This window comes from Klebsiella sp. 7-CIP_Kleb. (assembly GCF_050378655.1).
In the GTDB taxonomy this organism is placed as follows: domain Bacteria; phylum Pseudomonadota; class Gammaproteobacteria; order Enterobacterales; family Enterobacteriaceae; genus Klebsiella; species Klebsiella quasipneumoniae.
In genome coordinates, this window is the sequence record NZ_JBNRLJ010000004.1 from 286222 (window position 1) to 341520 (window position 55299).

The following is a 55299-nucleotide window of genomic DNA, read 5'->3' on the forward strand; positions in this document are numbered from 1 at the left end:
GGCATTGGCATCCATATTTTTCTGCTGGCTATTTTTCTCCTCCATCGCCGTCGTGATCCCCAGCAGCAGGGTGACGATATGCGGCGTGGTATTGAAGAACACCAGATGGCGTTTCAACGCCCCGGCCAGCTCCTCTTTGCGCGGATAGAGCTTCTTCAGCACCGGGATCAGCGCGTAAACAAAGGCAAGATTCATCTGTCGCTCATAGTTCCACGAGAACTCCATCTGGAAGGAGCGCCAGAACACCCGGCGTAAATCACGCGGCGTAATTCGCGTTTCTTCCTGCTCCTGCGGCTGCAGGGTCTCTTCAGAAATCATCTTCGTCGTCATCGCTGACTCCTTGTTCTGTCGTGGTACGAGGTGCGCTAAATGCGGTGACGTTAACCATCACCACCGCCACGATGGCGCCGAGAATGGCGATACCGGTCACCGGGATTTTCAAATAGGCCATCAATACAAAGCCGAGGAAAAAGTACGGCGCCACTTTCTTGTTAATCAGCAACCTGGCGAGCATCGCGAAGCCGAGAGCCGGAATGATCCCGGTGGCTACGCTAAGCCCGTGTTTGATAAATTCCGGGATCGCATCGAGCAGAGATTTCACCGCGTTGCTGCCCACCAGGAATGAGACGGTCACCACCGTGGCAAGCATTAGCGACAGGCCGAATCCGGCGATCAAATGCATCCGCTCAATGCCGCGCGTATCCGCCCGTTCCGCATAGCCGTCCGCTTTCTGGCTGAGCAACGGAATGAACATCCCCAGATAAACGTTTTTCAGGATCAGGGTCAGGGTGGCGATAGGCAGGCCGAGCAACAGCGCCGTTTCCGTGCCCGCGCCGGAGGTGATAGCGAACGCCACGCCGAGAATACCGCCGGTCACCACGTCGGGCGGGATCGAGGCGCCAACGGAGAACGAGCCGATAAACGCCAGCTCTAGCGTCGCGCCCATGATGACGCCGGTCTGCACATCCCCCAGCACCAGACCGGTCAGCAGCCCGGTGACGATTGGCCGGGAAATCAGCGACGTCCCTAAGGCATATTCCGATTGCGCGATAAACGCCACCAGACCCAGTAAGAGAGCCTCTACCATAATCTGTCCTCCGGAATTACACGCATTCCGTAAAAAGCTGTTTGCGATCGTTCGGGACCTGGCGAATTTCCACCTCGACGCCTTTGCCCACCAGTTGTTGCAACTGCTCTATTTCCTCCGGCAGTAAATTAATCGCCTTAGAAATATTTTTACTGCCCTCTTTGGCCTTAATCCCACCGAGATTAATACTTTTTATTTCCTCAACGGCGCTGGCAATACGCCAGGCGTCATTGACCGATTCCACAACAATAAATAAATTATATTTATCGGTAACCCCACTTGTTATCGCTTCAATAGAATCATTTATATTTTTAATCACCAGCTTTACCGAGGGTGGTTTAGCAAGCTTAATGGTGGTTTTCCGCAGTTCATCTTCAGGGACACTGTCGTTGGCGATTAAAATACAATCGGCACCGACATATTGGGTCCAGGAAAAGGCTACCTGGCCGTGAAGTAATCGATGGTCAACCCTTAATAACGTAATCATCATGCATCCTCATTTCAGAAGTCTTTATCCATAGTCATCGCCCCGGCAATACTCTGATTGCAGTACTGAATGCTCTCTTTGGCGTTGATTAATGCTTCAGAAATTAATTTTTCGGTATTCTCTTCCGCTGCAGAAATAAGCAGGTCAATAATTAACGGTAGATTTAACCCAGATAATAAATGAAAGTGCGGGCGCGATAAAAAACGCACAAACTCATTATTGACGCTACCGGCGAAAATATCCGTAATCACTATCAGCTCATCCTGCGCCGGGAAACGCGCCAGCAGCGCCTCCACCTGCTGCGTCAGATCGACCTCCTCTTCTACATAGGCGCACAGAGTATGAATATCCGGCTGTTTACCGAGGATCAGCTCCACAGAGTTCAACAAACCGTTAGCAAAGGTGCCGTGGCTGGCAAAAATATAGTGTCGTTTCATCCTTACCTCGAAAGCGCATTCCACTGCTTTCTTAATTGCAACCGACGTGCCAGAAACAGTGGCGCGTCGGCTAACGTAAGGATAAAAGGGGGAGAAGCGTTAAAACTCTTGATCTTCCTGAATAAATTCCGTTTCCCGCGTCAGGATGTCGTGAATGTAATAGAGCTCGACAACGGGAATTTTGACACTATATCCGCTCTCTATGACACTAAAGGCCTCGCGCAGCGTAGCCAGCTCGCGCTCCGGACACTGCCTTCCCGAATAATGGGTTGGGGAAGCGTGGCGAATTAACCGCTCTATCAGACAGCTGATGTGCACATACAGCGCCACCTTACGTTCGTTGGGCACCTCGTACCCGGCCAGATGCTCATAGCGCAGCAAAAACTGCTCAACCTGATTGATCACCTTCGCGGTATCAAGGATCGTCACCGACTCAATCACTCGCCGCAGCGAGAAGTTTTTCAGGATCAGGTTGTTGATCTCGCTAACCTGCTCCGCCGTCGCCAGTTCGCCGAAGATACGCATCAGCGGGCGACTTCCTTCGCCGGAAATCAGCGAATCCAGCGAGATCCACGGGAGATCGGCAAGATGCGGATCGAGGGTGCCGACGATCGCCAGCACCTCGTAGCGGCTGAGCATCGGCTCCCGCCGCGCGGGATCGGCAAGGGTCTCCACATCACAGGCCACAATATCAATGCCAAGCGCTTCAGGGATGCTGGCTTTTAACAGCGCCGACAGGTTCGCCGCCGCGCCCAGTCCGGTGGCGCAGGTGGTCAAAATCGCCCGCGGTTTATCGGTCTGCGGGTAATAGAGTTGGTGCTCAACCGCCAGATCATCGCCGATCTCGCGGACGATATCTTCCAGCATATCGCCGTGCAAAATCCGCTCCCCGACGTACATCGCCATGCCGGTGGAGACATTGTTAATAATCGCCACCGGCGTGTTCAGACGACGATTAAAATGGCTGTGAATAGCGTTCAGGGATCCCATATCGACCAAAATGATCAGCCCTGACGCCAGCGCGTGGCGCTCAATGTAGGCCATCACCTGATTAGCGATAGCCTCCGGCGTCACGTCGAGCGGCATGTCGAATGACTCAAACAGCGGGCTTTTCAGCAAGCGGTTCGCCACGCTGGCAATGCTGCTGGCGGTGGCGTAACCGTGAGCGAGAATAATCGCCCGGGTCACCTGCTGCTGGCTAATAGCGCCATTTTTCTGGAACCACAGCACCAGCAACAGCAGGTCAATACGTTGGGGCTCAATATCCAGCTTCAGCGCCAGCGCGTCGAGGATCGCTTCGCAAAAGCGATACAGCAGCGGGAATTTGTTTGCCAGAAAATCCGCCAGCAGACGGATTTTCTCATTGCTCATCGTGGACGGCGCCTGACGGGATCGATGGATCAGGTAGTGGCTCAGGGCGTAAAGACAGTTACCGTTAAACTGGATATTGAAGCGTTTTTCCAGGCGATAATACTCCTCCCGCACCTGATGGGCGATCAGCAGCAACATCTGCGAGCTACTGGCATCCTGGTTATCAAAGATCAGCCGATCGAAGAGGGTTTCAATCTCCTCCCCCATGCTTCTTTGCGCCTCTTCCCAGACCGTTTTTTTATTCAGCACCGCTTCATGCAGCGCCAAAATCCGACACTGAACGTCATAGATCAGCCCCTGAATCGGGTCGCGCGCCCGCAGCAGCCAGACCAGGCTGGTCTGCGGCTCGATTAGCAGCGGCTCCTGCTGACCCATCGCTTCACTGAGCGCCGGCGTCGCCGCCATGATCGTTTCCGGCAGATCGTGCAGCGTCACGGTCAGCATCTCGCTGCCCGGAGACCTGGCCCAGGCTGATGCCACGGCGTACTTCACCACATTCTTCAGTTCGCCGACGTTGCCCCGATAAACGTACTGCGTCAGGACCTGCAAAAGCCGCGGCGTTAGCTGCAGCCGGGCGGCCAGCGTCCGGGCCTCCTGCCAGAAAAACTGCAGCGTTAGCGCCTCCTTCTCCTCTCGGCTGCGGTGTTGAAGATCGGGCAAGCTGACCAGGATCGGAATACGACGAAGAAAGGTGGTCAGAAAGGTGCTGTGAATCTCTTCGGTGGTGGCAAACACCAGCCGCAGCGAAATCGGCAGGCCTTGAGCGGTCTCCCCCACCCGGTAGATCTCCTTGCGATCCAGCCAGGTGAACAGCTTCTCCTGCCCCTGAGCATCCAGGCGGTGGACCTCGTCGAGAAACAGCATCCCGCCGTTTGCCGCCTCGAACGCCCCGGCTTTATCGCTCTGCGCGCCGGTAAACGCGCCTTTGACGTAGCCGAACAGGTTGGCGGCCAGCAGCTCCGGATTACTGGCATACTGCGCGCAGTTGAAGCTCACGAAGGGCGCATCGGGCGCCAGCAGGCCCTGGGCGATCGCGAACTCGTGCATCAGCTCCGCCATATAGCTTTTACCGGTCCCGCTGTCGCCGGTGATCAGCAGCGGTAGCCCGCCGTTGGGATAAAACAGCGCGGTTTTCATCTGCTCAATCGGTTTACGCAGGCTACCGTCATGGCCGGTCAGCAACGAAAAATGGTCCGCCTGTTCCGGCTGGCGGTCACTCTCCGCGAGCAGCTCCGCCATGCTGGCGTACTCGCTGCGGGAAAGGGGGAAGAACTGCTGGCAGAAGGCTTTTTTATGCAGAAAATAGACCGGCCGGGTGTTGATCTTCACCAGCACGTCCTGGGCGACCAGCTGATTGAGATAATGGCTGGCGGTATTTCTTTGCATCGCGAAACGCTGAGCCAGCCAGCTGGCGGTGAACACTTCGCTCAGGTTATCCGGATCGAAAAAATCGGTCTGATTTTGCAAAAAAGCCAACAGTTCCGTTTTACGCATTACATCCCCCCTCGTCGCCATTACGAAGAGATATGATGCGGCAAAAGAGAGGCTTATCGGCGCCCTGTGCTGTTTTTTGCGGCCCAGCGCACACTCCCGCTTAAGCGAACTTTGCTGCGGTCAACTCCATCGTCATTTCATACTGCTGCAGCGATAGCGGTGAATATCCCGCCGCGGCAAACAGCGGCGTAAAGGTTTCCGGGACCGTCACCGAAGTGCCGATACCCGGGAACTGCTGCGCCAGCGCCATCAGCAGCGCCCGTGCCAGCCCCTGGCGACGGGCGGCGGGTTCAACCCATAAAAACTGCAGTACAGGCCGTGAACCCGAGGTGCCCAGTACCGCGAAGGCGCGCTGTTCCAGCGTCACGACGCGGCATGGCAGGGTGGCGAAGGTAAGCGGATCCATCAGCCAGGGGAGCTGACTGTTACTCTCCTCAACGGCGCGTCTAAGCAGCGCCAGGGTGGGATAAGGCTGTAACACGCCTGGCGCCGCAGCCTGAGGCTCTGCGCTCAGGTAGCCGCAGAGCCCATGGCGCCGCGTAAAGCCTAACGACTGATACAGCGCGACGGCCACATGGTTATCGCGGATCACCTCCAGGGAAACCGCCTCGATCCCCTGCTGCTGCAGAAGCATCAGCAGCTCCTGCATCAATTTCCGTGCAAGACCTTTGCCGCGCCAGGCCGGACGCAGGGCAAAGGCCGCCAGGCGAGCCATATTCCCCCGACGCGCGACGATCGCGATCGCCGCCGGTTCATCTCCGGCCAGCCAGACGCGGGAATCGATCAGGCTCATCCCCTCGGCGCTAAAGCGCTGAACAAATCCCTCCACCGACTGGGTCACCGGTACCAGATAGTCTGCAAAACAGGCGTTAAGAATATCCGTTAACTGCACGCTGCTGAACTGCGTGGCGGGAACGGCGGTCAGCTCCATACTTTTCTCCCGAAGGCTGCTATGCTGAGGTGATGAAAACTAACACTATAACTGCCGGCGCCGGATTACGCCTGACCGAGGAGAGTGATATCGCCCTTCTGCCGGCCATTGAACGTTCCGCCGCTCAGGCTTTTCGTCAGATCCCCGCTCTCGCCTGGCTGGCGGACAGCGAGGTGATTAGCGTTGCGCGCCATCATGATTATCTGGAAACGGAACATAGTCTGCTGGCGGTGGCCGCCGGGCAACCGGTGGGTTTTATTCTGACCGAACCGCTCGACGATGCCTTATTTATCGTCGAAGTCGCCGTCCACCAGGCCTGGCAGCATCAGGGCATCGGGCGGATGCTGCTGGAGCAGGTTATCGACGGCGCCCGGCAAATGGCTTACCCGGCGGTGACCCTCACCACCTTCCGCGACGTGCCGTGGAATGCGCCGTTTTATACCCGTCTGGGATTCGCCATGCTCGATGAGCTGACCCTGCCCGCCGGGCTGGCGGCGAAAAGAGAACAGGAGACCCGGCACGGCCTGCCGCCGGAGACGCGCTGCGCCATGCGCCTGGCGCTCTGATGTTCGGCCCCGCCGCGCTCTGCACTTTGCTACGGCCGCAAGGCGCAAATCTCATCATATAAGGCGCGGCTGATAGCCACTCCCTGCCGCTCACTCTGCTGGCGACAGGCGAACCGCCGCTCGCCCGGTAACCGTGCCCCTTGCTCCTGCATCCCGCTGAACAGGGTTTCGGCGCGCGCGAGCTGCTCTTGTGCCTGCGCGCCGAGAAAGCGCTGCGGATCCAGCGCCAGAATCAGCTCTCCGCCGTAGGGTAAACCGCCCGCGCCGTTATCCCACGCCAGCGATTCGGCGCTGGTCATATCGCCGATAAGCGGTCCGGCCAGCAGCTCAACCATTGCCGCCAGCGCCGAGCCCTTATGGCCGCCGAAGGTTAACATCGCGCCGTTCAGCACCTCTGTGGCATCGGTGGTCGGCTGCCCCTGGCTGTCGATTCCCCACCCTTCCGGTAGCGCTTTGCCGGCGCGCTGATGCAACTGGATCTCGCCGCGCGCCGCGGCGCTGGTCGCCATATCAACAATAAACGGCGGCTTGTCCCGCCGCGGCCAGCCAAAGGCGATAGGGTTGGTGCCGAACAGCGGACGGGTGCCGCCCGCCGGGGCGACCCAGGCGTGGCTTGGCGTACAGGCTAGCCCCACCAGCCCTGCCTCGGTCAACGGCTCAATATCGGCAAACAGCGCGGAAAAATGGACGCAGCGGTTAATCGCCAGCGCCGCAATGCCGCTGTGCCGCGCTTTCTCCAGCAGCAGCGGCAACGCGCGCTCGTAGGCCAGCAGCGAAAAGGCGCCCCCTGCATCCGCCCGCACAATCGCCGGCGCCTGGTCGTGGATCTGCGGCTCGGCATCAGGCGATACCTTACCTTTACGTAAGGTATCGACAATGCCCAACAGCCGCCACAGGCCGTGGGAAGCGCAGCCGTCGCGCTCCCCGGCAGCCACGTTACGGGCGATGGCCGCCGCGTGGTCGGCGCTGAATCCATTGGCGCTGAGCACCGCCAGCGCCAGGTCATAAGCTTCTGGTAACGATAGAGTTACCGACTCCATACTGTTCTCCTTTACTCTTCTTCGTCTCCGCTAAAATTAGCCTGCGGCAGACAGCTGCGCGCGCCCCAGTAATAAATCCCCAGCGACATTGCCGCCACCAGCACCGTATCCCAGGGGTGACCAATCACATTAAGCCCGCCGAAGCTGCCCAGCCAGGAAAAGAGGATAATCAACGCATAAAAAGCGATCAGCCACAGCGAAGACTTCACCTGCTGCGCCAGGCTCACGGTATGTTCCGGCACCTTGCCTTTGCACATCACGTACACCACAAACATCACGATCTGCAGCCCCAGCAGCCACGAGAGCGTATTCCAGCCGGACCAGTAGACGATCAGCGCCGAGACCATAAACGACACTGGGCCGATGATGGCGAAGGCGCGCACGCGGAACGGCCTCGGCAGATCCGGGGCGTTGCGGCGCAGCCCGGCGGCAGTAACCGGGGCGATGGCGTAGCTCAGCACCAGGGCAGCCGACACCACGCTAATTAACTGTTCCCATGAGGGGAATGGCAGCGTCCAGAAAATCGACAGCCCGAAGGTCAGCCACAGCGCCGGGCGCGGAATACCGGACGCTTTATCGATATGGGTAAAGGCTTTAAAAAAGGTGCCCGCCTTCGCCCAGCCGTAGATCACCCGCGGCGTCGCGTTCATGTAGATATTGCCGGTGCCGCTCGGGGAGATGATCGCATCGCTAATGACCATAAAGGCCAGCCAGCCCATGCCGAGGGTAATGGCGATATCGCGATACGGCAGCGAGAACTGTTTGCTCACCTCGGCCCAACCGCCGGCCAGCATCTCGGTGGGGATACTGCCAAGGAACGCCAGCTGCAGCAGCACGTAGATAATCGTTGACAGCACCACTGATAAAATCAACGCAATAGGGATAGTCCGCTGCGGCTTTTGCACTTCGCTGGCCACCGAGATAATCGGCGTCAGTCCCAGATAGGCGAAGATAATTCCTCCGGCGCTGATCGCCGCTTCCACCCCGGACATACCGAACGGCGCAATGCCCTGCGCGTGCAGGTTCTCCGGTTTAAAGAAGGCGAACAGCGTCACCACCACCAGCAGCGGCACCAGAAACTTGAGCACGCTGATGAAGTTGTTCGAGCGGGCGAAGGTCTTGACGCTGTAGTAATTCAGCGCAAAGAAGAAACAGAGCAGCAGGAACTGCACTACCCACCCCAGCAGCGTCGGCGAGCTGGAGCCCGGCTGGGTCAGCACCGGAAACCAGGCCGCGGCGTATTGCCGGGCGGCGACGATTTCTATCGAGATCAGGCTGGAGAAGGCAATCAGGGTGATGAACCCCAGCAGATAGCCCATCAGCTCGCCGTGGGAAAAGACCGGGTAGCGGATAATGCCGCCGGCGCGCGGCAGCGCCGCCCCCAGCTCACAGTAGACAATCCCCAGCAGCAGTACCGCAAAGCCGCCGATCACCCACGACGCGATCCCGGCCGGACCGGCAATGGATGCGACGTGGCTGGCGGCGAATAACCATCCCGAGCCGAAAATCGCGCCCAGGCCGATAAAGGTGAGGTCGGTCAGGGTCAGCTGTTTTTTAAACTTACCCGACTCAGCAACGCGGGTTTGACTGTTATGCGTAGTGTGAATGGTCATGGTGATGCCCTTGCGTCAATAAGAGGAGGAAATCGCTTCCCGGGTCCACTGGCCGTTGACCAGGCGCTGCAGGCTCAAAGGGTTCGCATCCTGCAGCGCCGGCGGTAACAGGGCGGCCGGCGCATTCTGCAGGCAGACCGGGCGCAGAAAACGCTCAATCGCCCGGCTGCCGACCGACGTCCCGCGCGCATCGGTCGTCGCCGGCCACGGGCCGCCGTGGACCATCGCATCGCACACTTCCACGCCGGTGGGATAACCGTTAAACAGCACCCGTCCGGCCTTCTCGCACAGCAGCGGTAGCAGGTTGGCCGCCAGCGGGCCGTCGTCCGCTTCCGCATGCAGCGTCGCGGTGAGCTGTCCCTGCAGCACTTTCACCACCGCCTGTAGCTGGACCGCGTCGTCCACTTCCACCAGCAACGATAGCGGGCCGAAAACTTCGGTCTGCAGCAGCGTATCCTGCGCCAGCAGATCCTCGACCTGAGCCTGCCACAGCTGGGTCTGCGCCTGCCCGGCGCCGGCGGCGAGGCCGCTCGCCAGCCTCTCGATACGCGGGTGCGCCGCCAGGGCCGCCACGCCCTGGCGGTAGTGCTGGAGGGTCGGCGCATTGAGCAACACCTGCGGCGCAGAGCCCGCTACCGCCGCGCACAGCGCCGACTTAAAGCGTTCCAGCCCGGCGCCGCGCAGCGCCAGAATCAGCCCCGGACGGGTACAGAACTGGCCGCCGCCGAGGGTGAATGACGCCACCAGCTCGTTCGCCAGCGCCTCGGCCCGCGTCTGCAGCGCCTGCGGTAGAATAATCAGCGGGTTAATCGCCGACATTTCAGCAAACAGCGGGATTGGCTGCGAACGCTGCTGCGCCATTTGATACAGCGCCTTACCGCCGGCCAGTGAGCCGGTAAAGCCAACGGCCTGAATCGCCGGATGGCGGACTAATTCGGCGCCGATATCAGTCCCGAAAATCATATTGAAGACGCCGCCGGGTAACCCGCATCGCGCGACCGCCCGGACGATCGCTTCAGCGGTCAGCTCGGCGGTGGCCATATGGCCCGGATGGGCCTTCACCACCACCGGGCAGCCCGCCGCCAGCGCCGAGGCGGTATCGCCGCCAGCGGTGGAAAAGGCCAACGGAAAGTTGCTGGCGCCAAACACCGCCACCGGCCCTAACGCCTGCTGATACTGGCGCAGGTCCGGGCGCGGCAGCGGTTGACGGTCGGCTAAGGCGGTATCAATACGGGCGGCGAAGGTATCCCCGCGCTGGATCACGCCAGCAAACATCCGCAGCTGGCCGCTGGTGCGCGCCCGCTCGCCCTGCAGCCGCGCCAGCGGCAGCGCGGTCTCCTGTTCGGCGAGTGCAAAAAACGCTTCCCCCAGCGCGTCCAGCTCATCGGCAATGGCGCAGAGAAAGCGCGCCCGCTGCTGCGGCGTGGTTTGTGAATAAACGGCAAACGCCTGCTGTGCCGCCTCCGCGGCCTGGGCGGCTTCCTCGCGTGAAGCCGGATAAAAGCGATGGCCGGTGGCTTCCCCATCCACCGCCCGCAGGCTCAATAGCGTCGCCTCGCCGCTGGCAACGCGGCGGCCGGCAATAAACTGCCGTCCCGCCATGGTCTGAGATGCATTCATACTGACTCCTGGGTTCAGAGGCCGACGTCCGGCAGGGCTGGACGAGTCGCCAGCGCCTGTTCCACGATCGCCACCACCTGCTGGCGCGTTTCCCCTTCCAGCGCCAGACGCGGCGGACGGGTCACGGCGCTGCCGCGTCCGAGTAGCTCTTCGCACAGCTTGATGCACTGCACCAGATCCGGACGCGCATCGAGATGCAGCAGCGGCATGAACCAGCGGTACAGCGCCATTGCCTCTTCGTAACGCTGTTGGCGGGCGAGACGGAATAACGTTTCCCCTTCGCGCGGGAAGGCGTTGGACATTCCGGAGATCCACCCTTCCGCGCCGACGGCGATACTTTCCACCACCACGTCATCCAGCCCGGCAAACAGCACGAAGCGATCGCCAACGGTGTTACGCAGGTCGATAAAGCGGCGGGTATCGCCGGAGGAGTCTTTAAAGCAGACGATGTTGTCGCAATCGGTCAGGGTGGCGAGAATGTCCGGCGTCACGTCGTTTTTGTATATCGGCGGGTTGTTGTAGACCATGATCGGCAGGTCGGTGGCGGTGGCCACGCTGCGGAAGTGGGCGGCGGTTTCATGCGGTTTTGAGGAGTAGACCAGCGCCGGCATCACCATGATCCCGTCGACGCCGACGCGCTCCGCCTCTTTCGCCATCTTCTGGGCGAAGGCGGTGGTGAACTCGGCCACCCCGGCGATCACCGGAATTTTGCCGCCGGCGGCATCCTTCGCCACTTCGATAATCTGCAATTTTTCATCGGTGCTCAGGGAGGTGTTCTCCCCGACGCTGCCGCACACCACCAGCCCGGAAACGCCATCTTTGACCAGGTTTTTCATCACCGCGTGGGTGGCGTCTAAATCGAGGGAGTAATAGCTACGAAACTGCGTGCTAACCGCCGGGAATACGCCGCTCCAGTGAATCGCTTTATTGCTCATGCTCAGTTCCTTGTCGTCATTTTGTTAAGTCGAGGTGAATGATTGGTGAATATTCACTGACAGATTGACGCGTCGCGGAACCGGCGGCTTGTCGGTTTTCCCTTAATCCGATGACGAAATTAGCACAGTCGACAAAAGTGTGAGCCAGCCGTTATCCCTGCAGCGTCAGGCGAAAATCGCGCGGCGTCGAGCCGGTCATCGCTTTGAACTGGCGGCTGAAGGCGCTGTGATCGGTATAGCCGCACTGCAAGGCGATATCGGTAATCGGCGTATCGCCGGCCAGCAGTTCGGTGGCTTTTTCCAGACGCACTTTGTGGATCATCTGCCGCGGGGTGAGATGAAAGATCCGCTTGCAGTAGCGCTCGATCTGCGCAATCGACATCCCGCTTAGGGCGGTCAACTCTTCCATGGCGATCGGCCGGTGATAGTGGCGGCGGATATGATCGTCGACGATCGCCAGCCGCTGCCACGCCGGATGGCGGGCGTGGGCCTCCTGCAGATCGTGAGAGATCCCGGCCATGCCGATCACCTGACCGCGGACATCGCGCAGCGCCAGCTTCTGCGTCAGGCACCAGCCTCGTTCCCGGCCATTGTAGAGATGCATTTCCAGCTGGTCGCGCAGGGTCACGCCCTCCCGTAATACCCGAAGATCCTGTTCGGTGTACCCCTGCCCCAGCGTGGAAGGAAAGACGTCGGCGGAGGTTTTCCCCAGCAGCGAGGAGACGGTTTTGAAACCGCAGCGGCGGGCCAGCGTCAGGTTCGCCAGCAGATAACGCGCCTCGCGGTCTTTGATAAAAAAGACCACGTTGGGGATGGCATTGAGCAGGGGGGCGATCAGCGCCAGGGCATTGAGCAGCGCCGGCATATTCTCCGGCCGCTGGCGCGCCAGCCCTTCGCAGATCTGGCTCAGCTCATCGACCGCCAGCTCCGGTTGATTAACAGCGCGCGGCGGCGCCGCTTCAGAAACACCGATCATAGGGCTTCCTCATGGTAAGTGACCGAAGGATATTTATTCACTTCCTGTTAACACCTCAAGCGGTAACCGCCGGTTTTGCGATCCTGGATCCGCTTTACGCCTTCCCCTGGTTTATCCACTGGCGCAATCGCCACTTTCGGTTTACCACGCCATTAACCAAATGATTAATAAGAAATAACTATGCAACGTATGCACATCACCCCGGCACGATTATGCCGATTTCGTCATTATCTCTGCCGAAAGCGCTCAAGCCGCCCGCCCCGGGTTGCGCCAGCATGATGAAACATGTTGTTAACTTTCGGAGAGCAGAATGACCGCGCCACGCCCCCCTATTACGCTGAGAGCCATTGATTCACACACCGGCGGCGAACCCACCCGCCTGATCGTTGACGGCTTCCCCGACCTCGGCGGCGGCAGCATGGCGCAGCGCCGCGACCGTTTCGCCCGTGACTTCGATCGCTGGCGTCAGGCGGTGATTCTCGAACCGCGCGGCAACGATGTGCTGGTCGGCGCGCTGCTGTGCCAGCCGGTCTCGGCGGCGGCCACCGCTGGCGTCATTTTCTTCAACAACGCCGGTTTTCTGAATATGTGCGGCCACGGCACCATCGGGCTTATCGCCTCGCTGGCGTGGCTTGGCCGTATCCAGCCAGGCGTACATCTGATTGAAACCCCGGTCGGCGACGTAAGCGCCACGTTACACGACGATGGCAGCGTATCGGTGCAAAACGTCCCGGCCCGCCGCTGGAAAAAGCAGGTCCGCGTGGAGACCGCACTCGGCCCCGTCGTCGGCGATATTGCCTGGGGCGGCAACTGGTTTTTCCTGATCAACGATCACCCGTTCGCTATTAGCCCGGCGCATATCCCACAGCTCACCGACTACGCCTGGGCGGTGCGCGAGGGGCTGGAAGCCGCGGGGATCCGCGGCGACGACGGCGGCGTTATCGACCATATCGAGCTATTCGCCGATGACGATGCCGCCGACAGCCGCAGCTTCGTACTCTGTCCGGGAAAGGCCTGGGATCGTTCGCCGTGCGGCACCGGCACCAGCGCCAAGCTGGCCTGCCTGGCGCAGGATGGCAAACTGCAGCCGGGAGCGATCTGGCGCCAGGCCAGTATCATCGGCAGCCAGTTTACCGCCAGCTACCAGCGCGCCGCCGCAGGCATCATCCCCACGATCCGCGGCGAAGCCTGGGTGTGCGGCGATAATCAGTTGATCCTCAACCCGGACGATCCCTTTTGCTGGGGGATCGCCCCGTGAAGCCGTGCGATGTCATCGTGATCGGCGCCGGGATCATCGGCGCCGCTTGCGCGTGGCAGCTGGCGAAGCGGGGGCAGAGCGTGACGCTTATCGACGACGGTCAGCCCGGCGCGACAGCGGCCGGTATGGGCCATCTGGTGTGCATGGATGACGACCCCGCCGAACTGGCGCTGTCGGCGTGGTCGCTGGCGCGCTGGCGCGCCATCACGCCGCGGATGCCCGACGCTTGCGCCTGGCGCGGCTGCGGCACGCTGTGGCTGGCGGAAAGCGAAGAAGAGATGGCCGTCGCGGGCGAAAAACAGCGGCGGCTGGCAGGCTATCAGGTCCACAGCGAACTGCAGACCCCACAGCAGATCGCCGGGCGCGAGCCGCTGCTGCGCAGCGGGCTGGCCGGCGGGCTATGGGTGCCCGGCGATGGTATCGTCTACGCGCCGAACGTCGCCCGCTGGCTGGTGGCCGATGCCGGAGACCATCTCACCTGCCTGCACGACAGCGCGCAGGCGATTACCGAACCACAGGTACAGCTCGCCAGCGGCAAACGGCTACAGGCGCGGGCCATCGTGGTGGCCTGCGGCCTTGAAGCCAACGCGCTGTTAGCGGAAAACTGGCTGCGACCGAAAAAAGGCCAACTGGCGATTACCGATCGCTACGGGCCGCGGGTGCATCACCAGCTGGTTGAGCTGGGTTACGGCGCCAGCGCCCACGGCGGCGGCACCTCGGTGGCCTTTAACCTGCAGCCACGGCCCACCGGCCAGCTGCTGATTGGCTCGTCGCGCCAGTTTGATAACCGCGAGCGCCAGCTGGATCTCCCCTTGCTGGGGCAGATGCTCGATCGCGCCCGCCATTTTGTGCCGGCGCTGGCGACGCTGAATATCATCCGCTGCTGGAGCGGCCTGCGCGCCGCCTCACAGGATGGCAATCCGCTGATTGGCCCGCACCCCACGCGCCGCGGTGTATGGCTGGCGCTGGGCCATGAAGGGCTGGGCGTCACCACCGCCCCGGCGACGGCTGAGCTGCTGGCGGCGCAGATCCTCGGCGAACGCTGCCCGCTGGCGCCTGAGGCCTGGCTCCCGACCCGTCTGTATCATCAGGAGGCGATCGCATGAATAACACGCTCAATATCACCGTCGATGGCGAAGCGCTGACGGTGCCGGAAGGGATCAGCGTGGCGGCGGCGCTGGCGTTGACCGGCGATCCCACCACCCGCCAGGCGGTTAACGGCGACCCCCGCGCACCGTTTTGCGGCATGGGGATCTGCCAGGAGTGCCGGATCACCGTCGACGGCCTACGGGTGCTGGCCTGCCAGACCCTGTGCCGGGCCGGCATGCAAATAGAAAGGAGCCGCTATGCACACGCTGCGCTGTGACATTTTAATCCTCGGCGCCGGCCCCGCCGGCATGGCGGCCGCGCTCTCTGCCGCCGCCTGCAATAAGCAGGTCATTATTCTCGACGATAACCCCGCACCCGGCGGGCAAATCTGGCGCGCCGGCCCGCAGACGACGCTGCCCGCCCTGGCCCGGCGCTACCGCGACGCCATCGCCGCGTCTGCCGCCATCCGGATGGTGAACGGCGCGCGGCTGATTGCCCGCCCCTCCGCGCGCAGCGTGCTGTTTGAAACCGCCGACGGCGGGGGCGTGGTTGACTGGCAGAAACTGATCCTCTGCTGCGGTGCGCGCGAGCTGTCGCTGCCCTTTCCCGGCTGGACCTTACCCGGCGTGACCGGCGCGGGCGGCCTGCAGGCGCAGATCAAGCAGGGCCTGTCGCTGAAAGGAGAAAAGGTGGTGATTGCCGGCAGCGGCCCGCTGCTGCTGGCGGTGGCGGATACGGTGAATAAGGCCGGAGGCCAGGTAACGAATATCATTGAGCAAGCGGCGCTCCCGGCGCTGCTGCGCTTCGCCAGCGGGCTGTGGCGCTGGCCGCAGAAGCTGCGCCAGTTAGCGACGCTGGCCCCGAAAGGCTATCTTAGCGGCGCCCAGGCGATCCGCGCCCACGGCACAACGCGGCTGGAGGCCGTGACATTGCGCCAGCACGGGGTCGAGCGGACTATCGCCTGCGATCGGCTGGCCATCGGCTACGGACTGGTGCCCAATATCGAGACGGGGCTGCTGTTCGGTTGCGCCACGGCGCAGGAGGCGATCCAGGTTAACCGCTGGCAGGAGACCAGCATCGCGGATGTCTACGCCGCCGGGGAGTGCACCGGTTTCGGCGGGAGCGAGCTGGCGCTGGTGGAGGGCGAAATCGCCGGGTATGCCGCCGCCGGTGCCAGCCAGCAGGCCCAGGCGCGATTTGCCCGTCGCGCCCGCTGGCAGCGCTTCGCCGCGGCTATTAACCGCACCTTCCAGCTGGCGGAGTCGTTGAAAAACGCGGCGACGCCGGAGAGCCTGCTGTGCCGTTGCGAAGATGTGCGCTGCGGCGACGTGGCTGCCGCCGACGACTGGCTGCAGGCCAAACTGACCCAGCGCTGCGGAATGGGCGCCTGTCAAGGGCGCACCTGCGCCGCCAGCGCCCGCTGGCTGTATGGCTGGCCGCTGCCGCAGCCGAGAGAGCCGCTGTCCCCCGCCCGCGCGGAAACGCTTATTGCCCTCGCCAGGCTGAGCGCCGAGCCGTAACCGCTACTCTTCTTCATCACCGCGCCCGGCAGGGACGCCAAGCGCAATAAACTCCTCCAGCAGCGAGGTCAGTTGCTGCAGCTTTTCCGTGGTGAACTGAGCCTCCAGCAGGCGATAGGTTTCTTCCACCTCCGCCTGGGCGCTTTCGTACAGCGCGGTTCCGGCAGGCGTCAGCGAGACGTATAGCTTGCGCTGATCGTTGACCGGCTTCAGGCGCAGCACCAGTCCATCCCGCTCCATACGCGTCAAAATACCGGTCAGACTGGGGCGCAGGATACAGGCGCGAAAAGCCAGATCGTGAAAGTCCATCGACGGACGTTCGGCGAGGATCCGCACGATCCGCCACTGCTGTTCGGTGAGATTGTGTCGTTTAACGATCGGTCGAAAGTAGGCCATCGCCGCTTCACGCGCCTGCAACAAGGCAATGGTTAATGAATCATGCATAGTTTCCCCTCAACGGCCTCATCTAAAACTTATTAACAAATTAATAATTAGCGTTAATCCTGCCATGTACAACCGGTTTCTGCACCTGAAAAGTACCAGTCTTTCCCTGAAAAATATTCAACTCGTTGATTAATAATAAATAAGTTACTGATGTGTAAATATTGTGTTAATCAGATCACAAAACATTCACTTCCAGTTGCTAAACCTCAGCGCAAAGCATAAAAGATGATCATTAATATATTAACGAAATCCCTTTGAACCGAAATCAGTCCCAGAGGAGTGGTGAATGAAAGGTACCATCTTCGCCGTTGCGCTCAATCATCGCAGCCAGCTCGACGCCTGGCGCGAGGCGTTTCAACAGGCCCCCTACAAGACGCCGCCGAAGACCGCGGTCTGGTTTATCAAGCCGCGCAATACCGTGATTGGCGATGGCGAGGCGATCCCCTATCCGCCGGGTGAAACCGTGCAAAGCGGCGCCACCGTGGCGCTGATTGTCGGCAAAACCGCGCGCAAGGTGGCGGAAGAAGAGGCGGCGAACTATATCGCCGGCTACGCGCTGGCTAACGACGTCAGCCTGCCGGAAGAGAGTTTTTATCGCCCGGCGATCAAGGCCAAGTGCCGCGATGGCTTCTGCCCCGTCGGCGCGCTGTCGCCGGTGCGCAACGTCGATAACCTGACCATCATCACCGAAATCAACGGCCGCGAAGCGGACAGCTGGCATACCGGCGATCTGCAGCGTAACGCCGCGCAGCTGCTGAGCGCCTTGAGCGAGTTCGCCACCCTCAATCCCGGCGACGCGATCCTCATCGGTACGCCCCACTCCCGCGTCACGCTGCGCCCCGGCGACCGGGTACGTATCCTCGCCGACGGTTTCCCGACGCTGGAAAACCCGGTTGTCGCAGAAGGAGATCTGGCATGAAACAGGCACGCATTGAATGGCAGGGACAGGTACGCGACGTGCTGGTCGATGAACGCGACCAGGTGCGCCTGGACGATGGCACGGTATTAAAAGAAGGTGAATTCCGTTGGCTGCCGCCCGCCGACGGCACGCTGTTCGCGCTGGGGCTGAATTACGCCGACCACGCCAGCGAGCTGGAGTTTAAACCGCCAACCGAGCCTTTGGTGTTCATCAAAGCGCCAAACACCTTTACTGGCCACCAGCAGCAGTCGGTACGCCCGGATAACGTCGAATACATGCACTACGAAGCCGAGCTGGTGGTGGTGATCGGTAAAACCGCGCGCCGCGTCAGCGAAGCCGAGGCCATGGACTATGTCGCCGGCTATACCGTGTGCAACGACTACGCGATCCGCGACTATCTGGAAAACTACTATCGGCCGAACCTGCGGGTGAAAAGCCGCGACACCCTGACGCCAATCGGCCCGTGGATCGTCGGCAAAGAGGCGATCCCGGATCCGCATAATCTGGCGCTGCGCACCTGGGTCAACGGCGAGCTGCGCCAGCAGGGCACCACCGCCGATCTGATCTTCAGCATCCCGTTTCTCATCGCTTACTTAAGCGAATTTATGACCCTGCAACCGGGCGACATGATCGCCACCGGCACGCCGAAGGGGCTGTCCGACGTGGTGCCGGGCGACGAGGTGATCGTTGAAGTCGAGGGCGTGGGCCGCCTGGTCAACCATATCATCAGCCAGCAAGCGTATGAGGAGACACTGTCATGAAAAAAATTAACCATTGGATCAACGGTAAAAACGTTGCCGGCGCAGACTATTTTCATACCACCAACCCGGCCACCGGCGAGGTACTGGCGGAAGTCGCCTCCGGCGGCGAAGCCGAAATCAACCAGGCGGTAGCGGCGGCGAAAGCGGCCTTCCCGAAGTGGGCTAACCTGCCGATGAAAGAGCGCGCGCGCCTGATGCGCCGCCTGGGGGATCTGATCGATCAGAATGTCCCGGAGATCGCGGCGATGGAAACTGCCGATACCGGTCTGCCGATCCACCAGACCAAAAACGTGCTGATCCCGCGGGCGTCGCATAACTTCGAATTTTTCGCCGAAGTGTGCCAGCAGATGAACGGCAAAACCTACCCCGTCGACGACAAGATGCTGAACTACACCCTGGTGCAGCCGGTGGGCGTCTGCGCGCTGGTGTCGCCGTGGAACGTGCCGTTTATGACCGCCACCTGGAAGGTGGCGCCGTGCCTGGCCTTAGGCAATACCGCAGTGCTGAAAATGTCCGAGCTGTCGCCGCTGACCGCCGATCGTCTGGGCGAGCTGGCGCTGGAAGCCGGGATCCCGGCTGGCGTGCTCAACGTGGTGCAGGGCTATGGCGCCACCGCCGGCGACGCGCTGGTGCGCCATCATGATGTGCGCGCCGTCTCCTTCACCGGCGGCACCGCCACCGGCCGCAACATCATGAAGAACGCCGGTCTGAAAAAGTACTCTATGGAGCTCGGCGGAAAATCGCCGGTGCTGATTTTTGAAGACGCCGATATTGAGCGCGCGCTCGACGCCGCGCTGTTCACCATCTTCTCGATCAACGGCGAACGCTGCACCGCCGGTTCGCGCATTTTCATTCAGCAGAGTATTTATCCGGAGTTCGTCAAGCGCTTCGCCGAGCGCGCCAACCGCCTGCGCGTGGGCGATCCGACCGATCCGAATACCCAGGTCGGCGCGCTGATTAGCAAGCAGCACTGGGAGAAAGTGTCCGGTTACATTCGCCTCGGCATCGAAGAGGGGGCCACCCTGCTGGCCGGCGGCGCGGATAAGCCGTCCGACCTGCCGGCGCATCTGAAAGCCGGCAACTTCCTGCGCCCGACGGTGCTGGCGGATGTCGACAACCGCATGCGCGTCGCCCAGGAAGAGATTTTTGGCCCGGTCGCCTGCCTGCTGCCGTTCAAAGACGAAGCGGAAGGGCTGCGCCTGGCTAACGATGTGGAATACGGCCTGGCGTCGTATATCTGGACCCAGGACGTCAGCAAAGTGCTGCGTCTGGCGCGCGGTATTGAAGCCGGGATGGTGTTCGTCAACACCCAGAACGTGCGCGACCTGCGTCAGCCGTTCGGCGGCGTGAAGGCCTCCGGCACCGGCCGCGAAGGCGGCGAGTACAGCTTTGAAGTGTTCGCCGAAATGAAAAACGTCTGCATCTCGATGGGCGACCATCCGATCCCGAAATGGGGAGTCTGATATGGGTAAGTTAGCGTTAGCAGCAAAAATCACTCACGTGCCGTCGATGTATCTGTCTGAGCTGCCGGGGAAAAACCACGGCTGCCGCCAGGGCGCGATCGACGGACATAAAGAAATTGGCAAGCGCTGCCGCGAAATGGGCGTCGATACCATCATCGTGTTCGACACCCACTGGCTGGTCAACAGCGCCTACCACATCAACTGCGCCGACCATTTCCAGGGCGTCTACACCAGTAACGAACTGCCGCATTTTATTCGCGACATGACCTACGACTACGACGGCAACCCGGAGCTGGGCCAGCTCATCGCCGACGAGGCGGTGAAGCTCGGGGTACGCGCCAAAGCGCACAATATTCCGAGCCTGAAGCTGGAGTACGGCACCCTGGTGCCGATGCGCTACATGAACAGCGATAAGCACTTCAAGGTGGTGTCTATTTCCGCCTTCTGTACCGTTCACGACTTTGCCGACAGCCGCAGGCTGGGCGAAGCGATCCTCAAAGCCATTGAGAAATATGACGGCACCGTGGCGGTGCTGGCCAGCGGCTCGCTGTCGCACCGATTTATCGACGATCAACGCGCCGAAGAGGGGATGAACAGCTACACCCGCGAGTTCGATCATCAGATGGATGAGCGGGTGGTGAAACTGTGGCGCGAGGGCAAATTTAAAGAGTTCTGCACCATGCTGCCGGAGTACGCCGACTACTGCTACGGCGAAGGCAACATGCACGACACGGTGATGCTGCTCGGCCTGCTGGGCTGGGATAAATATGACGGCAAGGTGGAGTTTATCACCGAGCTGTTCGCCAGCTCCGGTACCGGCCAGGTTAACGCCGTGTTCCCGCTGCCGGCGCAGGCGTAAGGGGGCCCTATGCCGCATTTTATCGCCGAATGTACCGACAACATCCGCGAGCAGGCCGATCTGCCCGGGCTGTTCGCCAAAGTCAACGAGGCGCTGGCCGCCACCGGCATCTTTCCGATCGGCGGGATCCGCAGCCGTGCCCACTGGCTCGATACCTGGCAGATGGCCGACGGCAAGCAGGATTACGCCTTTGTCCATATGACGCTGAAGATCGGCTCCGGGCGCAGCCTGGAGAGCCGTCAGGACGTGGGAGATATGCTGTTCGCGCTGATCAAATCCCATTTCGCGGCGCTGATGGAGAGTCGCTACCTGGCGCTGTCGTTCGCCATGGAAGAGCTCGACCCGACGCTGAACTACAAACAGAACAACGTGCACGCGTTATTTAAATAATGTGCAAATTGCCCGGTGGCGCTGCGCTTACCGGGCCTACAACGGCCATGAATTTGTAGGCCGGATAAGCGAAGCGCCATCCGGCAATACAATGCCACAGGAATCACTATGCTCGATAAACAGACCCGAACCCTGATTGCCCAGCGGCTGAATCAGGCCGAAAAACAGCGTGAACAGATCCGCGCGATCTCGCTGGATTATCCGTCGATCACCATTGAGGACGCTTACGCCGTCCAGCGCGAGTGGGTCGAGATGAAGATCGCCGAAGGCCGCGTACTCAAAGGCCACAAGATCGGCCTGACCTCAAAAGCCATGCAGGCCAGCTCGCAGATCAGCGAGCCGGACTACGGCGCGCTGCTTGACGATATGTTCTTCCACGACGGCAGCGATATCCCCACCGACCGCTTTATCGTGCCGCGTATCGAAGTCGAGCTGGCCTTCGTGCTGGCCAAACCGCTGCGCGGCCCGAACTGCACGCTGTTTGATGTCTACAACGCCACCGACTTCGTTATTCCGGCGCTGGAGCTTATTGACGCCCGCTGCCACAACATCGATCCGGAAACCCAGCGCCCGCGCAAAGTGTTCGACACCATTTCCGATAACGCCGCCAACGCCGGGGTGATCCTCGGCGGCCGCCCGATTAAACCCGACGAGCTGGATCTGCGCTGGATCTCCGCCCTGCTGTACCGCAACGGCGTGATTGAGGAGACCGGCGTCGCCGCCGGGGTGCTCAATCACCCGGCCAACGGCGTGGCCTGGCTGGCCAACAAGCTGGCGCCGTACGATGTTCAGCTCGAAGCCGGGCAGATTATTCTCGGCGGCTCCTTTACCCGTCCGGTACCGGCACGCAAGGGCGATACCTTCCATGTCGACTACGGCAATATGGGCGCCATCAGCTGCCGCTTTGTCTGAGGAGAGCAACATGAACAACGCTTTTAAAGCGGCGCTCAAGGCCGGGCGTCCGCAAATCGGCCTGTGGCTTGGGCTGTGCAGTAGCTACAGCGCCGAACTGCTGGCCGGCGCCGGCTTCGACTGGCTGCTGATCGACGGCGAACACGCGCCCAACAATGTACAAACGGTGCTAACCCAGCTTCAGGCCATCGCGCCCTACCCTAGCCAGCCGGTGGTGCGTCCGTCGTGGAACGATCCGGTACAAATTAAACAACTGCTGGATGTCGGCGCGCAAACCCTGCTGGTGCCGATGGTGCAGAACGCCGACGAAGCGCGGCTGGCGGTCAGAGCCACCCGCTACCCACCTGCCGGCATCCGCGGCGTCGGCAGCGCGCTGGCCCGCGCCTCGCGCTGGAACCGCGTGCCGGATTATCTCCACCAGGCCAACGACGCCATGTGCGTCCTGGTACAGATTGAGACCCGTGAAGCGCTGAAAAATCTGCCGCAGATCCTCGATGTCGACGGGGTGGACGGGGTGTTTATCGGCCCGGCGGACCTCAGCGCCGATATGGGTCACGGCGGCAATCCGCAGCACCCGGAAGTACAGGCCGCCATTGAAGATGCCATCCAGCAAATCCGTCAGGCCGGTAAAGCGCCGGGGATCCTGATGGCCAATGAACAGCTGGCGAAGCGCTATCTCGAACTGGGCGCGCTGTTCGTCGCCGTCGGCGTCGATACCACCCTGCTGGCCCGCGGCGCAGAAGCGCTGGCGGCCCGGTTTACCCACACCGCAACGACCACAACCGATAACAATAAATCCGTCTATTGAACGGATAATGTGGAGCGCAACATGACTACCTCTACCCTGCAACACAATGATAATAAAGCCGTTGAAGTAGAAAACCGGGTGATCAAAAAGCTGTTCCGCCGCCTGATCACCTTCCTGTTCGTTCTCTTTGTTTTCTCATTTTTGGACCGCATTAATATCGGCTTCGCCGGCCTGACGATGGGCAAAGACCTCGGTCTGACCTCCACCATGTTCGGCCTGGCGGCGACGCTGTTCTACGTCACCTACGTACTGTGCGGGATCCCCAGCAATATCATGCTGGCGAAAGTTGGCGCGCGCCGTTGGATCGCCGGGATCATGGTGGTCTGGGGGATCGCCTCGACCTGTACCATGTTCGCCACCAGCCCGCATACGCTGTACATCCTGCGCATGCTGGTCGGCATCGCCGAGGCTGGTTTCCTACCGGGGATCCTCGTCTATCTGACCTGGTGGTTCCCGGCCTACCATCGCGCCCGCGCCAACGCCCTGTTTATGATCGCCATGCCGGTGACGATGATGCTCGGCTCGATACTTTCCGGCTATATTCTGGCGCTCGACGGCCTGTGGAACCTGAAGGGCTGGCAGTGGCTGTTTCTGCTGGAAGGCCTGCCATCGGTGGTGCTTGGCGTCTTCACCTGGTTCTTCCTCAACGACACGCCGGATAAAGCCAACTGGCTGGATAACGAAGAGAAACAGGCGCTGAAGGCGATGATCGATCGCGAACGGGAACATGCGGCGATCGTCCCGGCTTCGCCGCGTTCCACGCTGCGCGAAGTCCTGACGCCAGCGGTGCTGATGTATACCCTGGCCTACTTCTGCCTGACCAATACCCTCAGCGCCATTAATATCTGGACGCCGCAGATCCTGCAGAGCTTCAACACCGGCAGTAGCAACATCATGATTGGCCTGCTGGCGGCGATCCCGCAGTTCTGCACCATTTTCGGCATGATCTGGTGGAGTCGCCGCTCCGACCGGCGCAAAGAGCGCAAGATGCATACCATCCTGCCCTACCTGTTCGCCGCGGCGGGTTGGCTGCTGGCTTCGGCAACGCACCACAGCCTGATCCAGCTGATCGGCATTATTATGGCTTCGGTGGGATCCTTTACCGCGATGGCCATTTTCTGGACCACCCCGGATCGGGTGATCAGCCTGCAGTCGCGCGCGGTGGCGCTGGCGGTGATCAACGCCATCGGCAACGTCGGCTCTGCCGTCAGCCCGCTGTTGATCGGCATTTTGCGCGATACCACCGGCAGCTTTAGCTCCGGGCTGTGGTTTGTCGCCGGGCTGCTGATCGTCGGCGCGCTGGTGCTCACCCGCATTCCAATGAGCCAGCGTGAGGACGCCGCCGCCGCGCCGGGCTTAGCGGCGCAAAAAGGCCACTAAGGAGCGGGTATGTGTCAGCATTCCATCGCCAACATCGACATCAATAAAGATTACGACGAGAGCCTGGGTACCGAAGAGGTGCACTATCAGTCGTTTGCCCGTATGGCGGCCTTTTTTGGCCGCGACATGCAGGCGCATCGCCACGACCGCTATTTTCAGATGCACTTTCTTGATACCGGGCAGATTGAGCTGCAGCTTGATGACCATCGCTACTCGGTGCAGGCGCCGCTGTTTGTGATAACGCCGCCTTCGGTGCCGCACGCCTTTATTACCGAGTCCGATAGCGATGGTCACGTGTTGACGGTGCACGAAGAACTCATCTGGCCGCTGCTGGAGGTGCTTTATCCCGGCACGCGGGAGACCTTCGGCCTGCCGGGGATCTGCCTGTCGCTGGCGGATAAACCCGACGAGCTGGCGGCGCTGGCGCACTACTGGCAGCTGATTCGCCGGGAATCTACCGCCCAGTTGCCGGGGCGCGAGCATACCCTGGCGCTGCTGGCGCAGGCGGTCTTTACCCTGCTATTGCGTAACGCAAAGCTCGACGATCACGCTGCCAGCGGCATGCGCGGCGAGCTGAAGCTATTCCAGCGCTTTAACCAGATGATCGACAGCCACTACCATCAGCACTGGACGGTACCGGATTACGCCAGGGAGCTGCACCTGACCGAATCGCGGCTGACCGATATCTGTCGCCGCTTTGCCAACCGTTCGCCGAAGCGGCTGATATTCGACCGCCAGCTACGCGAGGCGAAGCGGCTGCTGTTGTTTTCCGATAGCGCGGTTAATGAGATAGCCTGGCAGCTGGGGTTTAAAGATCCCGCTTATTTTGCGCGCTTTTTTAGCCGCCAGGTCGGCTGCTCGCCCAGCAGCTACCGGGCGCAAAAAGTACCGGTATCGTAAGTCCCGGCTGGCGCTGCGCCTGCCGGACGATGGCCCACAGGTCGGGTCAGCGCCGCGCCAGCCGGCAAAAGCTGCAGAGATCACAAAATTCACTCCCGCCTGAAAAGTACCCGTCGTTGTCGCAAACGTCCCTTCACGACAAGCGCAATAACCGCTTCAATTAAACAACAAAAACAAAACATATATTTAACATTATTTTCCGATAAATACTGAAGAGGCCCCTATGAAACCTGAAGATTTCCGCGCCGACGCGAAACGCCCGTTAACTGGCGAAGAATATTTAAAAAGCCTGCAGGATGGCCGCGAAATTTATATCTACGGCGAGCGCGTGAAGGATGTCACCACCCACCCGGCCTTCCGTAACGCCGCGGCTTCTGTCGCTCAGCTGTACGATGCGCTGCACAAACCGGAGATGCAGGATTCCCTGTGCTGGGGCACCGATACCGGCAGCGGCGGCTACACCCATAAATTCTTCCGCGTGGCGAAAAGCGCCGACGATCTGCGCCAGCAGCGCGACGCCATCGCCGAGTGGTCACGCCTAAGCTACGGCTGGATGGGCCGCACCCCGGACTATAAAGCCGCCTTCGGCTGCGCGCTGGGCGCCAACCCGGCGTTTTACGGCCAGTTCGAGCAGAACGCCCGCAACTGGTACACCCGCATTCAGGAAACCGGCCTGTACTTTAACCATGCGATCGTCAACCCGCCGATCGACCGCCACAAGCCGGCTGATGAAGTGAAGGATGTTTACATCAAGCTGGAAAAAGAGACCGATGCCGGGATCATCGTCAGCGGCGCGAAAGTGGTCGCCACCAACTCGGCGCTGACCCACTACAACATGATCGGCTTCGGCTCCGCACAGGTGATGGGCGAGAACCCGGACTTCGCGCTGATGTTCGTCGCGCCGATGGATGCCGAAGGGGTGAAGCTTATCTCCCGCGCCTCCTATGAGATGGTCGCCGGCGCGACCGGGTCCCCGTACGACTATCCGCTCTCCAGCCGTTTCGACGAGAACGACGCGATTTTGGTCATGGATAAAGTGCTGATCCCCTGGGAGAACGTGCTGATTTACCGCGACTTTGACCGCTGCCGTCGCTGGACCATGGAGGGCGGTTTCGCCCGCATGTATCCGCTGCAGGCCTGCGTGCGCCTGGCGGTGAAACTGGACTTTATCACCGCCCTGTTGAAGCGTTCTCTGGAATGTACTGGTACCCTCGAATTCCGCGGCGTGCAGGCCGACCTTGGCGAAGTTGTGGCGTGGCGCAACATGTTCTGGGCGTTAAGCGATTCCATGTGCTCGGAAGCGACGCCGTGGGTCAACGGCGCATGGCTGCCGGATCACGCCGCGCTGCAGACCTATCGCGTGATGGCCCCGATGGCCTACGCCAAGATCAAAAACATCATCGAGCGCAACGTCACCAGCGGCCTGATTTATCTGCCGTCCAGCGCCCGCGATCTGAACAACCCGCAGATCGACCAGTATCTGGCGAAGTACGTGCGCGGCTCCAACGGTATGGATCACGTTGAACGTATCAAGATCCTCAAACTGATGTGGGACGCCATCGGCAGCGAATTCGGCGGCCGCCACGAGCTGTATGAAATCAACTACTCCGGTAGCCAGGATGAGATTCGCCTGCAGTGTCTGCGCCAGGCGCAGAGCTCCGGCAATATGGACAAGATGATGGCGATGGTCGACCGCTGCCTGTCCGAGTACGACCAGAACGGCTGGACGGTGCCGCATCTGCACAATAACGCTGATATCAACATGTTGGATAAGCTGCTGAAGTAATTCGCAGCGGGAGGTCATAATGCAATTAGATGAACAACGCCTGCGTTTTCGCGATGCCATGGCCAGCCTGTCGGCGGCGGTGAATGTGGTCACTACCGCAGGCGAAGCCGGCCGCTGCGGGATTACCGCCACGGCGGTGTGCTCGGTGACGGATACGCCGCCATCGGTGATGGTGTGTATCAATGCCAACAGCGCGATGAACCCGGTGTTTCAGGGCAACGGCAAGTTGTGCATCAACGTGCTGAACCACGAACAGGAAATCATGGCCCGTCATTTCGCCGGGATGACCGGGGTGACGATGGAAGAGCGGTTTGCCCTCAGCGGCTGGCAGCACGGCGCGCTCGGGCAGCCGGTGCTGAAGGGCTCGCTGGCCAGTCTCGAAGGCGAGATTAGCCAGGTGCAAACCATCGGTACCCACCTGGTATATCTGGTGGAGATCCGCAATATTACCCTGAGCCCGCAAGGCCACGGCCTGATTTACTTTAAACGCCGTTTCCACCCGGTGATGATGGACATGGAAGTCGCGGTGTAATGGCCTCGCCTGCTCCTCCCCGGTTGGGGAGGAGCGTTAACCAACAGAGTCGCAGGCCACAATCTCCTGTGATCACAATCACATAATCCAGCCCTGTTCACTTCGTAGCCAACCGCTTACCCCCTCCAGTAACCGTTTAACCCCCTATACAACCACTCACCGATTTACCCAACTTTACGCGCGCGTAGTTCTGGCAAGATCGAAGCCAGCCTAGCTAATCAATACCTCCATTAACCCTTACTTAAAACCAGACGGCTTCGGCCAATTATTCATCTAATTAACGCCAGGTTTTACTATGGATACCAAAAAACTACTCAAGCACATACCCTGGGTGATTCTCGGAATCATCGGGGCATTTTGCCTCTCAGTCGTCGCCCTGCGCCGCGGTGAGCACGTCAGTGCCCTGTGGATCGTCGTGGCGTCGGTTTCCGTGTACCTCGTCGCCTACCGGTATTACAGCCTGTATATCGCGCAGAAGGTGATGAAGCTTGACCCGACGCGCTCGACGCCGGCGGTCATTAATAACGATGGCCTGAACTATGTGCCGACCAACCGCTACGTGCTGTTTGGCCACCACTTCGCCGCCATTGCCGGCGCCGGCCCGCTGGTGGGCCCGGTGCTTGCCGCGCAGATGGGCTATCTGCCTGGCACCCTCTGGCTGCTGGCCGGCGTGGTGCTGGCGGGGGCAGTACAGGACTTTATGGTGCTGTTTATCTCCTCGCGGCGTAACGGTGCCTCGCTGGGCGAGATGATCAAGCAGGAGATGGGGCCGGTTCCGGGCTCTATCGCCCTGTTTGGCTGCTTCCTGATTATGATCATCATCCTCGCGGTACTGGCGCTGATCGTAGTGAAAGCGCTGGCGGAGAGCCCGTGGGGCGTCTTTACCGTCTGCTCGACGGTACCTATCGCGCTGTTCATGGGTATCTACATGCGCTTCCTGCGCCCGGGCCGCGTGGGTGAAGTGTCGGTTATCGGTATCGTGCTGCTGGTGGCCTCCATCTGGTTCGGCGGCATTATTGCTCACGACCCCTACTGGGGCCCGGCGCTGACCTTTAAAGACACCACCATCACCTTTACCCTGATTGGCTACGCGTTTATCTCCGCCCTGCTGCCGGTATGGCTGATTCTGGCGCCGCGTGACTATCTGGCTACTTTCCTGAAAATCGGCGTTATCGTCGGCCTGGCGCTGGGGATCTTTATCCTCAACCCGGACCTGAAAATGCCGGCAGTGACCCAGTACATTGATGGCACCGGCCCGCTGTGGAAAGGCGCCCTGTTCCCGTTCCTGTTTATCACTATCGCCTGCGGCGCGGTCTCCGGCTTCCACGCGCTGATCGCCTCCGGCACCACGCCGAAGCTGCTGGCCAACGAAACCGATGCCCGCTTTATCGGCTATGGCGCGATGCTGATGGAATCTTTCGTGGCCATCATGGCGCTGGTCGCGGCATCGATTATCGAACCGGGTCTCTACTTCGCGATGAACACCCCGCCGGCGGGCCTGGGCATCGTCATGCCGAACCTGCACGAAATGGGCGGTGAAAACGCGGCGATGATCGCCGCGCAGCTGAAAGAAGTGACCGTCCACGCGGCGGCGACCGTCAGCTCCTGGGGCTTCGTGATTTCACCTGAGCAGATCCTGCAGACGGCGAAAGATATCGGCGAACCTTCGGTACTGAACCGCGCCGGCGGCGCGCCGACGCTGGCCGTCGGTATCGCCCACGTGTTCCATAAAATCATCCCGATGGCGGATATGGGCTTCTGGTACCACTTTGGTATCCTGTTTGAAGCGCTGTTTATCCTCACCGCGCTGGATGCCGGTACCCGCGCAGGCCGCTTTATGCTGCAGGATCTGCTGGGTAACTTCGTGCCGTTCCTGAAAAAAACCGACTCGCTGGTCGCCGGGATTATCGGTACCGCGGGCTGCGTCGGGCTGTGGGGCTACCTGCTGTATCAGGGCGTGGTCGACCCGCTGGGCGGCGTGAAGAGCCTGTGGCCGCTGTTCGGTATTTCTAACCAGATGCTGGCCGCCGTGGCGCTGGTGCTTGGCACCGTGGTGCTGGTCAAAATGCAGCGCACCAAATATATCTGGGTCACCGTTATCCCGGCAGCGTGGCTGCTGCTGTGCACCACCTGGGCGCTGGGCCTGAAGCTGTTCAGCACCAACCCGCAGATGGAAGGCTTCTTCTTTATGGCTCAGCAGTATAAAGAGAAGATTGCTGCCGGCGGCGAGCTGACCGCGCAGCAGATTGCCAACATGAATCATATCGTGGTCAACAACTACACCAACGCCGGGCTGAGTATCCTGTTCCTGGTGGTGGTGTACAGCATCATCTTCTACGGCATCAAAACCTGGCTCAACGTGCGCAACAATAAGGTGCGCACCGACAAAGAGACCCCGTACGTGCCGGTACCGGAAGGCGGTGTGAAGACCTCGTCACATCATTAACTCTGATGCCGGATAGCGCTACGTTTATCCGGCCTACAAACAAGCGCATTAACGTAGGCCGGATAAGGCGCGAGTCGCCATCCGGCTTTATTCGTTATCTGGAACTTACAATGTTTGGTAACTTAGGTCAGGCTAAAAAATATCTCGGTCAGGCGGCGAAAATGCTGATTGGCATTCCGGATTACGACAACTACGTCGCCCATATGCAAACCAACCATCCGGATCAGCCGTACATGACTTATGAAGAATTCTTCCGCGAACGCCAGCAGGCCCGCTACGGCGGCGACGGCAAAGGCGGCGTCCGCTGCTGTTAATGGAGGCAATAATGGCACCGATTGCAGTCACCCTACTCACCGGTTTTCTCGGCGCAGGAAAAACCACCCTCCTGCGCCATATCCTGAATGAGCAGCACGGTTTCAAAATCGCCGTGATTGAAAATGAATTTGGCGAAGTCTCCGTTGACGATCAGCTGATCGGCGACCGCGCCACGCAGATCAAAACCCTGACCAACGGCTGCATCTGCTGTACGCGCTCCAACGAACTGGAAGACGCCCTGCTCGATCTCCTCGACAGCCGCGATCGCGGCGAAATCGAGTTTGACCGGCTGGTGATTGAGTGCACCGGCATGGCCGACCCGGGGCCGATTATCCAGACCTTTTTCTCCCATGAGGTGCTTTGCGAGCGCTATCTGCTGGATGGCGTGATCGCCCTGGTGGATGCGGTCCATGCCGACCAGCAGATGGATCAGTTCACCATTGCCCAGTCGCAGGTGGGCTACGCGGACCGCATATTGCTGACCAAAACTGATGTTGCCGGCGATACCGAAAAGCTGCGCGAACGCCTGGCGCGCATCAATGCCCGGGCGCCGATTTATACCGTCATTCATGGCGATATCGATCTAAGCCAGCTGTTTAACACCAGCGGCTTTATGCTGGAAGAGAAGGTCGTTAACAGCACACCGCGTTTCCACTTTATGGCCGAGAAGCAAAACGACGTGTCATCAATCGTGGTTGAGATGGATTACCCGGTGGATATCAGCGAGGTATCACGGGTAATGGAAAACCTGCTGCTCTCCTTCGCCGATCAATTGATGCGCTATAAAGGGATGCTGTGGATCGACGGCGAGCCGAATCGGCTGCTGTTCCAGGGCGTGCAGCGCCTCTACAGCGCCGACTGGGATCGCCCGTGGGGCGATGAAACGCCGCATACCACGCTGGTGTTTATCGGCATTCAGTTGCCGGAAGAGGAAATTCGCGCGGCGTTTGCCGGGTTACGACGCTAACCTACCCGCCTGCGCGCTAAGGCGCAGGCCCCCTTCTCTCACCGCACATCGTCAAAGACAGGAACAAAACGTCGTCATCGCGTCGAAAAATGTAAATCAACGTTTTTATAAGTAACAGTAGAAACACTTTTGGAAATAATAAGAAACTAAATGAATAGGATCCTTAATAATTAATGCCCGCCCTGTTCAGTTTCTGTTTAGCTCTCCCATTAAACCTCTGCTAAACAGAGCAAATTTTATGATTGACCTCGCCGTAACCCAACGTCTTTACAACATTATCAAAACACACCGCTGACAAAACCAGCATAAAAAATCGACGTAAGTCACATTTGCAGAGGTAAACATCGATTGTTAAGGTGCCCTCAGACAAATTTAATGACGAGGAGCAAACCATGAAAAAGCTTAACATCCTTATTGTTGCTGCCCTGACCGCGGTCTCTGGTTCCGCCATGGCAATGGGGTTTACCGTTGAACAAGGTAAGAATTTTACCAACCTGAATATGGAAATGGGTAAATCCTCTTCCGGCCTGTATGCCGAAAGCCACTGGCTGAAGAATACCGATGACGGTAGCCAGACCGGCGGCGTTGGCGCGGGTTACAATCTGGAAGTGGGCCCGGTGATGCTCAACGCTGGCGCGAAAGCTATCTATCTGGGACCGAAAAAAGGCGATAACGGCGTCGCGTTTCCGGTCGGCGGCGGGGTGAACGTGGCCCTGACCGACAGCATCCACGTATTTGGCGAAGGGTATGTCGCGCCCGACGGCCTGAACAACAGCGTGAAAAACTATGTTGAAGCGAACGGCGGCGTGAGCTGGTCCCCGGTTGGTCCATTGACCCTGAAGGTGGGTTACCGTCACGTGAGCGTTGACGGCAAAGAGGGCCGCCCAAACCACACCCTGATTGACGGCGCCTACGTAGGCGGCGGGGTTACCTTCTGATGAAATCACGTCTCGCCGCGCTCTCTGCGCTGAGCCTGGCGTTGCTGCTGACCGGCTGCACTCAGTATACCTGGGTGAAGCCGGGTTTAAGCGATGCCGAGATGCATAAAAAGCTCACCGAATGTGAAGCGCAGGCCCTGGTCGATCTCCCTCCGGATAACGTGGTGACCGGATCCAGTTCAGAAAAAACGGACAAAAAGCAAAAGAAACAGGATGTTGAAACAAGTTATACGGTAGAAGACGCGAATGAATATCAGCGGGAGACCTTAGTCGACAGCTGTATGTTCAAAAGCGGCTGGGATAAAGTCGAAGTGCAATAAATCTATTATAAAAAAACCTGCCGGATGGCAGGTTTTTTTATGGCCGGCCTAGCGGCGCACCACCACCAGCTTCTGGTTCACGAACTCTTTGATCCCGAGATCGGAGAGCTCCCGGCCATAACCGGAACGCTTCACGCCGCCAAACGGCAGTTCGGGCGCGGTATCGGTCAGCCAGTTGATATAGACCATCCCGGTTTCAATGGCGGATGCCATCCGTTTGGCGCGTTCGATGTCCTGACTGAACACCGCGCCGCCCAGGCCATAGTGAGAATCATTGGCAAGCGCAATCGCCTCCTCATCGTTTTTCACCACATAGATCTGCGCCACCGGGCCAAAGAACTCTTCGAAGTACGCCGGGTTGTCACGGGTGATACCGGTCAGGATAGTGGGTTCAAAGAAGTTGCCTTCCCGCGCCACCGCTTTGCCGCCCAGATGCAGCGTGGCGCCGTTTTTGACCGCCTCGTCCACCTGCTTGCTCAAGGTTTCCAGCGCATCTTTAGAGGAGAGCGGCCCCAGCGTGGTGCTTTCATCCAGCGGATCGCCTATTTTTACCTGGCGAAACGCCTCGCTAAATTTCGTCAGAAACGACTCAGCGATGCTCTCATGCAGGATAAACCGCTTGGCGGCAGTACACACCTGGCCGGCGTTATTCAGCCGCGCCTGGACGCCGATTTTCACCGCGCGATCGAGGTCGGCATCGTCGAGCACCACAAACACATCGTTGCCGCCGAGTTCCAGGGTCGATTTCTTAATATGCTTCGCCGCCTGCGCCGCCACCACGCTGCCGGCTTTTTCCGACCCGGTCAGCGCCGCGCCCTGCACACGGTCGTCGGCGATAATCTTCGCCACCTGATCCTGAGAGATAAACAGGTTGGTCCACGCCCCTTCCGGTGCGCCGGCCTCGCGCACCAGATGGGCAAAGGTCTCCGCGCAGTGCGGTACGATGCTGGCGTGTTTGGCGATAACCGGGTTACCGGCCGCCAGGTTTGGCGCCAGGACGCGCATCAGCTGGTAATAGGGGAAGTTCCACGGTTCCACCGCCAGTAAGACGCCAATGGGGTGGTGCTCAACCCAGGCTTCACCCAGTTCGGAGGGATACTTCACCGGCGCCAGCATCGATTTGGCGTTATCGGCGTAATAGCGGGCGATTTGCGCGCACAGTTTCACTTCGCCGCGGCTCTGCTTAATGAGTTTCCCCATCTCCTGGCTGGCGATTTTCGCCAGATCTTCCACCCGGCTGTCGATCAGATCCGCCAGCTTATGCAGCACCGCCAGGCGCGGTTCAATATCGCCTTTCGCCCAGGCCGAATGATAGAGCGCATCCGCCTGCCGCAGCGCCGCCTCCACGTCCGCATCGCTGTGCGCCGGGTACGTTTTAATAAGCTGATTGTTCGCAGGATTCACCGTCTGATAGGCCATATCGCATGTCTCCTTGTTATCGCTATAAAGGCAGTCAAAAATGCCGTTAAGGATATTAAGGGTAGTCGAGATGGCTGGCGATGCGGGTAAAGTTAGGTATATCCGGAATATTCCATAACGATGGCTAACCGGGGCGACCGTCAGGCCGCCCCGGCGTTATCAATGCGCCAGCGCGGCGACCTCATCGGCGGTCAGGCCGGTGATTTTCACCACCGTCTCGCGGGCAATGCCGTCGGCCAGCATCCTCTGGGCAATGCGCAGCGCTTCAGCATGCTGTCCCTCCTGCCGGCCTTCCCGTTTGCCTTTTCTGCGGCCCACTTCCTGTATTCGTTCGGCGATGGTCATCAATCTCTCCCTGTGCTGAGGAACCCGTTGCGCCACTTTATGGATAAACCGGCCAAAGCGGCGCGCGTTGCCAGTGTGCAGCAGATAATTAAACAGCGTTTTTATCTGCCTGTCATTAGCGTCACCGCTAAGTAAAATCGTCGTCAGTTGCTCAACAATACCCATTAAATCGCGCTGGCGAATATGCTTCTGTATCAGCTCGAGTAATGCCACGCGCCGGTGACGAACGATCTCATCGTCGGGGATCACCGTGATATCCACCAGCGGAAAGGGCGAGGCATAAAGCTCCCTCGCCAGCGGTGGATCGGCAAAGCAGTCCAGCCAGTTGAGCGACCACGGGTATGGCGTGGTCGCTCCGTGATAGAACAACATCGGCACCACCAGCGGCAGTCTGGTATGACCGCTATCCAGATGGCGCTGCATCGCGGCGATGGCGTAGCGCATCAGGCGGAAGGCCATCTGCGCATCCGGCGAGCTCTGATGTTCGATAACCACATAAATGTAGCCCTCGCCAGACGCGGTTTTGAGTGACCACAGCACATCGGAGTACCAGGCCCGCAGGCTCTCCTCGATAAAGCTTGCCGACTCCAGCTGTAAGGTATCGAGGTCGCAGCGCTGACGCAGCGCAGGCGGTAGATGGATCGCCAGGAAATCACGCGCGATGTCGGCCTGAGTGAGAAACTGTTTAAACACCGCATCATGCGGCGTCGAGGTGGTGCCCTTTGCCATCGGCTCATCCCTGCCTGCTTATCCTGCAGGGACTCTACCTCCCATGAATGTCGCTGACACCCCGGAAACCGGAGTTTTACGTTCCGCGACGAAAACATATTTCCCCGGACTGCAAGCGCGACATCCTTTTTCGACGCGGTACGCAAATCCCGGCGGGCGACAGCCTCGGCGCAGCATGCTATAAACGATTTATCCCCTCAGCAAAGGTCGATGCGGTGAACCATACCCGAGATATTCCCCAAACCTTCTGGCGAGACGATCGCCTGCCGTGGCTGGAGCTGCGCAGCACCTGGCGCAGCCGTCAGGCCTATAAGCACCACAGCCACCCGCAGCTCTCGGTGGGGGCGATTATCGACGGTGAAACGCGCTGCCTGTGCAATGGACAGGAATATCTCCTGCAGCCCGGGGATCTGATCGTGATCCCGCCGCACGCGCCGCATAGCTGTAATCCGCTGCGTGACCAGCCGCGCAGCTATCATATGCTGTACCTGGAGGCGGCATGGTGCCATGCGCAGCGTCCGGATATTCCCCCTACCGTCAGCATGGCTTCGCCGCAGCCGCTGCTGCGCGACAGCCCTCTCTTTGCCTGCTTCCAGCAGATTGTCGCCCTGATGAGCCGCGGCTGCATTGAGCAACTGCCAGCCCGGGTGGCGCAGCTCCTGCATGCGCTGCCGCTGTGCGCCGCCGCGCCGCAGGCGCCACATCACGTCAGCGCCCTGCTGTTTCAGCGCCTGGCGACAGATCTGCCGGCGCCGCCATCGCTGGATAAGCTAGCCCACGATAGCGCGCTACGTAAAGAGACCGTTATCCGCGCCGTGAAACAGGATACCGGCCTGACGCCCGCCAGCTTGATCAATATGGCGCGCATTGAATATGCGAAAACGCGCTTACGCGCCGGGGACCCTATCGCCGACGTCGGCTATCAGGCCGGCTTTGCCGATCAGAGCCATTTCCATAAAACCTTCGTCAGCTATACCGCCGCCACGCCGCGGCAGTATGCGCACAGCAGATCAATTTCCGACAATAAGTAATTTTCCATCTGGCGTAGGGTGGCCTCAGCACCATTATCGAGGCCACTATGCATACCTTATCGACTCTCTTCCCCGCCGCCTTCCCGGCGTTAGCCCTGTCCCACTTTGTCGCCCTGCTCAGCCCGGGCCCCGATTTTTTTCTGCTGGTCGGTTACGCTGTACGCTACCGGATCCGCGGCAGCCTCGGACTGTGTCTCGGCATCGCCGCCGGCAATGCGCTGTATATTGTTCTGGCCATCGTTGGCTGGGGACTTCTGCGCCAGGCGCCGCTGCTGTTTTTACTCATCGAGCTGTTGGGCGCGGGCTACTTACTGTGGATTGGCAGCCTGCTGATTCGCAGCCGTCCCGCGGCGCTGGCGGTGGAGAGCGTTCGCACATCGCGTCCGGGGTTCGGCAAGCAGCTACTGCTGGGGCTGGGGTCATCGCTGCTCAACCCGAAGAATGCGCTGTTTTATCTGGCGCTGATGACCTCCCTGCTGGGGCCGGCGGTCACCCTGCTGCAGCAAACGGTGAGCGGGCTGTGGATGGTCAGCGTGGTGTTCTTCTGGGATTTACTGCTGGTGAGCGCGATTGCGCTGCCGCAGGTACAGCGCCGCCTGAGCGCCATCGTCTGGCGGGTCGAGCGGGCGGCGGGGGCGATCCTGATGATGTTCGGTCTGTGGATTATCTGGCGATTTTTGCACGACCTCGCCGTCAGGTTATATGCTTAAGTTTATGGAAAAACTCGCTGAACTGAAACGCGCCAAACTGCTGGCGCTGTCGCTGCTGCTGATCGCCGCCGCGCTATTTATCACCACCCTGCTGCTGCCGCCGACGCCGTGGGTCAGCGCGCTGAAGGCCATTTCCGAAGCGGCGATGGTCGGGGCGCTGGCCGACTGGTTTGCGGTGGTGGCCCTGTTTCGCCGTATTCCGCTGCCCTTTGTCGCCCGCCATACCGCGATTATCCCGCGCAACAAAGATCGCATCGCCGACAACCTCGGCCGCTTCGTTGAGGAGAAATTCCTCGATACCCCGTCGCTGGTGGCGCTGATCCGCCGCTATCAACCAGCGCTGATGCTCGGCAACTGGTTCAGCCAGCCTGAGAACGCCCGGCGGGTTGGCCAACACCTGCTGCAGGTGATGAGCGGTTTTCTCGAACTGACCGATGACGCCCGCATTCAGCGCCTGCTGCGGCGCGCGGTGCATAAGGCGATCGATAAGGTCGACCTGACGCAGACCAGCGCCATGATGCTGGAGGGGTTGACCCGCGACAACCGCCATCAAAAGCTGCTGGATTCGCTGATAAATCAGCTGATCGCCCTGCTGCAGCGCGACAGCTCCCGCGCTTTTATCGCCCGCGGCATCGTACACTGGCTGGAGACCGAACATCCGCTGAAGGCCAGGCTGTTACCCACCGAGTGGCTCGGCGAGCACAGCGCCGAGATGGTCACCGACGCCGTGAATACCCTACTGGACGAAGTCACCCACGATCGCACCCACCAGATCCGCCAGACCTTTGACCGCGCAACGCAAAAGCTAATCGAGAACCTGAAATCCGACCCGGAACTGGCGCAGAAGGCCGATAACATCAAAGCCTGGCTGAAAAATGATGAGACCTTCAACCGCTATCTTGGCGAAGTGTGGGGCGACCTGCGCGGCTGGGTAAAAAACGATATCAGCAGCGACGACTCGCGTATCAAGCAGCGCATCGCCGAGGCTGGCCAGTGGTTCGGTGAAACCTTACTCCGCGACGACGCACTGCGCGAATCGCTCAACGAACACCTGGAGCAGGCGGCGCATCGGGTGGCGCCGGAGTTCGCCGCCTTCCTCACTCGACATATCAGCGACACGGTGAAGAGCTGGGACGCCCGCGATATGTCGCGGCAGATCGAGCTCAACATCGGTAAAGATCTGCAGTTCATCCGCATCAACGGCACCCTGGTGGGGGGAACTATCGGCCTGTTGTTGTGGCTGCTCTCGCAGATCCCCTCGCTGCTGCATCTGCATATTGGTTAGCAATGATACTATCTGAACAATAGCGCTGATAAATATTACACAGGGAGGGCGAGATAATGCACCGGATGACCCACTGGCTAACCCGGCACGCCGCCGCGCTGTTCTTCCCGGCGGCGCTCATTCTGTATGATTTTTCCGCCTATCTCACCACCGACCTGATCCAGCCGGGGATCCTCCACGTGGTGCGGGATTTCAACGCCGATGTGGCGCTGGCTCCAGCCTCGGTAAGCCTGTATATGGCCGGCGGCATGGCGCTGCAGTGGCTGCTGGGGCCGCTCTCTGACCGAATCGGACGGCGTCCGGTACTGCTCACCGGCGCGCTCATTTTCACCCTCGCCTGCCTGGCGACGCTGTTCACCACCTCCATGACCCAGTTCCTGATTGCCCGCTTCGTGCAGGGCACCAGCATCTGCTTTATCGCCACCGTCGGCTACGTCACCGTGCAGGAAGCCTTTGAGGAAAAAAGGTCGATCAGGCTGATGGCGGTGATCACCTCCGTCGTGCTGGTGGCGCCGATCGTCGGCCCGCTCTCCGGCGCGGCGCTGATGCATTTTATCCACTGGAAAGCGCTGTTCGGCATTATCGCCGCCATGGGGCTGGTGGCCTGGCTGGGGCTGCTGTTGACCATGCCGGAGACGGTGCGCCGGGGCGATGTGCCGTTCAGCCCCCTGGGCGTACTGCGCGATTTTCGCAACGTCTTTCGCAACCGCATCTTTTTGCTCGGCGCCGCCACGCTTTCGCTGAGCTATATTCCGCTGATGAGCTGGGTGGCGGTATCGCCGGTGATTTTAATGGACGCCGGCGGGCTGACCACCAGCGAGTTCGCCTGGAGCCAGGTGCCGGTCTTCAGCGCCGTCATCATCGCCAACCTGTCGGTGGCGCGCTGGGTAAAAGATCCCACCCGCCCGCGCTTTGTGCTGAGCGCGGTGCCGGTACAGATGCTCGGCCTGGCCATCCTGATCGTTGGGAATCTGGTATGGCCGCACGTCTGGCTGTGGTCGGTGCTCGGCACCTGCTTTTACGCCTTCGGCATCGGGCTAATTTTCCCGACGCTGTTCCGCTTTACCCTCTTTTCTAACGACCTGCCGAAAGGCACAGTCTCCGCCTCGCTGAATATCGTGATCCTCAGCGTCAGCGCCTTATCGATTGAAGGCGCGCGCTGGCTGTGGTTCCATGGCGGGAGACTGCCCTTCCACCTGTTAGCGGTGGCCGCCGGGCTCATCGCCGCCTGCTGCCTCGCCGGACTGTTACGCCACCAGCGTCAGTGTGCGCAAGCGGTCATTGAAGCCCGGCAGTCGTGACCCCTTTTACGGAGAAAGCCCCATCATGAGTGAGATTGAACTCAGCCCGGCGCAGCGTGACCTGCTGCGCGACAGGCTCAGCAAGTACTGCGAAGAGACGTTTAATCTCGAGCTGGAACAGTTTGACGCTGAATTTTTTATCGACTTTATCGCCCAGGAGTTGGGGCCGCTGTTCTACAACGCCGGTATCGAAGAGGCCATCCGCACTCATCTGGCGTGGAGCGAGCGGATCCAGGAAGAGATGGATTTAAAGAAGGTCTATTAACGCCGCGCGCAGACTCAGGAGATCAATAAAAACACACAATCAACAGGGTTATAATGGCGACTCTTTCAGCATCTCCCGTGTACGGGGAAGGAAACCATGTCGCTTATCACCGATCTACCCGCCATTTTTGACCAGTTCTCGGAAGCTCGCCAGAAGGGCTTTCTCACCGTCATGGATCTTAAAGAGCAGAACGTGCCGCTGGTGGGCACCTACTGCACCTTTATGCCCCAGGAGATCGCCATGGCGGCGGGGGCCGTGGTGGTCTCGTTGTGCTCCACCTCCGATGAAACCATCGAGGAAGCGGAAAAAGATCTGCCGCGCAACCTCTGCCCGTTAATCAAAAGCAGCTACGGCTTCGGCAAAACCGATAAATGCCCCTACTTCTATTTCTCTGACCTGGTGGTCGGGGAAACCACCTGCGACGGCAAAAAGAAAATGTACGAGTACATGGCCGAGTTCAAGGCGGTCCACGTGATGCAGCTGCCGAACAGCGCCAGCGACGCGGCTTCCCGCGCGCTGTGGAAAGCGGAGATCCTGCGTCTGCAACAGGTGATTGAGGCGCGGTTTGGCGCGCCGATTAGCGAGGCGGCGCTGCGTGAAGCCATCGTGCTGAAAAACCGTGAACGCCGGGCGCTGGCCCACTTTTATCGTCTCGGGCGGCTCAATCCGCCGGCGCTCAGCGGCGGCGACATCCTGAAAGTGGTGTACGGCGCCACCTTCCGCTTCGACAAAACCGCGCTGATTGACGAGCTCAACGCCATGGCGGAGCGCATCCGTCAGGAGTGGCAGCAGGGTAAACGACTGGCATCCCGCCCGCGCATTCTGATCACCGGCTGCCCGATCGGCGGCGCGGCGGAGAAAGTGGTTCGCGCCATCGAAGAAAACGGCGGCTGGGTGGTAGGCTATGAAAACTGCACCGGCGCGAAGGCCACCGAGCGCTGCGTGGCGGAAGAGGGCGACGTCTACGACGCCTTAACCGACAAATATCTCGCCATCGGCTGCTCCTGTATTTCCCCCAACGACCAGCGCCTGCAGCTGCTGAGCCAGATGGTGGAGGAGTACCAGGCCGACGGGGTGATCGACGTCATTCTGCAGGCCTGCCATACCTATGCCGTGGAATCGCTGGCCATCAAACGCCATCTCCGCCAGCAGCACGACCTTCCTTATATGGCGATAGAAACCGACTATTCGACAGCGGACCTCGGCCAGCTCAGCACCCGCGTCGCCGCCTTTATCGAAATGCTATAAGGAGCACGCGTGATCTACACGGTTGGTATTGATTCCGGCTCCACTGCCACGAAAGGCATCCTGCTCGCGGACGGGGTGGTTACGCGTCGTTTCCTCTGCCCGACCCCCTTTCGCCCCGCCGACGCCATCCATGAGGCCTGGGAGACGCTGCGCGCTGGCCTCGCGGAAACGCCCTTTTTAACCCTCACCGGCTATGGTCGCCAGCTGGTAGATTTCGCCAATAAACAGGTGACGGAGATTTCCTGTCACGGTCTCGGCGCCCGCCTGCTGGCGCCGGACACCCGCACGGTGATTGATATCGGCGGCCAGGACAGCAAGGTTATCCAGCTGGATGCCGGGGGCAACCTCAGCGACTTTCTGATGAATGACAAATGCGCCGCCGGCACCGGCCGCTTTCTGGAGGTCATTTCACGCACCCTCGGCGCCAGCGTCGAACAGCTGGACGCCATTACCGACGGCGTGGAACCGCATGCCATCACCAGCATGTGTACGGTTTTCGCCGAATCGGAAGTCATCAGCCTGCGGTCGGCGGGGGTCGCGCCGGAGGCGATTCTGGCGGGGGTGATTAACGCCATGGCCCGGCGCAGCGCGAACTTTATCGGCCGCTTATCGGCGCAAGGGCCGCTGCTGTTTACCGGCGGCGTCAGCCACTGCGCCGCCTTTGCCCGCATGCTGGAAAGCCATGTCGGCATGGCGGTGACAACCCATCCCGACGCCCAGTTCGCCGGGGCGATCGGCGCGGCGCTGATCGGCCAGCGCCAGCGGAGGCGCGGATGACAACGTTTCTGTTTTTATTTCATTCCACGGTGGGAGTGGTGCGAACGCGCAAAGCCCTGCAGGCGGCGGGAATGACCTTCGAGGTCAAAGATATTCCCCGCCAGCTGCGCAGCGGCTGCGGGCTGTGCATCCTGCTTGAGGGGACGGAAGCCGACGCGCGAGCCTGGATCGTCCCGGAACAGACGGCGGCGTTATATCAGCAGGACGGGGAGGCGTGGCGCTGTCTCGCCACCTTCCCACCGGCAGGTTAATCGCTTACCACAAAGCGCGTCGCCGCAAAGCAGTTCAGCAGACGGTGCATAAGAAAAACCAGGGTCAGCGTGACCACCAGCGAGACCGTCACCGAGGTGATGCGGTACAGATCGCTGAACACCAGATCCTGATAGGGATGCAGGTTCTGGCCAAACATAATGCCGATGGTGGTAATGCTGGCGAAGCCCACCCCGGCGCCCACTTTCTCCATCACGTGCAGGCGGGCGCTAAAGGCCAGCCCGAGGCCAATCAGCGGCATCATCAGGATCATGTGATTGCTGAAGTCATAGATAATCAGCTGCACCACCAGAATATAGAGACAGGCCAGCACCACCCCCGCCACGCGCCAGATCGAGCTGATCACCGCCCCGCGATAGTGCATCGGGAACAGGATCAGGATCCCGGCCATCAGCGCCGACAGCGAGTCGCTGAGATCGCAGATCTGAAACACCACAAAGATGATCGTCGCCACCGTGCCGGAGAGCAGCGACTCGTGGCGGATGCGGGCGGCGTCTTTTTCAATGCGCGGCGGCGGCTTGCGCGGTTCGACGTCCGGGATCAGGTAATGCAGCAGCGCGCTCAGCGCCACCGCCAGCACGCACGCTTCCATGTTGGAGAACATCAGGGTGTGCCAGTTGCTGGTCGGGTAGCTCATAAAGTTGAGCATCGTGCTCTGACACACCACCCCCATCGACCCCAGCAGAAACAGCGGCCCCTGGCTCATAAAGCGAAAACGCATCACGTACAGGGCGAACACCACCAGCGTCATGATCACCGGCCATTGCGACAAATAACCGACAATCAGCACCATTTCGACGCAGTTCACCGCCGCGCTGAACACAAACTGGCGGGCGACGTGGCGGTTGAACACCGGCACCAGCGACATCAGCATCAGCGGATACACCACAAAAAATACGCCGTACTGCACGTCGTAGAAGGTGGAGATGCTGAGCGCAATGGTCCCGGCCACGGCGATACGCACCGTCTGGCGAAAATCATTCGCCGTGTAGACGATATTGCCGTGCGGGGTAAAGACGTGCGCCAGGGTATTAATAGACATAGTGCAACCAGCTCACCAGATGAATCTGCAGGCCGGCGAAGGTGCGGGCGAAAGGTCCCTCGCTATTGTACAGCTGCACCGTGGCGCGGGCGCCGGTCGGCAGCGGTTTCGCCAGCGGCTGATCCAGCGCGACGTGAATGCGCATTCGCTGGGCATCACGCACCCAGCGGGTGGACTGTTCCGGCTGCGACAGCTGCCCGTTAACCGCCTCTTGCCCCGCCAGAATCCCGGCATCGCTGCTGGTCACGTGCGCCGGGAAAACTTCCCCCGGCAGGGCGTCAAAAACCACCGCCGCATCGGTGTTTACCGCGGTGTGGCGCAGGCTCTTCTCACGGAAGTCAGCGACGATATCGGTATTGTTGTTGACCAGCGCCAGCACGGCCGTCGCCGCGGTGGCGTAGATCCCCGGGTTAAGCTGCAGGTTGCTGACCATGCCGTCAGTTTCCGCACGCACTTTGGTCCAGGCCAGGTTCAGCTGCGCCTCCTCCAGCGCGTTGCGGTATTTCTGCAGGGTGACGTTGCGCTTATCGTCGCGCTCGCCGCGCTGGATCAGCAGGTTCTGGATCTGCGCGTTCAGCGCCGAGACCGACTGCTCGCTGGTCTGCCAGGTGGTCCGCACTTTGTCGAGATCGGACTGCGAGACGTTCTGCATGGTGCTCAGGCGCTGATAGCGATCGAGCGTGACCTTATCGTTACGGGCGGTGTACTGCGCGGTGCGCAGGTTGGCGCGGGCGGCGGCGATTTGCGCGTCCAGCTGCTGGTTGCTCAGCTTCGCCTGTTCAAGGGCGATCTGTGCCGCTTCAACTTTATTAATGAATGGCGTCGGGTCGAGCTCATACAGCAGGTCGCCCTTTTTCACCTGGCTATTGTTATGCACGTAGACGTGCGAGACATAGCCGGAGACCCGCGACGAAACCGGGGTCACCACGCGCATGACGGTGGAGTCCGGCGTCAGCGGGATCCAGATATCGGCAACGATAAACCAGGCGAATATTCCCAGAAAAGCGGCAATACTCACCCGTACCCAGCGGGCAAATTTTTGTTCAGGCGTCATCATAGTGTGTTAGATCTTGTTATCTTCTTCGCGGATATTCCGCAAACGGCAGGCGATTTGATTTAACGTGGCGCTGAAGGTGACGAGGTCGGCCTCCGGGATGGTCTGGGTTACGCGCTCCTGATAGGTCTCGATCACGCGGCTCAGTTTTTCCAGAATAGCCCGCCCCTCGGCGGTCAGCGTCAGCAGGCGAATGCGTTTGTCATATGGCGATGTGGAACGCAACAGATAGCCCTGCTTTTCCAGTAATGAGAGGGTGCGCGTCAGCGGCGGCAGTTCAATCCCCTGCACCTCCGCCAGTTCGCTGACCGAGACGTTGTCCCCCAACTGATGCAGTTGCATCAGCACCGTCCAGCTGGACTGGGTGAGTCCAGTATCGGTGATAGCGGAGTCAATAATCGCGCGCCACTGGCGCACCACCATGGCCATCCGCATCCCCAGCGGGCGGCGGGCAAACAGTTCGTCTTCAGTCACAGCTTTTCCTCTCATTGTTGAGAAGAAAATAATACTTATCAGGGTAAGTATCAAGAAACGGAAGGTCACGTCGCATCAATTGATAAATTTCGTGAATGATTCCCCGGCATCGCCAGCGCTTACCGGGGCAAAGAAGAAGTGATGCCTGAAAAAAAGCACTTTTTAATTGATCTGATCCCGACGCAGGCCGATATCTTTCAGCTGTTCGTCGCTCATTTTCTGCAAAGCTCTACGCGTTTGCTCCTGAAGCCACCATTTTTTGACAAACCGTACCAGCAATACGAAACCGATAAATGGCTGTCTTGCCCTGTTCTCATGAAATTCCATCCTCTACCTCCTCACCTTGCCAGAGACTTTATCTTCACGGATTTGGGGGGGAGGAATACAGATTCACAAAACACTTTTCTTTAACATACAGATTGGCTAAAACGTACAGCAGACCGCAATTTTTCCTGCCATCTGTACTGGTTATTCCATCTGTATGGCGACAATTAAGGATACAGCATGACCCGCTATCAACATCTTGCTGCGCTGCTGGCCGAACGCATTGAACAGGGCCTGTATCGCCACGGCGAAAAGCTGCCGTCGGTGCGCAGCCTGAGCCAGGAGCACGGCGTCAGCATCAGCACCGTCCAGCAGGCCTATCAGCTGCTTGAGCAGCAGCAGATGATTGTGCCGCAGCCGCGATCGGGCTATTTCGTCGCCCCCCGCAAGGCCCAGCCGCCGGTGCCGCCGATGTCGCGTCCGGTGCAGCGTCCGGTGGAGATCACCCAGTGGGATCAGGTGCTGACCATGCTCGACGCCCGCTACGATAAAACGATCATCCCCTTCGGCGGCGGCTCGCCGGACGTGACGCAGCCAAGTCTGAAGCCCATCTGGCGCGAACTGAGCCGGGCGATCCAGCACAACCTCACTGAGGTGTTGAACTATGACGAACTGGCCGGTCGCCGCGAGCTTCGGGAGCAGATCGCCCGCCTGATGCTCGACGGCGGATCGGTGGTGACTGCCGACGATCTGGTGCTCACCAGCGGTTGCCACAGCGCGCTGTCGCTGGCCCTGCTGTCGGTGTGCCAGCCAGGGGACATCATCGCCGTGGAATCCCCCTGCTACTACGGCACCATGCAGATGCTGCGCGGACTGGGATTAAAAACGATTGAGATCCCCACCGATCCGGAAACCGGGATCAGCATCGAGGCCCTGGAGTTGGCGCTGGATCAGTGGCCGATCAAAGGGGTGATCCTGGTGCCGAACTGCAACAACCCGCTGGGATTTATCATGCCGGACGCCCGCAAGCGCGCGGTGCTGAACCTGGCCCAGCGCCACGATATCGTTATTTTCGAGGATGATATCTACGGCGAGCTGGCTACCGAATATCCGCGCCCGCGCACGATTCACTCCTGGGATATCGACGGCCGGGTGATGCTCTGCAGCTCCTTTACCAAAACCATCGCCCCCGGCCTGCGCATCGGTTGGATAGCGCCCGGGCGCTACTACGACAAGCTGCTCCAGATGAAGTACGCCGCCAGCGGCACTAACGTCCCTTCAACCCAGCTGGCGGCCTTTAACTTTATTCGCGAAGGCCATTATCACCGCCACGTGCGGCGGATGCGGCAGATCTATCAGCGCAATATCGAGATCTACACCTGCTGGCTGCGGGAGTTTTTCCCCTGCGGGATCTGCGTCACCCGGCCGAAGGGCGGTTTTATGCTGTGGGTGGAGCTCCCGGAGCAGGTGGATATGGTCTGCGTCGCCAAACAGCTGTGCCGGCTGAAGATCCAGGTCGCGCCGGGGTCGCTGTTTTCCGCGGCGGGCAAGTATCGCAACTGCGTCAGGATCAACTGCGCCCTGCCGCCGACCGAGAAACATAAAGCGGTGATGGTGAAGCTGGGAGAAGCGGTGAAGGTGGCGATGGAGTGAGGTTTAGCCTGTTCTCCCCGGTGGCGCTGCGCTTACCGGGGCGACGGGTTACCTCGCGTCCGCAAATCAGCTTCACTGGTCAAAAAACACCATCCCCTTATACGGCTGTTCGCGGCAGGCGGCCAGACGCTGGACGAGGCTGCCGACGTGTAGCTCCAGCTTGTGGCCGTCGGGGTCGAGGAAATAGTGCGAGGCGCCTTCGCTACGGTTCAGCTTCCACACCGCCACGCCGGCAACCTCAAGGCGAGCGGCGAAGCGGGCGAAATCCGCTTCGCTAATGCTAAACGCATAATGGGTGTAGTCGCTCTCCTCCGGCGGAGTGACACGCCGCTGCGGATCCAGCGACAGGCACAGCCACAGATCGCCGCAGGAGAGATAGGCGCCGCTGTCCCAGCGGGCGTGCAGCGTCATGCCCAACAGCTGCTGATAAAACGCCACGCTCGGCGCCAGCTGGCTGACCGCCAGGGTCAGGTGATTCAGTCCGCTCAGCATGTCTGTTCCTCCAGTGAATTCACAATGAACTGGCGCAGCCATTGATGCGCCGGGTCGCGGTGCCAGCGCTCGTGCCACAGCATCAGCATCTCAAAGCCGGCGACCGCCAGCGGCGGCTCGATGACCACCAGCCCGCTCTGCCCGCGCACCAGCCGCTCCGGCAGCACCGCCACCAGATCGCTATTGCGCAGGGTCTCCAGCATAAACAGGAAATGTGGCACGGAAAGGACAACCCGCCGCGTCAGGCCAAGGTTCGCCAGCGCGGTATCGGTCGCCGCGCTGAAGCCGCCTCCGTCCGGGGAGACGATCGCTTGCTCCAGCTGACAGAACGTTTCCAGGCTCAACCCTTGCCGCAGCACCGGATGCCCGGCCCGGCCCGCCAGCACGTAGCGCTCGCGAAACAGCAGGCGCTGATGCAGCCCCGGCGGCGCGCCCTCGCGGGTATGGAAAAAGAGATCCACTTCATCGCTGGCCGCCTGCTGCTCCAGCCGCGCCGGCTGGAGTTCGAATACCGCCAGCCGACTGCCGGGAGAGGCCTGCCGTAGCCTGCCCAGCATCGGCATGAGGGTCGCCGAAGCCATATAGTCCGTCGCCGCCACCCGCCAGGTCTCCGCCGCCGCGGCCGGATTAAAAGGTGCTACCGGGGCCACCGCCTGCTCCAGCGCGGCTAACGCAGCGCGCAGCGGCTGGCGAAGCTCATCGGCGCGGGCGGTGGGCTGCATGCCGCGCGGGCCCGGCATCAGCAGCGGGTCGGCAAACATCTCCCGCAGCCTGGCGAGTTGAATACTCACCGACGGCTGCGACAGATTCAGCCGCTGCGCCGCCCGGGTAACGTTATTTTCACTGAGCAGCACGTCGAGCGTGCGCAGCAGATTGAGATCCAGACGATGTAAATTAATCACAGCTATACCTGGGATTTAAGTAATTAATTTCTACTATAGCGCCAGCTTTCCTACTCTGCAGCTCTTCCCACTTCAGAGGTGATGTTATGAAAGTACTGCTGATTTACGCCCATCCGGAACCGCGCTCCCTCAATGGCGGTTTAAAAAATTTCGCCATCCGTCATCTGCTGCAGGCCGGTCATGAAGTCCAGGTCTCCGATCTCTACGCCATGCGCTGGAAGGCCGGGTATGACGCCGACGACAGCGGCGCGCCGCCGGTCGGCGAGTTCTGGCGTCCTACCCTGGACTCCAGACAGGCCTTTGCCCAAGGTACTCAAAGCGCGGATATCGCCGCCGAGCAGGAAAAGCTGCTGTGGGCCGATACGGTGATTTTTCAGTTTCCGCTGTGGTGGTTCTCGATGCCCGCGATCATGAAAGGCTGGATCGACCGGGTGTACGCCTGGGGCTTTGCCTATGGTGTCGGCGAGCACAGCGACCGCCACTGGGGCGATCGCTATGGGGAAGGCACCTTCGTCGGCAAGCGGGCGATGCTGATCGTCACCGCCGGCGGCTGGGCGGAACACTATTCACCGCGCGGGATCAATGGCCCCATCGACGACATCCTGTTCCCCATTCAGCACGGTATGCTGTTCTATCCCGGCTTCGAGGTGCTTCCGCCGCTGGTGTTTTACCGCACGGACAAAACCGATGCCGCGCAGTTCGCCGACCAGTGCGCCACGCTGGCCGAGCGGCTGGACACGCTGTGGCAAACCGAGCCCATTCCATTCCGCCGGCAAAATCATGGCGACTACCTGATCCCATCGCTAACGCTGCGTCCGGAGCTGGCGCCGGGGCAAAGCGGCCTGGCGGTGCACCTGGCAACGAAATAAACCTCAACGCGATAGCCCTTCCGGGTTATCGCTTTCATTAATATGACAATTTGTGAGCCTCCACGCATTAACGGTATCGCATCGCGCGAAGCCGCCTCTCATATTGATAGCGATCAAAAATAATCATACCGTCTGGTCGGTATGATTCCGGCCATGAACATGGAAGCCCAGCATCGTAAAAAAGATCCCGTCCGTCTCCACCGTCAGCTGCTTGAATCGGCGGCGATGATTGCCGGCCGGGACGGTATCGCCGCCCTGTCGCTGAACGCTGTCGCCCGCGAGGCTGGGGTCAGCAAAGGCGGCCTCCTGCACCATTTTCCCAATAAGCAGGCGCTGATTTTCGCTCTGTTCGCCAGGCTGCTAGCGATTATGGAAAAGGCGATTAGCGAACTGATGGCCGCCGATAACATCGCTTACGGACGCTTTACCCGGGCCTATTTGCACTATCTGTCCAATCCGCAGTTGACGGACACGCACGAAAGCCGTCAGCTGATGGTGCTGTCGCTGGCGATGCCGGACGAACCGGTGCTGCGAAAATGCTGGCGCGACTGGATGCTGGATCATCTGGCGCAAGGCGATGCGCTGGATAACGGCCCAACCGGTACCCTGGTACGCTACGCCGCCGACGGTATCTGGTTATCTGAGCTGACCGAGGGGCGCACCATGAGCAGCGAACATCGCCAGTCGCTGGTGAACGATCTGACCAAAATGACGCTTCCCGCATGAAGCGAATAGAGTGAGGCCGCGATGCGCTACAACATCAATGCCCGTCTCATTTATGATGCAACAGACGGCACGCTAACCCTGCCCGGCAGCGATGAACCAGATAGCCAGCTATCCATCACCGCCAGCGCGCTGCTCTATTTTTTTCTCCGCCATACCGGCGTGGTCAGTCGCGATGAAGTGTTGAAAAAAGTCTGGGACGATAACGGCTTAACTTCTTCCAATAGCAACCTCAACCAGTATCTGAGCATGCTGCGCAAAACTTTCCGCCACTACGATATCGATAACATTATCGTCACCGTGTCGCGCGGCATGCTGCAGCTGAATCAGGATCTCAGCATCGAACTGCTCGACGCCGGGCCGGCGCTGGCCGATGTCGCCAGCCCGGCCGCGCCGCCTGGCGAACCCGCCGGGGCAGGAAGGGAAACCATACCGCCTGCCGCTTCACCACACGCGCGCGGAATGTGCTGGTATCTGGCCGGCGGCTGCCTGCTGGTCATCGCCCTGCTTCTGGTGGCATTCACGTTTGCCGGAACCCACGTCGCCCGGCTAATTAATCTGACGCTGATGAACCACAGCCAGTGCGAACTGCTCGCCAGCGATGAAATGCTGCGTTCGGTCTCGGCGACGGCCTACGGTAAGAACTTTGATGAGGTGCGTCAGCGGCTGAAGCTCAGCTGCAAGCCGGGGGAGCGTTTTGTTTTCTTCTATGGCGACCGGCTGGAGACCAACGGCCTGGGCCGGGTATTTCTCGCCCACTGCGCGATGCACGAAGACAACCCGTTTAGCTATTGCGATAACTACTTTTACTACTCCTGGAAGCCGCAATGAGACTCGCGCCCCGCACCTTTTTCGCCTTCTCTGCCCTCGCGTTTATCGCCGCCGCCGGGTTTAGCGCCTGGCGTCTGCTGCCGGATGCCAACGACGGCGTGATGAGCTGCTCCACCAAAGCGATCATGCGTTTTGAAAATATGGAAAAAGAGAATGTGAACGGCAATATCCATTTTAATTTTGCCGCCAATGGCAACGGGTCCATGGTAGTGGAAGGCTATACCGATTCTGCCGCCGGCTGGCTCTACCTGCAGCGCTACGTCAAATTCAGCTACACCAGCCAGCGCATCTCGGCGACCGAGCGCCACTACCGCATCAAGAAATGGGAATCCAGCGCCTCGTCCATCGATGAATCGCCGGATGTCATCTTCGACTATTTCATGCGTGAGATGTCCGACAGCCACGACGGCCTGTTCCTCAATGCGCAAAAGCTTAACGACAAAGCTATCCTGCTGAGCTCTATCAACTCACCGCTCTACATCTGCACGCTGAAGTCCGGCAGCACGCTTAATTAACCCGTCCCCCCTGTACCACCGCGAGGAAAATGCGCCCTCGCTCACGCTCCATTAATGCCCCTTTTCCCTGGATGCTAAAAGCGCACGTTTTGCATTTAGCTTCGACGCCAAAACATGAGCATACCCACAATTATCACGCGGCTATATTACCAACCGCAGGCAAGTAATTAGCATCTTATTAACATTCATCTCCCGCTGATAAAGAGCCTAAAAAAGCGCCATATCATCATAAAAATCAACACGCACAAAACAGAATGAAAATATAAAAAGAAGCCTAAATAAGGCTAAATGGCAGAGTAAAAACCTAAAATATCCATCCAAACGGATTTAAATTTCACTTCTCTCCCCATTCCCTATAGTGAACCCCGAACGCCGCTTCCGCGTGTTGATGCCGTTACGCGGACGGTTTTCCCGAATCACAAAACCTGTTCTGGAGGAGATCACGATGGGTGATGCATTGGGGCTTATCGAAACCAAAGGTCTGGTGGCCTGTATTGAAGCAGCGGACTCGATGTGTAAAGCCGCCAACGTCGAACTGATCGGCTATGAAAACGTCGGCTCCGGCCTGGTCACCGTGATGGTGAAGGGCGACGTCGGCGCAGTAAAAGCGGCGGTGGATTCCGGTGTGGAATCGGCGCAGCGCATCGGCGAAGTGGTGACCTCGCTGGTCATCGCGCGTCCGCATAACGACATCAACAAAATCGTCATTAAACACAAGGCCTGAAGGCCAGGAGAACGCAAATGGGTGATGCATTAGGTCTGATTGAAACCAAAGGTCTGGTGGCCTGCATTGAAGCAGCGGATGCGATGTGTAAAGCCGCCAACGTCGAACTGATCGGCTATGAAAACGTCGGTTCCGGCCTCGTCACCGCGATGGTGAAAGGCGATGTCGGCGCGGTGAAAGCGGCGGTGGATTCCGGCGTTGAATCGGCCCAGCGCATTGGCGAAGTGGTGACCTCGCTGGTCATCGCCCGTCCGCATAACGACATCAACAAAATCGTCTCGCATTACAAAATTGCGGACTAACGGAGAAACCTGATGAAAGAAGCGCTTGGTCTTATCGAAACCAAAGGTCTGGTGGCCTGTATTGAAGCCGCGGACGCGATGTGCAAAGCCGCCAACGTCGAACTGATCGGCTATGAAAACGTCGGCTCCGGCCTCGTCACCGCGATGGTGAAAGGCGACGTCGGCGCGGTCAACGCGGCGGTCGACTCCGGCGTGGAAGCGGCGAAACGCATTGGCGAAGTCGTCAGCTCTCGCGTCATCGCGCGTCCCCATAACGACATCGAAAAAATCGCGGCGCAGCACAAAGCATGACCTGACAGGGCACGCCCCGTCCCCACTCTTTTCGTCTGATGAAGGATAGACTCATGATTGAACTGGATAACGATTTGCAGTCCCGGCAGAACGCCCGGGAACTGGTGCGCAACGCCAAAAAAGCGCAGGCAATGCTGGCCACCTTTTCGCAGCAGCAAATCGACGCCATCGTGAAAAACGTGGCCCAGGAAGCAGCGCACCACGCCGAAGCGCTGGCGAAAATGGCCGCGGAAGAGACCGGTTTTGGCAACTGGCAGGACAAAGTGCTGAAAAACCGCTTCGCCTCGCTGCGCGTCTACGACGCCATCAAAGATATGAAGACCGTTGGCATCATTCATGACGACCCGGTAAAAAAAGTGATGGACGTGGGCGTGCCGCTGGGCGTGATTTGCGCGCTGGTCCCCTCAACTAACCCAACCTCTACGGTTATCTACAAAGCGCTGATCGCCCTCAAGGCCGGTAACGCCATTATCTTCTCCCCGCATCCCGGCGCGCGTCAGTGCAGCTGGAAGGCGATTGAGATCGTCAAACGCGCGGCGGAAGCGGCCGGCGCGCCGGAGGGCTGCGTTGACGGCATCACCCAGCTGACCCTCGAAGCCACCTCAGAGCTGATGCACAGCAAAGACGTTTCGCTGATCCTCGCCACCGGCGGCGAAGGCATGGTGCGCGCGGCCTACGCGTCCGGCACCCCGACCATCAGCGGCGGTCCGGGCAACGGCCCGGCATTTATCGAACGCAGCGCCGATATCCACCACGCGGTGAAAGATATCATCACCAGCAAAACCTTCGATAATGGCGTGATCTGCGCCTCCGAGCAGTCGATCATCGTCGAAGGCTGCATTTACGATGAGGTTCACCGCGAGCTGGAAGCGCAGGGCGCTTACTTCATGAATGAAGATGAAGCGGCGAAAATGGCGGCGCTGCTGCTGCGCCCGAACGGCACCATCAACCCGAAAGTGGTCGGTAAAACCGCGTTGTACCTCAGCCAGATGGCCGGCTTCTGCGTCCCGGCCAGCACCAAAGTGCTGATCGCCGAGCAGACCACCGTCTCACCGAAAAACCCCTACTCGCGCGAAAAACTGTGCCCGGTACTCGGTCTGTACGTGGCTGAGGACTGGAAAGCCGCCTGCCACCGCGTGGTAGAGCTGCTGACTAATGAAGGGCTCGGCCATACGCTGGTGATCCACACCCGCAACCAGGACGTCATCCGCCAGTTCAGCCTCGAAAAACCGGTCAACCGCATCCTGATCAACACCCCGGCGGCGCTCGGCGGCATCGGCGCCACCACCAATATCTCCCCGGCGCTGACCCTCGGCTGCGGCGCGGTCGGCGGCGGCTCCAGCTCCGACAACGTCGGCCCGATGAACCTGCTCAATATCCGCAAAGTCGGCTATGGCGTGCGGTCGATTGACGAGCTTCGCGCGCCGGGCAGCCGCCCTGAGCCACAGCCAACCATCGTCACGCCGGCGAGCGATCCGCAGCGCAGCATTCTTGATGACGTGCGTTTCAACGCTCCGGCCAGCGCTGCGCCAGCACACCCGGCAGGCAGCGATGACCGCTTCGCCAGCCCAGGCGCCGCAGCGAATGCGGAAGGCGCAATCAACGAGCAAAACGTGGAACGCGTTATCCGCCAGGTGCTGGAGCGCCTTGCTAAGTAACGCACTGATATAAGGCGATATAACGATGATTCTCGCAAAGGTGACCGGCCATGTTGTCGCCACGCAAAAATGCGATGAGCTGCGCGGCAGCAACCTGCTGTTGATTACTCGCTTAGATGACAAACAGCAGCCGATGAAGGACCAGACCTGGGTCGCCGTCGATAACGTCGGCGCCGGTATGCACGACATCGTGCTGGCGGAAGAGTACTTCGCGCTCAATAAAGAGCGCTACAAAGCGATGTCGGTGGTCGCCATTGTTGAGAAGGTGTTTCGGGACGCCGAACAGGAGTGAATAGCCCAATGAGTGAATTTTTACTGAAACCACGGATTTGCTTCGGTCAGGACGCCCTCTCGGTGCTGAACGAACTTTCCGCCCGCAGCGTGCTGCTGGTGACCGATCAAGCGATGGTGAAATTTGGCCTCGCCGAGCGCGTCACCGCCCTGCTGCGCCAGCGCGGGATCGCCTGGCAGGTGTGGGACGACGTGGTGGCGGATCCGGATATCGCCACCGTGGTGCGCGGTATGAAGCTGATGGATAACCACTACCCGGATCTGGTTATCGCGCTCGGCGGCGGTTCGGTAATCGATGCCGCCAAAGCGGTTATTTTCTCCCTGGCGCAAACCCGTCCGCTGGCCGACCGTCCCCGACCGTGCTTCGTCGCCATCCCGACCACCAGCGGTACCGGTTCGGAAGTCACCGCCTTTTCGGTGGTGAAAGCCAACGCGGAAAAGCTGGTGCTGGTGGATGCGTCATTGCTGCCGGATATCGCCATTCTGGACCCGGCGCTGGTGGCTTCGGTGCCGCCGGCAATTACCGCCGACACCGGCATGGACGTGCTGTGTCACGCCCTTGAGGCCTACGTCTCCCGCGCCGCCAGCGACTTTTCCGACGCCCTGGCGGAGAAAGTGGTGCAGCAGGTATTTCGCTATCTGCCAACCTGCTGGCGCAGCGGCGACAACCTGCAGGCGCGCGAAAAGATGCACAACGCCTCCTGCATGGCGGGGATGGCCTTCACCAACGCGTCGCTGGGGATAACCCACAGCCTGGCCCACTCCCTCGGCGGCGTCTTCCGCGTGCCCCATGGCCGCGCCAACGCCCTGCTGATGGCGCACGTCGTCGCCTGGAACGCTGATTATCACGGGCTGTGCGATACCGATGCCGCCCGCAAATATGCCCGGCTAGCCCATCTGCTGGATCTGCCTGCGGCCACTACCCGCCAGGGCGTCACCAGCCTGCTGGTCGCCATTCAGGCGCTTAAAGACGAAATGAACATGCCGGCCGGCATCCGCGATACCGGCGTCCTTGCAGACGAGTTTGAACAACGGCTGGCGGAGATGATCGGCCAGGCGTTACGCGACAGCTGTACTCCGACGAACCCACGCGCGCCGGATGCTCACGCACTGACCGAACTCTATCGCCGGGCATGGACCGGCAACGCCGTTCAGGGCCACTGATAACAAGATTTGGAGAACCTTACCCATGGCACACTACAGCTTAACGCCGCGCGTCAAAGTGCTGGCAGACCGTTTACTCGCCCAGAAAAGCACGCTGTGCACCGAA

At 60.0% G+C, this 55299-nt stretch carries 59 protein-coding genes and 2 pseudogenes (2 of these 61 cut by a window edge); 41 read left to right on the plus strand and 20 right to left on the minus strand.

The window, feature by feature from the left end; all coding sequences use genetic code 11:
- The 6 genes from ACQUTI_RS16840 to ACQUTI_RS16865 form a co-directional block, all read right to left on the minus strand.
- Positions 1–330, minus strand: partial view of a PTS system mannose/fructose/sorbose family transporter subunit IID gene (locus ACQUTI_RS16840; protein ID WP_023319679.1) — the 5' portion only. 522 nt of this gene lie to the left of the window's left edge; 330 of the gene's 852 nt are visible here — the first part of the coding sequence; it begins with the start codon at positions 328–330; its stop codon lies beyond the left edge, outside the window.
- Entirely contained in the window at positions 308–1087 is a 780-nt protein-coding gene (locus tag ACQUTI_RS16845) for a PTS mannose/fructose/sorbose/N-acetylgalactosamine transporter subunit IIC (RefSeq protein ID WP_004886445.1), read from the minus strand. The genes ACQUTI_RS16840 and ACQUTI_RS16845 overlap by 23 nt, the downstream gene beginning before the upstream one ends.
- Positions 1088–1103: 16 nt before the next feature.
- A complete protein-coding gene (locus tag ACQUTI_RS16850) occupies positions 1104–1574 on the minus strand; it encodes a PTS sugar transporter subunit IIB (RefSeq protein ID WP_004886443.1) in 471 nt (156 codons plus the stop codon).
- Between the two features lie 14 nt (positions 1575–1588).
- Complete coding sequence (locus ACQUTI_RS16855) at positions 1589–2011, minus strand: PTS sugar transporter subunit IIA (protein WP_004886440.1); 423 nt, start codon at positions 2009–2011, stop codon at positions 1589–1591.
- A gap of 99 nt (positions 2012–2110) precedes the next feature.
- Positions 2111–4876 (minus strand): sigma 54-interacting transcriptional regulator, encoded by a 2766-nt coding sequence (locus tag ACQUTI_RS16860; protein WP_004886438.1) that lies wholly within the window; start codon positions 4874–4876, stop codon positions 2111–2113.
- Between the two features lie 100 nt (positions 4877–4976).
- Positions 4977–5807: a GNAT family N-acetyltransferase gene (locus ACQUTI_RS16865; protein WP_101839060.1), complete on the minus strand. Its 831-nt coding sequence runs from the start codon at positions 5805–5807 to the stop codon at positions 4977–4979.
- 32 nt (positions 5808–5839) lie between these two features.
- Between ACQUTI_RS16865 and ACQUTI_RS16870 the strand changes: the two genes are divergently transcribed.
- Positions 5840–6373: a GNAT family N-acetyltransferase gene (locus ACQUTI_RS16870; protein WP_004886433.1), complete on the plus strand. Its 534-nt coding sequence runs from the start codon at positions 5840–5842 to the stop codon at positions 6371–6373.
- Between the two features lie 29 nt (positions 6374–6402).
- Here ACQUTI_RS16870 and ACQUTI_RS16875 read toward each other — a convergent pair whose 3' ends face one another.
- The 5 genes from ACQUTI_RS16875 to ACQUTI_RS16895 form a co-directional block, all read right to left on the minus strand.
- On the minus strand, positions 6403–7413 hold the full coding sequence (locus tag ACQUTI_RS16875) for an Ldh family oxidoreductase (RefSeq protein WP_043522318.1): 1011 nt from the start codon (positions 7411–7413) through the stop codon (positions 6403–6405).
- Between the two features lie 11 nt (positions 7414–7424).
- Positions 7425–9026: an APC family permease gene (locus ACQUTI_RS16880; protein WP_004204200.1), complete on the minus strand. Its 1602-nt coding sequence runs from the start codon at positions 9024–9026 to the stop codon at positions 7425–7427.
- A 15-nt stretch (positions 9027–9041) separates the two neighbouring features.
- Complete coding sequence (locus ACQUTI_RS16885) at positions 9042–10646, minus strand: aldehyde dehydrogenase (NADP(+)) (protein WP_428923324.1); 1605 nt, start codon at positions 10644–10646, stop codon at positions 9042–9044.
- Positions 10647–10660: 14 nt separating this feature from the next.
- Positions 10661–11581, minus strand: a complete 921-nt coding sequence (locus tag ACQUTI_RS16890) for a dihydrodipicolinate synthase family protein (RefSeq protein WP_428923325.1) — start codon at positions 11579–11581, stop codon at positions 10661–10663.
- A gap of 151 nt (positions 11582–11732) precedes the next feature.
- Positions 11733–12557 carry an AraC family transcriptional regulator gene (locus ACQUTI_RS16895; protein WP_017899117.1) on the minus strand — a complete coding sequence of 275 codons (825 nt, stop codon included), beginning with the start codon at positions 12555–12557 and terminating at the stop codon, positions 11733–11735.
- A 310-nt stretch (positions 12558–12867) separates the two neighbouring features.
- On the opposite strand from ACQUTI_RS16895, the gene ACQUTI_RS16900 reads away from it, so the two are divergent.
- The 4 genes from ACQUTI_RS16900 to ACQUTI_RS16915 are packed head-to-tail and all read left to right on the plus strand — an operon-like array spanning position 12868 to position 16424.
- On the plus strand, positions 12868–13815 hold the full coding sequence (locus tag ACQUTI_RS16900) for a 4-hydroxyproline epimerase (RefSeq protein WP_069734370.1): 948 nt from the start codon (positions 12868–12870) through the stop codon (positions 13813–13815).
- Entirely contained in the window at positions 13812–14921 is a 1110-nt protein-coding gene (locus tag ACQUTI_RS16905; RefSeq protein ID WP_131081254.1) for an NAD(P)/FAD-dependent oxidoreductase, read from the plus strand. The genes ACQUTI_RS16900 and ACQUTI_RS16905 overlap by 4 nt, the downstream gene beginning before the upstream one ends.
- Entirely contained in the window at positions 14918–15181 is a 264-nt protein-coding gene (locus ACQUTI_RS16910) for a (2Fe-2S)-binding protein (protein WP_043522328.1), read from the plus strand. Before ACQUTI_RS16905 ends, ACQUTI_RS16910 begins: the two co-directional genes overlap by 4 nt.
- Positions 15162–16424: an FAD-dependent oxidoreductase gene (locus tag ACQUTI_RS16915; protein WP_053819357.1), complete on the plus strand. Its 1263-nt coding sequence runs from the start codon at positions 15162–15164 to the stop codon at positions 16422–16424. Before ACQUTI_RS16910 ends, ACQUTI_RS16915 begins: the two co-directional genes overlap by 20 nt.
- Positions 16425–16427: 3 nt before the next feature.
- Here ACQUTI_RS16915 and hpaR read toward each other — a convergent pair whose 3' ends face one another.
- The gene (hpaR, locus tag ACQUTI_RS16920) at positions 16428–16868 is read right to left on the minus strand and encodes a homoprotocatechuate degradation operon regulator HpaR (protein WP_002887503.1); all 441 of its coding nucleotides are present in this window, start codon (positions 16866–16868) and stop codon (positions 16428–16430) included.
- Between the two features lie 64 nt (positions 16869–16932).
- Here hpaR and ACQUTI_RS16925 point away from each other — a divergent pair.
- The 16 genes and pseudogenes from ACQUTI_RS16925 to ACQUTI_RS17000 all read left to right on the plus strand — a co-directional run bounded on the left by ACQUTI_RS16925 (position 16933) and on the right by ACQUTI_RS17000 (position 32564).
- A pseudogene (locus ACQUTI_RS16925) lies at positions 16933–17097 on the plus strand (hypothetical protein).
- 57 nt (positions 17098–17154) lie between these two features.
- Positions 17155–18548 (plus strand): annotated as a pseudogene (locus tag ACQUTI_RS16930) (fumarylacetoacetate hydrolase family protein).
- Entirely contained in the window at positions 18545–20011 is a 1467-nt protein-coding gene (hpaE, locus tag ACQUTI_RS16935; RefSeq protein WP_049116142.1) for a 5-carboxymethyl-2-hydroxymuconate semialdehyde dehydrogenase, read from the plus strand. The pseudogene ACQUTI_RS16930 and the gene hpaE overlap by 4 nt, the downstream one beginning before the upstream one ends.
- Before the next feature lies 1 nt (position 20012).
- Complete coding sequence (gene hpaD, locus ACQUTI_RS16940; protein ID WP_002887492.1) at positions 20013–20870, plus strand: 3,4-dihydroxyphenylacetate 2,3-dioxygenase; 858 nt, start codon at positions 20013–20015, stop codon at positions 20868–20870.
- A 9-nt stretch (positions 20871–20879) separates the two neighbouring features.
- Positions 20880–21260, plus strand: a complete 381-nt coding sequence (locus tag ACQUTI_RS16945) for a 5-carboxymethyl-2-hydroxymuconate Delta-isomerase (protein ID WP_017899124.1) — start codon at positions 20880–20882, stop codon at positions 21258–21260.
- Between the two features lie 108 nt (positions 21261–21368).
- Positions 21369–22172, plus strand: coding sequence for a 2-oxo-hept-4-ene-1,7-dioate hydratase (gene hpaH, locus ACQUTI_RS16950; protein ID WP_004204180.1), 804 nt, complete (start codon positions 21369–21371; stop codon positions 22170–22172).
- 10 nt (positions 22173–22182) lie between these two features.
- The gene (hpaI, locus tag ACQUTI_RS16955; RefSeq protein WP_254465603.1) at positions 22183–22980 is read left to right on the plus strand and encodes a 4-hydroxy-2-oxoheptanedioate aldolase; all 798 of its coding nucleotides are present in this window, start codon (positions 22183–22185) and stop codon (positions 22978–22980) included.
- 21 nt (positions 22981–23001) lie between these two features.
- A complete protein-coding gene (gene hpaX, locus ACQUTI_RS16960) occupies positions 23002–24360 on the plus strand; it encodes a 4-hydroxyphenylacetate permease (RefSeq protein WP_254465602.1) in 1359 nt (452 codons plus the stop codon).
- Between the two features lie 9 nt (positions 24361–24369).
- The gene (hpaA, locus tag ACQUTI_RS16965; RefSeq protein WP_004204176.1) at positions 24370–25260 is read left to right on the plus strand and encodes a 4-hydroxyphenylacetate catabolism regulatory protein HpaA; all 891 of its coding nucleotides are present in this window, start codon (positions 24370–24372) and stop codon (positions 25258–25260) included.
- Between the two features lie 223 nt (positions 25261–25483).
- On the plus strand, positions 25484–27046 hold the full coding sequence (gene hpaB / locus ACQUTI_RS16970; RefSeq protein ID WP_002887473.1) for a 4-hydroxyphenylacetate 3-monooxygenase, oxygenase component: 1563 nt from the start codon (positions 25484–25486) through the stop codon (positions 27044–27046).
- A gap of 19 nt (positions 27047–27065) precedes the next feature.
- On the plus strand, positions 27066–27578 hold the full coding sequence (locus ACQUTI_RS16975; protein ID WP_017899127.1) for a 4-hydroxyphenylacetate 3-monooxygenase reductase subunit: 513 nt from the start codon (positions 27066–27068) through the stop codon (positions 27576–27578).
- 295 nt (positions 27579–27873) lie between these two features.
- Entirely contained in the window at positions 27874–30024 is a 2151-nt protein-coding gene (locus ACQUTI_RS16980) for a carbon starvation CstA family protein (RefSeq protein WP_254465601.1), read from the plus strand.
- A 110-nt stretch (positions 30025–30134) separates the two neighbouring features.
- Positions 30135–30338, plus strand: a complete 204-nt coding sequence (locus tag ACQUTI_RS16985; RefSeq protein WP_004204171.1) for a YbdD/YjiX family protein — start codon at positions 30135–30137, stop codon at positions 30336–30338.
- Between the two features lie 11 nt (positions 30339–30349).
- Positions 30350–31306, plus strand: a complete 957-nt coding sequence (gene yjiA, locus ACQUTI_RS16990; RefSeq protein WP_094334268.1) for a GTPase — start codon at positions 30350–30352, stop codon at positions 31304–31306.
- A gap of 392 nt (positions 31307–31698) precedes the next feature.
- On the plus strand, positions 31699–32244 hold the full coding sequence (locus ACQUTI_RS16995; protein WP_004204167.1) for a YfaZ family outer membrane protein: 546 nt from the start codon (positions 31699–31701) through the stop codon (positions 32242–32244).
- Positions 32244–32564 carry a hypothetical protein gene (locus tag ACQUTI_RS17000; protein WP_004204165.1) on the plus strand — a complete coding sequence of 107 codons (321 nt, stop codon included), beginning with the start codon at positions 32244–32246 and terminating at the stop codon, positions 32562–32564. Before ACQUTI_RS16995 ends, ACQUTI_RS17000 begins: the two co-directional genes overlap by 1 nt.
- Positions 32565–32612: 48 nt before the next feature.
- Here the strand turns inward: ACQUTI_RS17000 and ACQUTI_RS17005 are convergent, their stop codons facing one another.
- Positions 32613–33983: an NAD-dependent succinate-semialdehyde dehydrogenase gene (locus ACQUTI_RS17005; RefSeq protein ID WP_101839052.1), complete on the minus strand. Its 1371-nt coding sequence runs from the start codon at positions 33981–33983 to the stop codon at positions 32613–32615.
- Positions 33984–34142: 159 nt separating this feature from the next.
- Entirely contained in the window at positions 34143–35057 is a 915-nt protein-coding gene (locus ACQUTI_RS17010; RefSeq protein ID WP_043522348.1) for an Rpn family recombination-promoting nuclease/putative transposase, read from the minus strand.
- Positions 35058–35272: 215 nt separating this feature from the next.
- Here ACQUTI_RS17010 and ACQUTI_RS17015 point away from each other — a divergent pair, with 215 nt between their 5' ends.
- The 8 genes from ACQUTI_RS17015 to ACQUTI_RS17050 all read left to right on the plus strand — a co-directional run bounded on the left by ACQUTI_RS17015 (position 35273) and on the right by ACQUTI_RS17050 (position 41925).
- Complete coding sequence (locus ACQUTI_RS17015; protein WP_428923326.1) at positions 35273–36088, plus strand: AraC family transcriptional regulator; 816 nt, start codon at positions 35273–35275, stop codon at positions 36086–36088.
- A gap of 47 nt (positions 36089–36135) precedes the next feature.
- A complete protein-coding gene (locus ACQUTI_RS17020; RefSeq protein ID WP_049092928.1) occupies positions 36136–36798 on the plus strand; it encodes a LysE family translocator in 663 nt (220 codons plus the stop codon).
- Positions 36791–38083 carry a DUF445 domain-containing protein gene (locus ACQUTI_RS17025; protein ID WP_108433522.1) on the plus strand — a complete coding sequence of 431 codons (1293 nt, stop codon included), beginning with the start codon at positions 36791–36793 and terminating at the stop codon, positions 38081–38083. The genes ACQUTI_RS17020 and ACQUTI_RS17025 overlap by 8 nt, the downstream gene beginning before the upstream one ends.
- 53 nt (positions 38084–38136) lie before the next feature.
- Complete coding sequence (gene mdtM / locus ACQUTI_RS17030) at positions 38137–39384, plus strand: multidrug efflux MFS transporter MdtM (protein WP_032431187.1); 1248 nt, start codon at positions 38137–38139, stop codon at positions 39382–39384.
- Between the two features lie 25 nt (positions 39385–39409).
- Positions 39410–39649, plus strand: coding sequence for a DUF2164 domain-containing protein (locus ACQUTI_RS17035; RefSeq protein WP_108433521.1), 240 nt, complete (start codon positions 39410–39412; stop codon positions 39647–39649).
- A gap of 96 nt (positions 39650–39745) precedes the next feature.
- Complete coding sequence (locus ACQUTI_RS17040; RefSeq protein WP_065878071.1) at positions 39746–40897, plus strand: double-cubane-cluster-containing anaerobic reductase; 1152 nt, start codon at positions 39746–39748, stop codon at positions 40895–40897.
- 9 nt (positions 40898–40906) lie between these two features.
- Positions 40907–41674, plus strand: a complete 768-nt coding sequence (gene yjiL, locus ACQUTI_RS17045) for a putative 2-hydroxyacyl-CoA dehydratase activator YjiL (protein WP_017899136.1) — start codon at positions 40907–40909, stop codon at positions 41672–41674.
- Positions 41671–41925 carry a DUF3343 domain-containing protein gene (locus tag ACQUTI_RS17050; protein ID WP_004204154.1) on the plus strand — a complete coding sequence of 85 codons (255 nt, stop codon included), beginning with the start codon at positions 41671–41673 and terminating at the stop codon, positions 41923–41925. Before yjiL ends, ACQUTI_RS17050 begins: the two co-directional genes overlap by 4 nt.
- Here the strand turns inward: ACQUTI_RS17050 and ACQUTI_RS17055 are convergent.
- From ACQUTI_RS17055 to ACQUTI_RS17070, 4 genes are all read right to left on the minus strand, one after another.
- Positions 41922–42986, minus strand: coding sequence for a DUF2955 domain-containing protein (locus ACQUTI_RS17055; protein ID WP_004204153.1), 1065 nt, complete (start codon positions 42984–42986; stop codon positions 41922–41924). The two genes, ACQUTI_RS17050 and ACQUTI_RS17055, sit on opposite strands and share 4 nt — an antisense overlap.
- Complete coding sequence (locus tag ACQUTI_RS17060; RefSeq protein ID WP_004204152.1) at positions 42976–44043, minus strand: HlyD family secretion protein; 1068 nt, start codon at positions 44041–44043, stop codon at positions 42976–42978. The genes ACQUTI_RS17055 and ACQUTI_RS17060 overlap by 11 nt, the downstream gene beginning before the upstream one ends.
- Before the next feature lie 6 nt (positions 44044–44049).
- Entirely contained in the window at positions 44050–44514 is a 465-nt protein-coding gene (locus ACQUTI_RS17065; protein ID WP_004204151.1) for a MarR family winged helix-turn-helix transcriptional regulator, read from the minus strand.
- A gap of 162 nt (positions 44515–44676) precedes the next feature.
- On the minus strand, positions 44677–44841 hold the full coding sequence (locus tag ACQUTI_RS17070; RefSeq protein ID WP_023319656.1) for a DUF1127 domain-containing protein: 165 nt from the start codon (positions 44839–44841) through the stop codon (positions 44677–44679).
- A 177-nt stretch (positions 44842–45018) separates the two neighbouring features.
- On the opposite strand from ACQUTI_RS17070, the gene ACQUTI_RS17075 reads away from it, so the two are divergent.
- Positions 45019–46431 carry a PLP-dependent aminotransferase family protein gene (locus ACQUTI_RS17075; RefSeq protein ID WP_122542483.1) on the plus strand — a complete coding sequence of 471 codons (1413 nt, stop codon included), beginning with the start codon at positions 45019–45021 and terminating at the stop codon, positions 46429–46431.
- A gap of 72 nt (positions 46432–46503) precedes the next feature.
- On the opposite strand, the gene fosA is transcribed toward ACQUTI_RS17075, so the two are convergent.
- Positions 46504–46923 (minus strand): FosA5 family fosfomycin resistance glutathione transferase, encoded by a 420-nt coding sequence (gene fosA, locus ACQUTI_RS17080; protein ID WP_053810803.1) that lies wholly within the window; start codon positions 46921–46923, stop codon positions 46504–46506.
- On the minus strand, positions 46917–47825 hold the full coding sequence (locus ACQUTI_RS17085; protein ID WP_053810804.1) for a LysR family transcriptional regulator: 909 nt from the start codon (positions 47823–47825) through the stop codon (positions 46917–46919). Before ACQUTI_RS17085 ends, fosA begins: the two co-directional genes overlap by 7 nt.
- 86 nt (positions 47826–47911) lie before the next feature.
- On the opposite strand from ACQUTI_RS17085, the gene ACQUTI_RS17090 reads away from it, so the two are divergent.
- The 11 genes from ACQUTI_RS17090 to cutC form a co-directional block, all read left to right on the plus strand.
- Entirely contained in the window at positions 47912–48694 is a 783-nt protein-coding gene (locus tag ACQUTI_RS17090) for an NAD(P)H-dependent oxidoreductase (RefSeq protein ID WP_043522375.1), read from the plus strand.
- 141 nt (positions 48695–48835) lie between these two features.
- Positions 48836–49420 (plus strand): TetR/AcrR family transcriptional regulator, encoded by a 585-nt coding sequence (locus tag ACQUTI_RS17095; protein ID WP_017899140.1) that lies wholly within the window; start codon positions 48836–48838, stop codon positions 49418–49420.
- Between the two features lie 21 nt (positions 49421–49441).
- A complete protein-coding gene (locus ACQUTI_RS17100; RefSeq protein ID WP_428923327.1) occupies positions 49442–50248 on the plus strand; it encodes a winged helix-turn-helix domain-containing protein in 807 nt (268 codons plus the stop codon).
- Positions 50245–50763, plus strand: a complete 519-nt coding sequence (locus ACQUTI_RS17105; RefSeq protein WP_032455481.1) for a FidL-like protein — start codon at positions 50245–50247, stop codon at positions 50761–50763. Before ACQUTI_RS17100 ends, ACQUTI_RS17105 begins: the two co-directional genes overlap by 4 nt.
- 445 nt (positions 50764–51208) lie before the next feature.
- Positions 51209–51487, plus strand: a complete 279-nt coding sequence (locus tag ACQUTI_RS17110; protein ID WP_004182810.1) for a BMC domain-containing protein — start codon at positions 51209–51211, stop codon at positions 51485–51487.
- A gap of 17 nt (positions 51488–51504) precedes the next feature.
- Positions 51505–51789, plus strand: coding sequence for a BMC domain-containing protein (locus ACQUTI_RS17115; RefSeq protein ID WP_002442227.1), 285 nt, complete (start codon positions 51505–51507; stop codon positions 51787–51789).
- A 12-nt stretch (positions 51790–51801) separates the two neighbouring features.
- A complete protein-coding gene (locus tag ACQUTI_RS17120) occupies positions 51802–52080 on the plus strand; it encodes a BMC domain-containing protein (protein ID WP_004146125.1) in 279 nt (92 codons plus the stop codon).
- 53 nt (positions 52081–52133) lie between these two features.
- The gene (locus tag ACQUTI_RS17125; protein WP_057213270.1) at positions 52134–53738 is read left to right on the plus strand and encodes an acetaldehyde dehydrogenase (acetylating); all 1605 of its coding nucleotides are present in this window, start codon (positions 52134–52136) and stop codon (positions 53736–53738) included.
- A 25-nt stretch (positions 53739–53763) separates the two neighbouring features.
- Positions 53764–54030, plus strand: coding sequence for a EutN/CcmL family microcompartment protein (locus tag ACQUTI_RS17130; protein ID WP_004204134.1), 267 nt, complete (start codon positions 53764–53766; stop codon positions 54028–54030).
- Positions 54031–54038: 8 nt separating this feature from the next.
- A complete protein-coding gene (locus tag ACQUTI_RS17135) occupies positions 54039–55193 on the plus strand; it encodes a 1-propanol dehydrogenase PduQ (RefSeq protein WP_428923328.1) in 1155 nt (384 codons plus the stop codon).
- 25 nt (positions 55194–55218) lie between these two features.
- On the plus strand, positions 55219–55299 hold the 5' portion of the coding sequence (gene cutC, locus ACQUTI_RS17140; protein WP_428923329.1) for a choline trimethylamine-lyase. 3306 nt of this gene lie beyond the right edge of the window; only the first 81 of its 3387 coding nucleotides appear in the window; it begins with the start codon at positions 55219–55221; its stop codon lies beyond the right edge, outside the window.

What these genes read in the sequence shown, in the direction of transcription:
- ACQUTI_RS16845 (WP_004886445.1), bottom strand. Translation starts at nt 1,087, where the DNA reads ATGGTAGAGGCTCTCTTACTGGGTCTGGTGGCGTTTATCGCGCAATCG.
- ACQUTI_RS16850 (WP_004886443.1), bottom strand. Translation starts at nt 1,574, where the DNA reads ATGATTACGTTATTAAGGGTTGACCATCGATTACTTCACGGCCAGGTA.
- ACQUTI_RS16855 (WP_004886440.1), bottom strand. Translation starts at nt 2,011, where the DNA reads ATGAAACGACACTATATTTTTGCCAGCCACGGCACCTTTGCTAACGGT.
- ACQUTI_RS16860 (WP_004886438.1), bottom strand. Translation starts at nt 4,876, where the DNA reads ATGCGTAAAACGGAACTGTTGGCTTTTTTGCAAAATCAGACCGATTTT.
- ACQUTI_RS16865 (WP_101839060.1), bottom strand. Translation starts at nt 5,807, where the DNA reads ATGGAGCTGACCGCCGTTCCCGCCACGCAGTTCAGCAGCGTGCAGTTA.
- ACQUTI_RS16870 (WP_004886433.1), top strand. Translation starts at nt 5,840, where the DNA reads ATGAAAACTAACACTATAACTGCCGGCGCCGGATTACGCCTGACCGAG.
- ACQUTI_RS16875 (WP_043522318.1), bottom strand. Translation starts at nt 7,413, where the DNA reads ATGGAGTCGGTAACTCTATCGTTACCAGAAGCTTATGACCTGGCGCTG.
- ACQUTI_RS16880 (WP_004204200.1), bottom strand. Translation starts at nt 9,026, where the DNA reads ATGACCATTCACACTACGCATAACAGTCAAACCCGCGTTGCTGAGTCG.
- ACQUTI_RS16885 (WP_428923324.1), bottom strand. Translation starts at nt 10,646, where the DNA reads ATGAATGCATCTCAGACCATGGCGGGACGGCAGTTTATTGCCGGCCGC.
- ACQUTI_RS16890 (WP_428923325.1), bottom strand. Translation starts at nt 11,581, where the DNA reads ATGAGCAATAAAGCGATTCACTGGAGCGGCGTATTCCCGGCGGTTAGC.
- ACQUTI_RS16895 (WP_017899117.1), bottom strand. Translation starts at nt 12,557, where the DNA reads ATGATCGGTGTTTCTGAAGCGGCGCCGCCGCGCGCTGTTAATCAACCG.
- ACQUTI_RS16900 (WP_069734370.1), top strand. Translation starts at nt 12,868, where the DNA reads ATGACCGCGCCACGCCCCCCTATTACGCTGAGAGCCATTGATTCACAC.
- ACQUTI_RS16910 (WP_043522328.1), top strand. Translation starts at nt 14,918, where the DNA reads ATGAATAACACGCTCAATATCACCGTCGATGGCGAAGCGCTGACGGTG.
- ACQUTI_RS16915 (WP_053819357.1), top strand. Translation starts at nt 15,162, where the DNA reads ATGCACACGCTGCGCTGTGACATTTTAATCCTCGGCGCCGGCCCCGCC.
- hpaR (WP_002887503.1), bottom strand. Translation starts at nt 16,868, where the DNA reads ATGCATGATTCATTAACCATTGCCTTGTTGCAGGCGCGTGAAGCGGCG.
- hpaE (WP_049116142.1), top strand. Translation starts at nt 18,545, where the DNA reads ATGAAAAAAATTAACCATTGGATCAACGGTAAAAACGTTGCCGGCGCA.
- hpaD (WP_002887492.1), top strand. Translation starts at nt 20,013, where the DNA reads ATGGGTAAGTTAGCGTTAGCAGCAAAAATCACTCACGTGCCGTCGATG.
- ACQUTI_RS16945 (WP_017899124.1), top strand. Translation starts at nt 20,880, where the DNA reads ATGCCGCATTTTATCGCCGAATGTACCGACAACATCCGCGAGCAGGCC.
- hpaH (WP_004204180.1), top strand. Translation starts at nt 21,369, where the DNA reads ATGCTCGATAAACAGACCCGAACCCTGATTGCCCAGCGGCTGAATCAG.
- hpaI (WP_254465603.1), top strand. Translation starts at nt 22,183, where the DNA reads ATGAACAACGCTTTTAAAGCGGCGCTCAAGGCCGGGCGTCCGCAAATC.
- hpaX (WP_254465602.1), top strand. Translation starts at nt 23,002, where the DNA reads ATGACTACCTCTACCCTGCAACACAATGATAATAAAGCCGTTGAAGTA.
- hpaA (WP_004204176.1), top strand. Translation starts at nt 24,370, where the DNA reads ATGTGTCAGCATTCCATCGCCAACATCGACATCAATAAAGATTACGAC.
- hpaB (WP_002887473.1), top strand. Translation starts at nt 25,484, where the DNA reads ATGAAACCTGAAGATTTCCGCGCCGACGCGAAACGCCCGTTAACTGGC.
- ACQUTI_RS16975 (WP_017899127.1), top strand. Translation starts at nt 27,066, where the DNA reads ATGCAATTAGATGAACAACGCCTGCGTTTTCGCGATGCCATGGCCAGC.
- ACQUTI_RS16980 (WP_254465601.1), top strand. Translation starts at nt 27,874, where the DNA reads ATGGATACCAAAAAACTACTCAAGCACATACCCTGGGTGATTCTCGGA.
- ACQUTI_RS16985 (WP_004204171.1), top strand. Translation starts at nt 30,135, where the DNA reads ATGTTTGGTAACTTAGGTCAGGCTAAAAAATATCTCGGTCAGGCGGCG.
- yjiA (WP_094334268.1), top strand. Translation starts at nt 30,350, where the DNA reads ATGGCACCGATTGCAGTCACCCTACTCACCGGTTTTCTCGGCGCAGGA.
- ACQUTI_RS16995 (WP_004204167.1), top strand. Translation starts at nt 31,699, where the DNA reads ATGAAAAAGCTTAACATCCTTATTGTTGCTGCCCTGACCGCGGTCTCT.
- ACQUTI_RS17000 (WP_004204165.1), top strand. Translation starts at nt 32,244, where the DNA reads ATGAAATCACGTCTCGCCGCGCTCTCTGCGCTGAGCCTGGCGTTGCTG.
- ACQUTI_RS17005 (WP_101839052.1), bottom strand. Translation starts at nt 33,983, where the DNA reads ATGGCCTATCAGACGGTGAATCCTGCGAACAATCAGCTTATTAAAACG.
- ACQUTI_RS17010 (WP_043522348.1), bottom strand. Translation starts at nt 35,057, where the DNA reads ATGGCAAAGGGCACCACCTCGACGCCGCATGATGCGGTGTTTAAACAG.
- ACQUTI_RS17020 (WP_049092928.1), top strand. Translation starts at nt 36,136, where the DNA reads ATGCATACCTTATCGACTCTCTTCCCCGCCGCCTTCCCGGCGTTAGCC.
- ACQUTI_RS17025 (WP_108433522.1), top strand. Translation starts at nt 36,791, where the DNA reads ATGCTTAAGTTTATGGAAAAACTCGCTGAACTGAAACGCGCCAAACTG.
- ACQUTI_RS17035 (WP_108433521.1), top strand. Translation starts at nt 39,410, where the DNA reads ATGAGTGAGATTGAACTCAGCCCGGCGCAGCGTGACCTGCTGCGCGAC.
- ACQUTI_RS17040 (WP_065878071.1), top strand. Translation starts at nt 39,746, where the DNA reads ATGTCGCTTATCACCGATCTACCCGCCATTTTTGACCAGTTCTCGGAA.
- ACQUTI_RS17050 (WP_004204154.1), top strand. Translation starts at nt 41,671, where the DNA reads ATGACAACGTTTCTGTTTTTATTTCATTCCACGGTGGGAGTGGTGCGA.
- ACQUTI_RS17055 (WP_004204153.1), bottom strand. Translation starts at nt 42,986, where the DNA reads ATGTCTATTAATACCCTGGCGCACGTCTTTACCCCGCACGGCAATATC.
- ACQUTI_RS17060 (WP_004204152.1), bottom strand. Translation starts at nt 44,043, where the DNA reads ATGATGACGCCTGAACAAAAATTTGCCCGCTGGGTACGGGTGAGTATT.
- ACQUTI_RS17070 (WP_023319656.1), bottom strand. Translation starts at nt 44,841, where the DNA reads ATGGAATTTCATGAGAACAGGGCAAGACAGCCATTTATCGGTTTCGTA.
- ACQUTI_RS17075 (WP_122542483.1), top strand. Translation starts at nt 45,019, where the DNA reads ATGACCCGCTATCAACATCTTGCTGCGCTGCTGGCCGAACGCATTGAA.
- fosA (WP_053810803.1), bottom strand. Translation starts at nt 46,923, where the DNA reads ATGCTGAGCGGACTGAATCACCTGACCCTGGCGGTCAGCCAGCTGGCG.
- ACQUTI_RS17090 (WP_043522375.1), top strand. Translation starts at nt 47,912, where the DNA reads ATGAAAGTACTGCTGATTTACGCCCATCCGGAACCGCGCTCCCTCAAT.
- ACQUTI_RS17095 (WP_017899140.1), top strand. Translation starts at nt 48,836, where the DNA reads ATGATTCCGGCCATGAACATGGAAGCCCAGCATCGTAAAAAAGATCCC.
- ACQUTI_RS17100 (WP_428923327.1), top strand. Translation starts at nt 49,442, where the DNA reads ATGCGCTACAACATCAATGCCCGTCTCATTTATGATGCAACAGACGGC.
- ACQUTI_RS17105 (WP_032455481.1), top strand. Translation starts at nt 50,245, where the DNA reads ATGAGACTCGCGCCCCGCACCTTTTTCGCCTTCTCTGCCCTCGCGTTT.
- ACQUTI_RS17110 (WP_004182810.1), top strand. Translation starts at nt 51,209, where the DNA reads ATGGGTGATGCATTGGGGCTTATCGAAACCAAAGGTCTGGTGGCCTGT.
- ACQUTI_RS17115 (WP_002442227.1), top strand. Translation starts at nt 51,505, where the DNA reads ATGGGTGATGCATTAGGTCTGATTGAAACCAAAGGTCTGGTGGCCTGC.
- ACQUTI_RS17120 (WP_004146125.1), top strand. Translation starts at nt 51,802, where the DNA reads ATGAAAGAAGCGCTTGGTCTTATCGAAACCAAAGGTCTGGTGGCCTGT.
- ACQUTI_RS17125 (WP_057213270.1), top strand. Translation starts at nt 52,134, where the DNA reads ATGATTGAACTGGATAACGATTTGCAGTCCCGGCAGAACGCCCGGGAA.
- ACQUTI_RS17130 (WP_004204134.1), top strand. Translation starts at nt 53,764, where the DNA reads ATGATTCTCGCAAAGGTGACCGGCCATGTTGTCGCCACGCAAAAATGC.
- ACQUTI_RS17135 (WP_428923328.1), top strand. Translation starts at nt 54,039, where the DNA reads ATGAGTGAATTTTTACTGAAACCACGGATTTGCTTCGGTCAGGACGCC.